The sequence below is a fragment of the Ferrovibrio sp. genome (assembly GCF_029255545.1).
Taxonomy (GTDB): domain Bacteria; phylum Pseudomonadota; class Alphaproteobacteria; order Ferrovibrionales; family Ferrovibrionaceae; genus Ferrovibrio.
Map to the genome: position 1 here is coordinate 1 of NZ_JANLJJ010000032.1, position 51,578 is coordinate 51,578.

The following is a 51,578-nucleotide window of genomic DNA, read 5'->3' on the forward strand; positions in this document are numbered from 1 at the left end:
AGGACCGCGACACCTTCATCACCACCGAGGTCGGCCAGCACCAGATGTGGGCGGCGCAATTCTACAAGTTTGACAGGCCGAACCGCTGGATGACGTCGGGTGGCCTGGGCACCATGGGTTATGGCCTGCCGGCCGCCATCGGCGTGCAGCTCGGCCATCCCGACAAGCTGGTGGTGGATATCGCGGGCGAGGCCTCGATCCTGATGAACATCCAGGAGCTGGGCACGGCGGCGCAGTTCCGCCTGCCGGTGAAAGTGTTCATCCTGAACAACGAATATATGGGCATGGTGCGCCAGTGGCAGCAGTTGCTGCATGGCGGCCGCTACTCCCAGAGTTATTCGGAATCGCTGCCCGATTTCGTCAAGCTGGCCGAGGCCTTCCATTGCACCGGCCTGCGTTGCACCAGTCCGGCCGACCTGGATGGCGTGATCAGGGAAATGGTTGCCATCGATGGCCCGGTGGTGGTCGATGTCGCCGTTGATAAATCGGAAAACTGCTTCCCGATGGTACCCTCGGGCGCCGCCCATAACGAGATGATCCTGGCTGACGACAAGCCGAAGGATTCGGGCAACGCCAGTGTCAGCGAAGAAGGCATGGCCCTCGTCTGAGGCCGGGCCAGCAGAATAGAAGAAGCTCACCATGTCCGCGCCGCAGCAGCCGATCCAGTCCCATATCCTGTCCGTCCTCGTCGATAACGAGCCCGGCATCCTGGCCCGCGTGGTCGGGCTGTTCTCGGGCCGCGGCTACAATATCGAAAGCCTGACGGTGGCCGAGGTAAGCGATGCCGCGCATCTGTCGCGCATCACCGTGGTCACCTCTGGCCCGGCCAATGTGATCGAGCAGATCAAGGCCCAGCTTGGCCGGCTCGTGCCGGTGCACAATGTGCATGACCTGACCGTGGAAGGGCCGCATGTGGCGCGCGAACTGGCGCTGATCAAGGTGGCCGGCACCGGTGAGAAGCGTGTGGAAAGCCTGCGCATCGCCGACATTTTCCGCGCCCGCGCGGTCGATTCCACCATAGAGTCCTTTATCTTCGAACTGACCGGCACGCCCGAGAAAATCTCGGCCTTCATCGAACTGATGAAGCCGCTCGGCCTGATCGATGTCTCGCGCACCGGCGTGGTGGCGATCAGCCGCGGCGCCACCCCCCTTTAACCGAACCAAACAAGCAACGACGCAGTCCCGAGGAGATACGATCATGCGCGTTTACTACGACCGCGATGCGGACCTGAACCTGATCAAGGGCAAAAAGGTTGTCATCGTCGGCTATGGCAGCCAGGGCCATGCCCATGCGATGAACCTGAAGGACAGCGGCGTGAAGAATGTCGCCGTCGCCCTGCGCAAGGGCTCGGCCGGCGTGAAGAAGGCCGAGGAAGCCGGCTTCAAGGTGATGACCCCGGCGGAAGCTGCCAAATGGGCCGACGTTGTGATGGTGCTGACCCCGGATGAGGGCCAGTCCGACCTGTGGAACAACGATCTGCGCGACAACATGAAGGAAGGCGCCGCGCTAGCCTTCGCCCACGGCCTGAACATCCACTTCAACCTGATCGAGCCGCGCAAGGATCTCGACGTGTTCATGATCGCGCCGAAGGGCCCTGGCCATACGGTGCGTTCGGAATACCTGAAGGGCGGCGGCGTGCCGTCGCTGGTTGCCGTGCATCAGAACGCTTCGGGCAACGCGCTGGAAATCGCGCTCAGCTATGCCTCGGCCAATGGCGGCGGCAAGGCTGGCATCATCGAGACCACCTTCCAGGAAGAATGCGAGACCGACCTGTTCGGCGAGCAGGTCGTGCTCTGCGGCGGCCTGGTCGAGCTGATCAAGGCCGGCTACGAAACGCTGGTCGAGGCTGGTTATGCACCCGAGATGGCCTATTTCGAGTGCCTGCATGAAGTGAAGCTGATCGTCGACCTGATCTACGAGGGCGGCATCGCCAACATGAACTACTCGATCTCGAACACGGCCGAGTATGGCGAATACGTCACCGGTCCGCGCATCATCACGCCGGAAACCAAGGCCGAGATGAAGCGCGTGCTGGAAGACATCCAGTCAGGCCGTTTCACCCGCAACTGGATGCTGGAAAACAAGGTGAACCAGACCTCGTTCAAGGCAACTCGCGCCCGCCTGGCCAAGCACCCGATCGAGGAAGTAGGCGCCAAGCTGCGCGCCATGATGCCCTGGATCGCCAAGAACAAGCTGGTCGACAAAGCCCGCTCGAACTAAGCGTAACCGACAAGAACTGTCAGACGGCCGCCGGGGCAACTCCGGCGGCCGTTTTCGTTTGTGTCGTGCAATCCGCCACAATTCGATCCATTGATTATTTCCATGGAAATGATACAAATTTCCATGGAAATAATCAATGGAGGCGGTTATGGTGGTTTCGCGACGGGGATTTATCAGGGTCGTTGGCGGTGGCGTGGTCGGCGCCGCCCTGGTAGGTGGCGGATTGCAGGGCTGCGACCGCATGCCGGCAAGCGCTGTGGCACCCTGGGCAGGACCTGGCAGCGAGACCGATCCGCGCCGCCGTGCGCTCTCCTGGGCGCTGCTGGCACCCAATCCGCATAATATGCAGCCCTGGCTGGTTGATCTGCGTCGCGAGGGCGAAATCATGCTGCATGTCGATCGCACACGGTTGTTGCCTGAAACCGATCCCTTTGCCCGCCAGATTGTCATAGGCCACGGCACCTTCCTTGAACTGCTGGCGCTAGCGGCAGGGGCGGAAGGCTATCGCTGTGCGATCGAATACTTTCCGGAGGGCCAGCCGGCTCCAGATGACGTAACTGAGCGCCCGCTCGCCCGCATTCGGCTGCAGCACGACGGCACGGCAGCCGATCCGCTATTCTCGCAGATTCCACTTCGGCGCTCGTCAAAGGAGCCGTATCACCAGACCTCCCTCCAATCCGAACATGCGCAAGCCTTGCGCGGGATGCCCCGTTCGGGGGTCGCGCAGTTGACCATTGCCACCGACGCCACGCGCGCTGCGTTGTTTCGAAGCATCACCGAGCAGGCGATGCTAATCGAGCTGGAGACGCCGCGCACGTTGAAGGAAAGCATTGATCGGCTACGCATCGGTGCCGATGCCATTGCCGCCCAGCCAGATGGCATCGAACTGCATGGGCCGTTCTTCTGGTGGCTGTCCAGACTCGGACTGATGACACCAGAGAAAGCGATGACGCCAGGCACCACGGCATACCAGGGCGGTATTGATTACGCCCTTGGCTGGGCGCGCGCCACACCGGCTTTCGGCTGGTTGACCACGGCGGCAAACGACCGACTCAGCCAGATCGAGGCCGGCCGGGCCTATGTACGGTTGAACCTGAAGGCAACCGAGCTCGGCGTCGCCATGCATCCGGTCAGCCAGGTGCTGCAGGAATATCCTGAGATGGCCACCCTGCAGCGCGAGTTTCTCTCGGCAGCGGGCGCAATGCCTGGCCAAACGGTGCAAATGCTGTTTCGGCTGGGCTATTGTGAACAGGTGCCGCCGTCGCCTCGACGGCCGCTGGATGCACTGATGATGAGCTAACATGGCCCGATCCGTTGCGAAGGATACAGATGCCGGAGAACCGGTTGGCGGTACGACGCCGGATCGGCGCTTCCGCATCGTCAACTGGATCGGAATCATCGACCAGCTCGCGTCCACCAAGGCCAATCGCGTGTTGCGCGGTCATGACCTGCCATTGCCGCAATTCGTCATACTCAATCACTTCAGCCACAGGCTTGATGAGGGAAAGACGGTTGGCGGAATCGCCCGCGCTATGCAACAGTTGCCGCCGGCGGTGACCAAGACGACCCAGAAGCTGCTGGCCAAGGGATACCTGCGTGAGGTGCAAAGCACCGACGACGCCCGCTCTAAGTTACTGTTCCTGACCGCACGCGGCAGGACGGCCCATGGCAAGGCGATTGCTGCACTGCTGCCTGAGCTGGCACCCGCCTTCGCAGGCTGGACGACCGCGGAACTGGAGCAGTTCTGGCAGTATCTTGATCGGCTCAAGGTCTGGTTCGACCAGAACCGCTGAAACAGGAGGAAATGATCATGGCCAAAGTCTTCGTCGCCGGCGTCGGCATGATCCCGTTCGCCAAGCCGGGCAGCAGCAAGGCTTATGACGAGATGGGCGCCGCAGCCGGACAGCTGGCGCTGAAGGATGCCGGCATCGGCTACGATGCCGTGCAGCAGGCTTATGCCGGCTATGTCTATGGCGACAGCACGTGTGGCCAGAAGGCACTGTATCGTCTCGGCATGACCGGCATCCCGGTCGTCAATGTCAACAACAACTGCTCCACCGGCTCCACCGCGCTGTTTCTCGCCCGCCAGGCAATCCAGAGCGGCGCCGCCGATTGTGTGCTGGCGCTGGGCTTCGAGCAGATGAAGCCGGGTGCGCTGGGCTCGGTCTACACCGACCGGCCGAGCCCGTTTGCCGATTTCGACACCGTCTGCGACGAGATCGTCGGCATGCCCGATGTGCCGCTGGCCTTGCGCTATTTCGGCGGTGCCGGCTTAAGCCATATGCAGAAATTCGGCACGAAGCTGGAGACTTTCGCCCGCATCCGCGCCAAGGCCAGCCGCCATGCGAAAAACAATCCGCTGGCGCTGTTCCGCCAGGAGGTCAGCGTCGACGACGTGATGCAGGCGCAGGCAATCTGGCCCGGCGTGATGACCCGCCTGATGGCCTGCCCGCCGACCTGCGGCGGAGCGGCCGCCTTGCTGGTCTCGGAGGCATTCGCCGCGAAACACGGCCTGCGCACCGATGTGGAGATCGCTGCCCAGGCGATGACCACCGATTATGCCTCCACCTTCGAGGCGCGCGACATGATGCAGCTGGTCGGCGCGGATATGAGCCGCGCTGCGGCCGAAAAAGTTTACGAACAGGCCGGTATCGGGCCCGAGGATGTCGATGTGGTCGAGCTGCATGACTGCTTCGCCCATAACGAGCTGATCACCTACGAGGCGCTCGGGCTGTGTGGCGAAGGCGGCGCCGAGGGCTTCGTCGAAGTCGGCGACAACACCTATGGTGGCCGCGTGGTGACTAATCCGTCCGGCGGCCTGCTGTCCAAGGGCCATCCGCTTGGCGCCACCGGTTTGGCGCAGTGCTACGAGCTGACGCATCAGCTGCGCGGTAGTGCCGAGGCGCGCCAGGTCGATGGTGCCCGCGTCGCGTTACAGCACAATCTGGGCCTCGGCGGCGCCTGCGTGGTGACCTTGTACCGGCAGGCTTGAGGCTACCGCCCGACCGGGGCAGACCACCATCCATGAGCTGCGGCTGACCCGTTAAAGCCAACCAGCCGCCGGCAGGCTGGCCCGGCTGCCGTCGCGGAAGGGTGGCTGCGGGGAAAGGGCCGGGCTGGCTGGCTGGCCGCCTAAATAATGCCGTGATTTCAAATTATTAGAGAATTTCCCCGGTAAAGCAGGGAATTCACCGAGTATTAAGCATGCTGGCCCAGAGTGTTGGCGTAAGTCCATGTCCTGGCGAAACTTTTCGCCCTTTGATCGAATTGGGCCGAAGCGTGTACACTGTAGTTAAAGTACGGAAACTGCGGCAGAATCGGACAACCCGGCGGATAGGACGCCCGGGTCGCCCGACGAGGGACATGTGACATGAACGCCACCAACAAGACGACGCGCGATCGCGTCATCATTTTCGACACCACCCTGCGCGATGGCGAGCAGTCGCCTGGTGCCTCGATGAATCTGGAAGAGAAGCTGAAGATCGCAGCCGTGCTGGAAGGCATGGGCGTCGATGTCATCGAGGCCGGTTTTCCGATCGCGTCCAACGGCGACTTCGAGGCCGTCAACGAGATCGCCAAGCGCGTGACGGAGTCGACTGTCTGCGGCCTCAGCCGCGCCGGCCGCAAGGATATCGACCGCGCCTGGGAAGCGCTCAAGCCCGCGAAGCGGGCGCGCATTCACACCTTCATCTCCACCTCGCCGCTGCATATGAAATACAAGCTGCAGATGGAACCCGACGCGGTGCACCAGGCGGTGATCGACAGCGTGTCGTACGCGCGCAATCTGTGCGACGACATCGAATGGAGTTGCGAGGACGGCACGCGCTCGGATCCCGAATTCCTCTGCCGCCTGATCGAAAGTGCGATCAAGGCCGGCGCCACCACGATCAACGTGCCCGACACCGTCGGCTACACCGTGCCGGAGGAATATACCCGGCTGATGCGGTACTTGATCGAGAATATCCCGAATAGCGATAAAGCTAGGTTTTCCGCGCATTGCCACAACGATCTGGGCCTGGCCGTGGCCAATTCGCTGGCCGCCGTGATCGGCGGCGCGCGGCAGGTGGAATGCACCATCAACGGCCTGGGCGAACGCGCCGGCAATGCCGCGCTTGAAGAGATCGTCATGGCTCTGCGCACGCGTGCAGATGCAATGCCGTTCGAAACTGGAATAAAGACCACCGATATCATGAAAGCCTCGCGGCTGGTTTCGGCCGTCACCGGGTTCGTAGTGCAGCCGAACAAGGCCATCGTCGGCGCCAATGCTTTCGCACATGAAAGCGGCATCCACCAGGATGGCATGCTGAAGCATGCCGGCACCTACGAGATCATGACCCCGGAATCGGTCGGCCTTAATCGCTCGACGCTCGTGATGGGTAAGCATTCCGGCCGGCATGCCTTCCGCAAGAAGCTGGAAGAACTCGGCTTCAACCTGGCTGACAACCAGCTCAATGATGCCTTTGCCCGCTTCAAGGATTTGGCCGACCGCAAGAAGGAAGTCTTCGACGAGGATCTGGTCGCGCTGGTCGATGACACCATGGCGCGCGGCAACGAACGCATCCGCTTTGTCAGCCTGCAGGTGATCGCCGGCTCGAAAGGGCCGCAGAGCGCCGCGCTGGAACTGGAGATCGACGGGGTGGCCAAATCGGTCAAGGCGACCGGCAATGGGCCGGTCGATGCCACATTCAATGCCATCCAGGCCCTGTTCCCGCACCAGGCCAGTCTGCAGCTCTACCAGGTCCATGCCGTGACCCAGGGCACCGATGCCCAGGCCGAGGTGACCGTAAGGCTGGAAGAGGGTGGAAAAACCGTGAACGGACAGGCTGCCGACGCCGATACGCTGGTGGCAAGCTGCCGGGCTTATATCCATGCGCTCAACAAGCTGCTGGTGAAGCGGGAAAAGACCGCGCCGGCAGCCCTCAGTGCGTGATTGGGCACCTGAAACCACGCCACCCGGCATGCGGCCGGTGCGGGGCTGAAAATATGGGGACTGGGGGTTGCGCTGCACCGGTGCCCGAGGCGATAACGGCGCAACATTTCGTTGGTGAGGATCTTTCTGGATGTTCTCGCGTTTGATGGGTTTCATGTCGGCCGATATGGCCATCGACCTTGGCACGGCCAATACCCTGGTTTACGTCAAGGGCCGCGGCATCGTGCTGAACGAGCCCTCGGTGGTGGCGATCACCAATAATCGCGGCAAGAAGCAGGTTCTGGCGGTCGGTGACGAAGCCAAGCAGATGCTGGGCCGTACGCCGGGCAACATCGAGGCCATTCGCCCGCTGCGCGACGGCGTGATCGCCGATTTCGAGGTGGCGGAGGAAATGATCAAGCATTTCATCCGCAAGGTGCACAACCGCCGCAGCTTTGCCTCGCCGCAGATCATCATCTGCGTGCCGTCGGGTTCCACCGCGGTCGAGCGCCGCGCCATCATGGATTCTGCTGAATCCGCCGGCGCCCGCCGCGTCTTCCTGATCGAGGAGCCGATGGCCGCCGCGATTGGCGCCGGCCTGCCGGTCACCGAGCCGACCGGCTCGATGGTGGTCGATATCGGCGGCGGCACTACGGAAGTGGCCGTGCTCTCGCTGGGCGGCATCGTCTATTCGCGCAGCGTGCGCGTCGGCGGCGACAAGATGGACGAGGCGATCATTGCCTATATCCGCCGCAACCATAACCTGCTGGTGGGCGAGGCTTCGGCCGAGCGCATCAAGAAGCAGATTGGCTCGGCGGCGCCGCCGGAAGACGGCAATGGCCTCTCCATGGAGATCAAGGGCCGCGACCTGATGAACGGCGTGCCGAAGGAACTGGTGATCAACCAGCGCCAGATCGCCGAGAGCCTGGCCGAACCGGTCGGCGCCATCGTCGAGGCCGTGAAGGTCGCGCTGGAGCACACCGCGCCGGAACTGGCCGCCGATATCGTCGACAAAGGCATCGTGATGACCGGCGGCGGCGCGCTGCTGGGCAATCTGGACCTGGTGCTGCGGCACGCGACCGGCCTGCCGGTCTCGATTGCCGACGAGCCGCTTTCCTGCGTGGCGCTGGGCACCGGCCGTGCGCTGGAAGAGATGAAGACGCTGAAGCACGTTCTGTACAATCCGCCGTACTGATCCCGGTACGGTATCGCGGAGGGCATTGACGGGGGCGCATGGCAAGACGGTCGGGACGCAGTGCATGGATCGCAGCGCCATTTCGCGCGCTGCTGCAGCGTTTCGCGTTCCTGCTGCTGCTTGCCACCGCCATCGGCCTCGTGCTGGTCAGCCGCATCGACCGTCCGCTGGTCGAACGCGCCCGTGCCCTGGTTGCCGATATCGTCGAGCCCGTCCTGAGCACGGTGGCGCAGCCGGTGGCCGCCGTGAATGCCGCGGTCGGCTGGGTCGACGACATCCTCTTCGTGCATGAGGAAAACTTCCGCCTACGCACCGAAAACGCCCGCCTGCTGCAGTGGCAGGAAGTGGCCCGCCGACTGGAGCAGGACAATGCCGCCTTGCGTCGCCTGCTCGCCGCCGGCCCAGACTTAAGTCAGACCTATGTGACCGGCCGGGTCATTGCCGATGGCGGCGGTTCCTTCGTACGCACCGCCCTGCTCAATGTCGGCGCCAAGGACGGCATCAGGAAAGGTCAGGCGGTGATCGGCGAAGGCGGTTATGTCGGCCGCGTCGCCGAGGTGGGCCAGCGCGCTGCCCGCATCCTGCTGCTGACCGATCTGAACTCGCGCCTGCCGGTGATGCTGCAGGATGGCGGCCATCGCGCCGTGCTGGCGGGCGACAATTCGCCTTTCCCGCGGCTGGAATACCTTTCCGGCGCCGCCAAGCCTGCCATCGGCATGCAGGTGGTGACCTCGGGCGATGGCGGGCAGTTTCCAGCCAACATCCCGGTCGGCGAGATCGTCGAGATCGAAGGCGGCGTGCGGGTCCGGCCGCTGGTCGATCTGGGCCGCCTCGGTTTCCTGCGGGTGATGCAGTTCGACGAAACGCGGATCGATGCCGAGGATCCGGCCGCGCAGGTTCTGCCGCTGGCGCCGCCGCCCAAGGGCCAATAGGAGCGCGCGGGATGTCTGCGCTGCTCCGCCAGACCAGCCGCCGCATCCGGGCCCTGCTGCCGATCCTCAGCAGCCTGGCGCTGGTGCTGTTCAGCCTGGCCCCGGTTGGGCTGCCGCATTTTGACAGCGTCGGCCCGGCCTTCGCGCTGATGGCGGTATTCTACTGGAGCATTTTCCGATCCGACCTGATGACCATGCTGGGGGCTTTCGCCATCGGCCTGCTGCTCGATCTGCTCAGTGGTGGCCCGATCGGCCTCAATGCGCTGGTGCTGGTGCTGGCGCATGAACTTGGCGTGTCGCAGCGCCGGGTTTTCCTGGGATCGTCCTTCCTGGTCAACTGGGCCGCCTTTGCCCTGGTGATCGGAGTGGTGCTGCCGATCTGCTGGTTGCTGATGTCGCTGCTGCACTGGGAATTGCTGCCGATGCTGCCGCTGATGACGCAGTTACTGTTGTCGCTGGCGCTCTATCCGGTGATCTACTGGATGCTGAGCCGCCTGGAACGTCGCTGGCTGCGCGCCTCGGTAACGGCGTAAACCCGCATGGCGATCAACCGTCGCGACAACGATCTGCAACGGGTCTTCACCCGTCGTGCCCTGCTGCTTGGCACCGCGCAGCTCGGCCTGTTCGGCGCCCTGGCCGCGCGGCTCTATTACCTGCAGGTGATGGAATCCGATCGCTATGCGCTGCTGGCCGAGGAAAATCGCATCAGCATGCGCCTGTTGCCGCCCCGGCGCGGCCGCGTGCTCGACCGGTTCGGTCATGAGCTGGCATCCAATCGCCGCAATTACCGGGTCCTGATCGTTGCCGAGCAGTCGCGCAATGTCGATGCCACGCTTGAGGCGCTGTCCCGACTGATTCAGGTTGACGACAGCCAGAAGGCCAGGGTCAAGCGCGAGATCGAACGGCGGCGCAAGTTCGTTCCCGTCGTGGTGGCCGAGAACCTGTCCTGGGATGATTTCGCCAAGATCAATCTGCACAGCCCCGATCTGCCCGGCGTGCAGCTTGATGTCGGCGAGACGCGCGACTATCCCTATGGCGCCATGTTCAGCCATGTGGTCGGCTATGTCGGTGCCGTTGCCGAGAACGAGCTGGGCGATGACCCGCTGCTGGAACTGCCGGGTTTCCGCATCGGCAAAAGCGGCGTCGAGAAGGTTTATGACGAACGCCTGCGCGGTCGCGCCGGCCACAGCCAGATCGAGGTGAATGCCTACGGGCGCGCCATCCGCGAATTGCGGCGCAATAACGGCCAACCGGGCGATGATCTCGTGCTGACCATCGATGCCGACCTGCAGCGTTTCGCCATGGAGCGTTTCGGCGAGGAAAGCGGCGCCGCCGCCGTGCTGGATATCCATACCGGCGAAATCCTCGCCCTGGTTTCCAACCCGGGCTACGATCCGAACTGGTTCAATGTCGGCATCACCCAGGCGCAATGGCGCCAGCTCAACGGCGACAAGTACAAGCCGCTGATCAACAAGGCGATCCAGGGCCAATATCCGCCCGGCTCCACCTTCAAGATGCTGGTCGGTCTGGCTGCGCTCGAAGCCGGCACGATGACGCCCGACACCCGCGTCTTCTGTCCCGGCCATGTGGAATTCGGCAACAATACCTTCCATTGCTGGAAGAGGGGCGGCCACGGCACGATGAGTCTGGTTTCGGCCATCGAAGAAAGCTGCGACGTTTATTTCTATGAGGCGGCGCGGCGCACCGGCGTCGATAAGATCGCGGAGATGGCCAAGCGGCTCGGCCTGGGCGAGTTGACCGGCGTCGACCTCACCGGCGAACGTAAGGGCCTGATCCCGACGCGCGCCTGGAAGCAGGCGGTGCTCGGTCAACCCTGGGCGCAGGGCGAGAATCTGGTGATCGGCATCGGCCAGGGCTACGTCACCACCACGCCGCTGCAGCTGGCGGTGATGGCGGCGCGGCTGGGCAACGGCGGTTATGCCGTCACCCCGCGGATCGTGCGCGCCGATGACGGCATCGGCCCGGTCGCCGACCAGCGGCCGGCGAGCCAGCGCTGGCCGAAACTCGACATCAAGCGCGAGCATCTCGATTACGTGATCGATGGCATGTATGGCGTGACCAACCGACCGCGTGGTTCGGCCGCTGGTTCGCGCATCTCGCTGGCGCAGTTCGTGATGGCGGGCAAAACCGGCTCCAGCCAGGTGCGCCGCATCAGCCGGCTGGAACGTGAAACCCGCGTGCGCAAGAACGAGGAGAAGCCGTGGGAGGAGCGCGACCATGCGCTGTTCGTTGCCTTCGCGCCGATCCAGGCGCCGCGTTATGCCTGCGCGGTGATCGTCGAGCATGGCGGTTCGGGCGCCAAGATGGCGGCGCCGATCGCCCGCGACATCATGATCGAGACGCAGAAACTGGACCCCTCGCGTCGGGCGCGTACGCCGCCGGGCCCCACCACGGCCTCCGCGGCGCCGGCCAAGGGAGGTGGTTGAGATGCCGCACTGGTCCAGCCGGGGTAACGACCTTTCGTTCGGCCGCAAGCTGCGCGACGTCAATTGGGGTCTGGTGCTGCTGATCACCCTGATCGCCAGCACCGGCTTTGCCACCCTGTATTCTGCTGCCGGCGGCAGCCTCGATCCATGGGCGGATCGCCAGATGGTGCGTTTCGCCATTGGCATGGTTGTCATGGTGGCGATCGCGCTTACCGATATCCGCGTCTGGATGCGGTTGTCCTATCTGGTCTATGCCATTGGCGTCGTTCTGTTGGTCGCCGTCGAACTGTTCGGCCGGGTCGGCATGGGGGCGCAGCGTTGGCTCGATGTCGGCATTTTCCACATCCAGCCGTCCGAGATCATGAAGATCGCGCTGATCCTCACGCTGGCGCGCTATTTCCACGGGCTCTCCTATGATGAGGTCGGGCGGATCCGCTGGCTGTTCATCCCGCTGGCCATCGTGCTGGTGCCGGTGGGCCTGGTGATCAAGCAGCCTGATCTGGGCACCGCCATGCTGCTGCTCGCTTCCTCGGGGGCGGTATTCTTCTTCGCTGGCGTGCGGGCCTGGAAATTCATTGCCGTGATCGTGGCCGGTGGTGCCGCCTTGCCGGTGGCCTGGAACTTCCTGCACGATTACCAGAAGAAGCGGGTACTCACCTTCATGAATCCGGAAGAGGATCCGCTGGGCTCGGGTTACCATATCCTGCAATCCAAGATCGCGCTGGGGTCGGGTGGATTTGCCGGCAAGGGCTACATGCAGGGCACCCAGAGCCACTTGAGTTTTCTGCCCGAGAAACAGACTGACTTCATCTTCACCATGCTGGCCGAGGAGCATGGCCTGATCGGCGCGCTGGTGCTGATCGCGCTCTATATCCTGCTGATCGCCTATGGCTATGCCATCGCGCTGCGGGCGCGCAGCCAATATGCCCGCCTGCTCGCCGGCGGCATCACCACCATGCTGTTCCTCTATGTGTTCATCAATATTGCCATGGTCTCGGGCCTGGTGCCGGTGGTGGGCGTGCCGCTGCCGCTGGTCTCCTATGGCGGCACCGCGATGATGACCCTGCTGGTAGGGCTGGGCCTGCTGATCAACGTCTATGTTCACCGCGACGTGGAGATTCCCCGCCATATGAGCGGCCTGTAACCAACCAGCCTGCAGCGGCCCGAATCGGCACCCTTAAGCGCCTGATTGAAAAATCATTTTTCCGCCCCCCGAAGCGCTTGCAATTCCGGTGAATCCGGGTATTTTCGCGCGACTTTCGACGACCCCGCGTCGTCACAGGAAAAATGGGCGCATAGCTCAGTTGGTAGAGCAGCTGACTCTTAATCAGCGGGTCCCAGGTTCGAGCCCTGGTGCGCCCACCATTTTTCTAATACGGCACAATGACTTACGCCGCCCCGCAGAAATGCGATGGGCGGCGAAGTCGTTTTTGGAAGCACTATGGAAGCAGCGCAATTCGGGCTGGATACATCTTATACTTGCCGACAATGACACTCATGAATACGGTGTCTCGAGATGTGTCTGGGGGGGAGCCGATGAAACAGAAATTTCTGGTGCCAGCATTGGCGATTTCAGCTCTGACAGCCGACGCCGGGGCAAGCGTCGGAGAAGGCGTCGTAATAGATACGAGCGACGCTGGAAAAGCGTCTCAGGATATTGCTTCTACCCAATTGAAGCATGCCTTGCCCGCAATGACTGCAACGTATATGGCGGGCGATGATTTGTTTGTGCTTCGCCTTCTGAAAACTCAGAGCGGAACACTTATGGCGCAGCATGGCTCGCACGCGTCGCATGGTTCCCACGGTTCGCACCGCTCTCATCAGTCAGGGCGTTGACGGCCGCGGCCCCTATGGTCGTCGAGTTAGCTTTTGACGCCGAGGTCTACCGACTTGAGGCAGTCAAAAAGGCGTCTTATAGAGTCGCTCGCTTCATTTCGGTCGATATATAGCTGAATGGGCTGCAGCATATCATATCACTTTGTCAGATGACGTTTCCTACATTGATGTCGGGGATATTATCGCAGTTGAGCGCGCCTCAGGGCGTGTAAGGGTGCTTTTTACGGCACGTGCCGAGCACCACAGCTTTCTAGTAACCGAGCAATGCGACAACTTCTGCCTGATGTGTTCTCAACCGCCTCGCAAAATCAATGATGCATGGTTGGTTCATGAACTCGCCGAAGTTATCCCGCATTTACCCATAAGCACTAAGGAAATAGGCTTCACAGGAGGTGATGGGCCTCAATATAGCCTTGGGCAAAGAGGCCGTAGACGGCGGCAAAGTCAAAGCCGCAGCCTTGGCACTTGTCGCCATGGACCTTTTTTGCAGCTTTGGCAGCCTTAGAGTCGCGATCAATTTTGCGGTGTAACCGGTAGCGCCGGCGCTCAATAATTGTGGCGGTGTATTCGTCTGTCGCTTTGGTCTCCATCGCAGCGTCAAAGGTGTCAACCCCGCCGCGGGCAGTCAGCATGACATAGAGACGAACGATTTCTTTGAGGTCTGTAGTAAGCTTTTCCTCGTCGGGTAGCGCCATAAGGTCATAGCGGACGCCAAAGGCAACGGACGGCTCATAGTCGCGGGCGAGGATTGAGGTTCCGTCGAGTATTACCGGGGTGTCCGAAAACCGGGGTAGCCGCTCAGGCAAGCGGGCTTGGATTAAGGCTGCGCGCCGTCGCAATTCGTCATGAGTACCGCGTTTAAATTCCTCTCGGATAATGGTCGTCCCTTGGGCGAGAGTTAGATAGACGGAGCTCATATCCGCGGCAAAGAGGTAGACGACGTATTGGCCGTTTGTAGCCGAGACGGTCACGTTGGGGTCAAAGACTGCAATCCATGGTACTTCGGCCCATTGGCCCTGGCCTGGGCTGCCCGTGACCTTAAAATACTCATTGCCCAATGCAGTACTTACGGCCTCGGGAGCATCGGTTCGCAGGAAGTTTGCAACCTCGTTACCGGTAAACGCGGTGCGTGTCGCGGCCAGATAATTATTTGCAATGTGCTTAAGGGTCTCTCGGATACCCATTATCCCCTCAACGTCAGGTCTATCGGACCGATGCGCAATATCCCGACTCAGCTCCCGTAACCTTTAGGGCAATTTCCCCCTTAGAGCCCTCTAAGGGGGAAATCAGCCTAACAGGTGCGCCGGGGCTATCAGCCTCTTAGAGCGATTCAGGCTTTAGCCTGCGGCTTTCGTCGATTCGGTCCGCCTCTTGCCTGGGAAACGTACCACATTGTTGCCCACCCCTAAGGGGGGCGGCGCAGCCATCGTACTGGCAGCGGGAGCAGCAGGGGAGGGTGGGGCAGACGGTGCGATACCGATCAACCCGCCGATCTTAGCCGCGCCATCGGTCGCTGCCGCGCGGACTGTGGCATCGTCCAAATGGGCATAGCGGAGCGTCGTCTGGATTTGGGTATGGCCGAGCAGCTTTTGCAGTGTGGTAATCGCCATGCCGCCCTGGAGCATGAGCGAGGCATAGGTATGCCGTAGGTCGTGGATACGGACCTCGGGCAGCTTGGCCCGCTGGCGGATATGCCGCCAGGACTTCTCCAGATTGACGGCATGCTGGCCCTCGACTTCGCCAGCAATGACGTAGGGATTGCCGTCCAGCTGCGGTATGGCGTCTATGACGGCTTGAGCCTCTGGCGTCAAAGGAATGCGCCGGGCACCAGTCTTAGAGTCCGGGAGGTTCATATAGCCGCCCCGGATAAAGGACCATTGCATGGTCTGTATTTCGCCAAGCCGGCAGCCGGTCAGGATCAGCAGCCGGAAGGCCGCAATATGGTATGACGATATCGCCTTGTCGGCTTCGGCATCCCGTAAGGCAACGCTCACCCGCTCCAGCTCAGCCGGGGTTAGATACCGCTCGCGGCGCTCCTCGCGGTATTTCTGGACATGGCGGCAGGGATTGGAGCCGTCCGGCCGCAAGCCCCAGACCTCGCAAAGGTTAAACATCTTAGAGAGGACCGAGAGCAGCCTATTGGCCCGGTATGGCGTCTTGCGCAGCTCATGATGAAGCTTGGCGATATCGGGCCGGGCCACATCGACAATCTTGAACGCCCCTAGCTGGGGCAGAATGTGGTACTCAACCAAGGATTCATAATCCCGCTTGGTCGACGGTTTGCACCGCTTGGCCACATGCTCAGCCAGAAACCGCTCTGCGACGCTTTTAACGGTCGGGGCGCGGCGATGCTCGTCGATGGCCTCTGCCGGGTTCTCGCCCTTGGCAACGGCCCCTAGAAGCTCCCTGGCGCGCTTGCGGGCCTCGTCTGCGGTGAGCACGCCATGCTGGCCGATCTTGACCCGGCGCGTGCGTCCTCCGGCGCGATACTGGACCATGTAGGTGCGTTTGCCGCTTGGCATGATGCGCACGCCAAAACCGGCCACGTCGTCATCCCAGATGAAGTAATCGCGCGCCTTCACCTCGAAGGCTTCAACGCGGCTCTTGGACAGGGTGGGCATGGCTTGCAGCTCCCAGCACAACCAAATTTCTGGAAGCACTATGGAAGCACGAAAAATAAAAAATCAAGCAAAAGTAGAGTGCTGTGGCGTAGCCAAGAGTCGGCTATGTCATTGACTCATATAGGAAGTGAGTATCACCAGGGGTTGTGGGCGTAAACCAGCGTAAATGCTTTTTCACGCTCTTAATCAGCGGGTCCCAGGTTCGAGCCCTGGTGCGCCCACCATTTTTCCAAGCACTTAGCGCCAATACTCGAACACCGTTCAACTCCGTTCAAGTTGAACGTTCAACTTCGCGCACTGGGTTCGTTCCCACTACGGGCCCTTATGGTGCGCCCGATGGCTGCCGCCGCCTCGATATACGTCTTCCAGGGAACATTACAGCATGCCTGCGCGCATCTCGCGCAGTCGCAGGATCATGCAACTCTGCACCCAGCCTTCGTATTGCGAGGTCTGCTCCCGGTGGCCGGCGGCGGCATCCTCGCAGATTCGGCGTGCCTCGCTCTGCTGCGCCTCTTCCGGCGTCAGCGGTTTCGCCGGCTCCCGGCTGGTGACGCATCCCGTCAAAGCCCCGGCCAGGATGACGGCGGATATGTGGTTACGCATGATCGTCGCTCCTTCTGCTGACTGCTGAGCTTATAGCGCATGCTGTGGTGCGATCCTCTCGGCAGGCTGGCGAACGAGACAATGTTGTTGGTCCGGTCCACCCTGTAGCCTAGCCGCGTTTCTTATTTTTCGCGCGGCCGCCCCGTGGCGGGGTCGATGCCGATCACCGGCAGCCCGGCCACCTTCCAGCTCATGATGCCGCCGGCGAGATGGCGGTGATGATCCAGCCCGTCCTGCTGGCACAGGCCAATGGCCGTCTGCGAGCGTTTGCCCGAGCCGCAATGGAACACCAGCAGGCGGTCCCCGTCATTGGGCAGGGCCTTCGGATCGAAGGTTGAGAGCGGATAGAGAAAGGCGCCATGGATACGTTCGGCGGCGTATTCCGCCGGTTCGCGCACATCGACCAGGAAGACGCGACCGCTTCGCAGGCCGGCCTGGACCTCGGCGGGCGTCATGTCGAGAATAGGTTGCATTTTGGTGGGGCCGGGCATGGCGATCTCCTGCTTTGGTAGGGGGGGCTGTATATTCGCTATTGCTAATATTCGCAAATGCTAATATATCCTGTATCGATGTCAAGCCCGGGTTCCGGCGGCGGATTGCCGAACCGCCCGGTACAGAGCCCGGCACATAGGCGGCTTCAGGCCGCCGTCATTGGAGGAAACGACATGTCGCAGGACAGCAGCAGCAAACCGAAAATCGTCATTCTGGGCGCCGGCCTCGGCGGCGTCATCGCCGCCTTCGAGGTGAAGGAGGCCGTGGGCAAGAAGGCCGAAGTGACAGTGGTCAACCGCGGCGACACGTTCCATTTCGTGCCCTCCAATCCCTGGGTTGCGGTGCGCTGGCGTACTCGCGACGCCATCGAGGTGAAGCTGCCGCCGGTGATGAAAAAACGCGGCATCGAGTTCATCCCGGTTGGCGCCGCGAAGGTGCATCCGAAGGATAACCGCCTCGACCTCGAGGATGGCCGCAGCATTTCCTACGATTACCTGGTGATTGCCACCGGCCCCGAACTGGCCTTCGACGAGATTACCGGCCTCGGCCCCCATGGCGGCTTCACCCAGTCGGTCTGCCATGTCGACCACGCCGAGGGCGCGGCCGATGCCTTCGATGCGCTCGCCGCCGATCCCGGCCCGGTGCTGGTCGGCGCGGTGCAGGGCGCGTCATGCTTCGGGCCCGCTTACGAATTCGTCATGATCCTCGACACCGAGCTGAAGAAGCGCAAGGTGCGCGACCGCGTGCCGATGACCTTCGTCACCTCCGAACCCTATGTCGGCCATCTCGGCCTCGACGGCGTCGGCGACACCAAGGGCCTGCTGGAAAGCGAGATGCGCGAGCGCCACATCAAGTGGATCGTCAACGCCAGGGTCACCGCGGTCGAGGCCGGCATGATGCATGTCGAGGAAATGACCGAGGATGGATCGGCGGTGAAGGCCACGCATGACCTGCCGTTCAAGTATTCGATGATGCTGCCGGCCTTCCGTGGCGTTGGCGCCCTGCAGGGCGCCGAGGGTCTGGTCAATCCGCGCGGTTTCGTGCTGGTCGACAAGACCCAGCGCAACCCGACCTTCCGCAATGTCTTCGGGCTCGGCGTCTGCGTGGCGATCCCGCCGATGGGCAAGACCGCGGTGCCGGTTGGCGTGCCGAAAACCGGCTTCATGATCGAGACCATGGTCACCGCCATCGCCGCCAACCTGAAGGCGATCATCGAGGGCCGGGAGGCGAAAACCGAAGGCACTTGGAACGCCATCTGCCTCGCCGATTTCGGCGATGGCGGCGTTGCCTTCGTGGCCAAGCCGCAGATTCCGCCGCGCAACGTCAACTGGTCGTCCAGCGGCAAATGGGTGCACATGGCCAAGATCGGCTTCGAGAAATACTTCCTGCACAAGGTGCGCGCCGGCGAAAGCGTGCCGTTCTACGAGAAGCTGGCGCTCGACGTCCTGGGCATCACCAAGCTGAAAGGCGAGTGAGGGGCAGGAGGCTGAGGCCGGGATTGCCTGGACTATTCCCGGCTTCGGTTCCGCCTGTCTGCCGCATTCCGCGCAGGAACCGGGGCCGCTACAGCCACCCGCTTTTTTTGAAGCGCCAGTAGAGCAGGGCGCAGATGCCGCCCATCACCAGCAGGGCGACCGGGTAGCCATATTCCCATTTCAGCTCCGGCATGAATTCAAAATTCATGCCCCAGATGCCAGCAAAGGCGGTGGCGACGGCGAAGATGCCGGCCCAGGCGGCCAGCCGCTTGTTCACCTCGCTCTCCTCGATGGTTACCATGGCCAGGTTCACCTGGATCGCCGTGCCGATGGTGTCGCGGATGCTGTCGACCGAGGCATTGATGCGGGTGAGGTGGTCGGAGACGTCGCGGAAATATTCCTGCATGCTGGCGCAGACCCGCGGCACCCGGCCGCCATGCAGCTTCGCCACCGCTTCCATCAGCGGCGCGACGGCATGCTTGAGCTGCACCACCCTGCGCTTGAGGTCGTATAACCGCTCGATATTCGAGCGCGCCGCGCCCTTGGTGAAAATCTGCTCCTCGATTTCCTCCAGCTCCGTCTCGAAAGCATCGATGACCGGGAAATAGCGATCGACCACGGCATCCATCAGAGCATAGAGCACGAAGCCCGAGCCCAGTTTCAGCAACTCGGGCTCGCGTTCGCAGCGATCTCGCACGCCCAGGAAGGTCTGGTGGCTATGGTTGCGCACCGACAGCACGAAATCACGGCCGATGAAGGCATTCACCTCGCCGACCTCCAGTTCGCCCTCGACGATGGTCAGCAGTTGCATGACGACGAACAGGCAATCGCCGTATTCCTCGATCTTCGGCCGCTGGTGGCCATGGCGGGCGTCCTCCACCGCCAGGTCGTGCAGGTTGAACTCCTCCTGCATCTCGGCCAGTTCTTCCGGGGTTGCGTCTTTCAGGGCGACCCAGACGAAGGTGTCCGGCTGGCCGACATAATCGCTGATCTGCTGGATCGGCAAATCGGCGAATTTCCTGCCCTCGCGGTAGGCGACACAATTGATCAGCATCGGATTCGGCTCCCTATTTTCTGCATGGCTAGCAGGTTCGGCTTGGGGATGGCCAGACTGGTTTTCGTTCAGCGGCCGATCCGCCCCGCTGGCGCTGCCGGAGCCGGCGAATCGGGGCAGGGCTAGGTCCCTGAAATCCTGTCCTTCTTTGTCGATTGCCCTCGTCGGGGCGGAGGCTGCGGGCTAATATCCCTGCCGGGGGACGCGCAGGCCGCCTGACCGCCGCAGAATGAGGAATGCCATGGCAGCCCACAACAATGACACTCTGCCGCCGCGCCATCGCTGGCGGTTTTTCCGCGCCGGCGGTTTCGACCAGGTGCGCATCGAGACGGCGGAAGACCTGCGCCATCTTGCTCATCTCGACCAGAAACTCTGGCTGGCGCTGAGCTGCCCGACGGGCAGCGTGGAATTCGACCGCCGCACCCTGGAATTGATCGACAGCGACAAGGATGGCCGCATCCGCGTGCCGGAATTGCTGCAGGCGGTGCGCTGGGCCTGTGGCCTGCTGCGCGATGCCGATGCGCTGTTTGCCGGCCATGGTGAGCTGCCGCTGGCGCTCATCGATGACAGCCACGCCGATGGCGCCCGTATCCTGGCCTCGGCCAAACGCATCCTGACCAATATCGGCAAGCCGGATGCCCCGGCGATCACGCCCGAGGATGCCGCCGATGTGCAGCGCATCCTGGCCGGCACCACGCTGAACGGCGACGGTGTCGTGCCGCCCGCGGCGGCGCGCGAACCGGAAACCGCTGCCGTGATCGGGCAGATCATGGCGCTGGCCGGCTCAAAGCCGGATCGTGGTGGCGAAGCCGGCATCGGCCAGGAAGAGGCCGATGCCTTCTTTGCCGCCGTCGATGCCTATCTGGGCTGGTGGGGCGAGGCGCAGGACAAACCGGAGATCCTGCCGCTGGGCGAGGCCACGCTGGCAGCCGTCGAGGCCCTGCAGGCCGTGATGGCCAAAGTCGACGATTATTTCTTTCGCTGCAGCCTGGCAGCCTATGATCCCCAGGCTGGCGTCGCGCTGAATGCCGATGCCGAGGATTTCGCGGCCATCGCTGATGGCAACCTGTCGGCCGGCGCGGCGGCGGTATCGGCCTTTCCGCTGGCGCGGGTTGCCGCCGCCCGGCCGCTGCCGCTGCAGGATGATGTCAATCCGGCCTGGGCGGCCGCGGTGGCCAGGTTGCGCGAGGCGACCGTGCTGCCGCTGCTCGGGCCGCGTGACAGGATCAACGAGGCGGAATGGCGCGACCTGCAGGCGCGGCTGGGGCCGGCGATAGCCTGGCTGCAGCGCAAGCAGGGCGGCATGGTCGAAACCCTGGGCATTGGCCGGGTGCGCGAGATCGCGACATCGGGGGCGCGAGGCAGAATCGACGTATTGATTGCCGCCGATGCGGCGCTGGCGCCGGAATTCGAGGCGATTGCCGCGGTCGAGACCCTGGCGCGCTATCTGCGCGACCTGGTGCCGCTGCTCAACAACTTCGTGTCCTTCCGCGATTTCTATACCCGGCGTGGCCGGGCGATCTTCCAGGTCGGCACGCTGTTCATCGACGGCCGCTCCTGCGACCTGTGCATCAGGGTGGACGATCCGGCCAAGCATGCCACTCTGGCCACGCTGAGCCGCATCTATCTGCTCTATTGCGACTGCATGCGGCGCGGCAGCAACGAGAAGATGACGATTGCTGCCGCCATCACCGGCGGCGATGCCGACCAGCTGATGGTGGGGCGCAATGGCGTGTTCTACGATCGCCAGGGCCGCGACTGGGATGCGGTGGTCGTGAAAATCGTCAGTCATCCGATCAGCATCCGCGAGGCCTTCTGGCTGCCCTTCAAGAAGGTCGGCAAGTTCATCGGCGAGCAGATCGAGAAATTCGCGGCCGCGCGCAGCAAGGCGAGCGAAACGCAGATGACCCAGAAGCTGCTGGAAACCGGCAGCCAGGCGATGGGCGCCGCGCAGGCTGCCGCCGCGCCGCCACCTCCGCCCGCGTTCGACGCGGCAAAATTCGCCGGCATCTTTGCCGCCATTGGCCTTGCCATCGGCGCCATCGGCACGGCGCTGGCTTCGGTGGTGACCGGGTTCCTCAATCTCGCCTGGTGGCAGATTCCGCTGGCCATCATCGGCGTGGTACTGCTGATCTCGGGGCCGTCCATGATGATCGCGGCGATGAAACTACGGCAGCGCAATCTCGGGCCGCTGCTGGATGCCAATGGCTGGGCGGTAAATGCCCGGGCGCTGATCAATATCCCCTTCGGCGGCAGCCTGACCCAGCTTGCCAGACTGCCACCCGGCTCGGAGCGCGCCCTGACCGATCCCTTTGCCGAGCGACGCCAGCCCTGGGGCTGGTATCTTCTGCTCGCTCTGGTGGTCGGCGCGGGTATCGCCGGCTGGTGGTATGGCTGGTTCGCCCGGCTGCTCGGCGGTTAACCAAAGACGCCGGCCGGGGAAGCCGCTAGGATATTAAAATGACGTTGCAGCCGCGCTTCTTCAGCCCCATCGGCACGCTCCGCCATGTCGACCGCCTCGGCTTCCTGACTCAGGATGTACGGGCGGCCGGCACGGTGCTGGGTTTTTTTGGCGCCGCCGCGGCGCTGGGCGCCCGGCCTGATGAGCTGGCCCTGCTGGTCTGCCGCCGCCACAATCCGCAGGACAAGCATCGCCAGATCGTGCTGGTGTTCCACAAGGATGGCGCTTTCACCGATGCGATGCAGCGGCTTTACCGCGCCCATGGCCGGCCACTTGGTTTCGAGGCGCAAAAGCGCTGGTGCGCGGTGCCGGAGCCCAGCTTCCTGGCCGATGAGACCTATGCCCTGCTGGCGGCGCGGTTTCCCAACCTGTTGCTGATCGAGGAAATGCCCGACGGCAAACTGCGGATCGCGGTCTATGCCTCGGCCGGATTCAAGGAGCATCCGCAGCTCAGGCTGGCGCCTTTGCCGAAACAGATGCCGCAGCCAGCGGCGCGGCCAGCGGCCAAGATCACGCCGCTGCCTGCGCGCCCGCGTCCGCTGGCGGATAAGCCGGTCTTGCGTCCCGCCTATGCGGCGGCTGCCCAGGTCGTGCCGCTGCGGCCACGCAAGCTGCGCAGCGTGGTAGCGCTGAATGAAACGGTGGAACGCAAGGTAGTGGACGAATTCCGCCGCCTGCTGCGGACGGTTGCCCTCTATTCCTGAGGCCGTGCTTCACTCCTGGGGAGTCGCCAGCGGTCCGGTGCACATATAAGCGCCATCCTGATAGACCAGCGGCGCCACATCGGGGCGGCAGACAACCTGCACCACGCGGCCGATGCAGATCGAATGCGTGCCATAGGCATGCAGGGCCTCGACCTCGCAGAAGATATTCGCCTGGGCATCGGCCAGATACGGCACACCCTCGGCATCGCTCAGCCATTCGCCCTGCGCAAAGCGATCTTCGCCTTCCACGGCGCCGCTGAATACCTCGGACAATCTCTGCTGGCTGCAATGCAGCAGGTTGATGCAGAGCCGGCGGCCAAGGCCGAGTTGGGCATGCAGCGCGGCCGAACGATTGACGCAGGCCAGCACAGCCGGCGGATCGGCCGAAACCGAGGTGACGGCCGTTGCCGTCATGCCGTGCCGCAGCCCGCTTTCCGAACGGGTCGAAATCACCGTGACGGTGGCTGCCAGCCGGCGCATGGCGGCGCGGAAGGCGGCTTCCAGCGTGACGGGCGTGGCGGCGACAGAATTGGGCGAGGCATCCATGGCCGCTAAGATGTAGCGGAGGGGAGCTGCCGCTTCAATTCCGCGGCAACAGATTCTGCCAGCCCGCGCCAGTCATTGGCGGTCTGCTGCCGCCACAATCGCGCGGTGGGGTACCATGGGGTGCGGTCGCCTTCCAGCCCCCAGTACCAATGCGGGGAAATGCCCTTGTGCAGCAGGATCCAGGTCGGTTTGCCGAGCGCCGCCGCCATATGGGCGGTGGTGTTGCTGGTGGCGATTACCAGGTCCAGCGCGGCGACCTGGGCGGCAAAGGCATCGAGGTCCTTCAACTGGTCGATTTCGGGATCGACCAGAAGATCGACGCCGCACGCGGCCTTCAGGGTTTCGCGGTCGGCTTCGCGATTACCATATTGCAGATCGACGAAGCGATAGCCAGGCAGCGCCAGGAATGGTGCGAAATCCGCCAGCCGCGCCGACTTCGGCGCGCCCAGCTTCGGGTTGGCGCTGTGCCAGGCGATGCCGACCAGCGGGCCATCATGGTTGCTGCGATACCGCGCCCGCAGGGCTTCCGCGCGAACCGCGTCGGCGCGCAGCGGCAGCGCGCCGGTGCAGTCGGCCGGTGAGCGGCGCAGCACGGCGGCCACATCGAACAGGGTGGCCTGTACGGCCAGATCGGGCGCCGAGAAGCGCGCATGCGGCGGATTGGTGCGGGCATAGGTCTCGATGCCGGGGAAGCTGCGCTGCAGGATCGGGATCATGCGCGGGTCGCATTCGATCACCGGCATGATGCCGCGCTGGCGCAATTCCGGCATCAGGCTCCACAGCACCAGGGATTCACCGACGCCCTGTTCGGTGAATAGCAACATCGTCTTGTCGGCGGGCAGGGCTTCGCCGCGCCAGAAGGGCAGGGTGAAGGGGCGTTTGTCGACCGCGCGTTCCGCCAGGCTCCAGCGCGCCCCGAAATGCGGCCAGGCATCGCCGTAATTGCCCTTCACCATCAGTGCCATGCCATAGCGCATATGGGCTTCGCCATCGCCTGGCTTGGCCTGCCAGGCGCGTTCGTACCAATGCAAAGCGGCATCGATATTGCCCTTGATCCGCTCGACATCGCCGAGCGCGATCAGCAGTTCAACGGTTTCCGCCGGCAGCTTCACCGGGGCGGCAAAGGCCGCCTTGAAGGCAGCCTCGGCGCCGGCCGCATCGCCCAGCGCGATCAGTGCGATGCCCAGATTCTTGTAAAACATCGCGATGCCGGGGTTCAGCGCGATGGCCCGCCGCAGCATGGCGGCGGCCGCGGCATGGTCATGCCGGTTGATCAGCGCCGCGCCCAGATTGCTCATCGCCTCGGCATAATCGGGCTTCCGCGCGATCGCTGTTTCATACGCCGCGACGGCGGCATCAAGCTCACCGAGCTGGCCCAGCAGGTTGCCGTAATTGTTGTGCGCTTCCGGGTAGTTCGGCGCCAGTGCGATGGCCTGCTGCAGGCAGGCGCGGGCCGCTTCGGGGTCGCCGTTCAGGCGCAGCAATTCGCCCAGGTTGTTGTGGTACATCGGCTGCCGGCCATTCAGGGCGATCGCCTGGCGCAACAATGGGATGGCCTCGGCGGTGCGGCCCGCGGCATGCAGTCGCAGAGCCTGGTCATTCAGCCGGTTGGCTTCGAGCTGCACGGCGGCTGGCGGGGCAGAGGCGGCGGCCGGAGCCATAGGCCTGACGGTGGTTTTTGCCTGTGCCCGCCGCTGTTTACGATTCACTGCCTGCCTCCATGCTCCGCGAATATTAACCTTTGCACCAGAACCCCTTAAGGCCCCTTTAAAAGGCCCGGATGTCTGCTTGACTTCGAGGTCCGGGAAATCATCTTGCAAACCATACCGGATTGGTCTTATTTGCCACCGATGAATCCGACCAAACCGGTCCGGTTTGGTAATTGCGAAGGGTTTGCAATATGTTGCGTCTGAGCCGACTGGCCGATTACGGCGTCATGGTGATGGCCCATGTGGCGGCCGAGCCCGACGGCGTGCATAACGCCGGCGATGCGGCGACGGCCACCGGGCTGCCCGGACCGACCGTGGCCAAGATCATGGCCAAACTCTCCAAGGCGGGCCTGCTGGTCTCCCAGCGCGGGGCCCGCGGTGGCTATCGGCTGGCCGATGCGCCGGAAGCCATCTCGGTGGCGGCCATTGTCACGGCCCTGGATGGCCCGATCGCGCTGACGCAGTGCTCCAGCAACCACCAGCCCAGCAATCCCCAACCCAGCGCCTGCGACCGCGAGAATCTCTGCGTGTCACGGCGCGGCATCAACCGGATCAACACGGCGATCCGCAGCGCGCTTGAGGGTATCAGCCTCGCCGAACTGGTCCGGCCCTATGATTTCTTTGGCCCCTATCCACCGCGCGTGGATGTGGCCGCATCGAAAAACGCCTGAGTTACAAAGGACAGCTGCCCCATGGCTGCCAATGCCCAAACCATCGAAACGGTCGAGAACCTGGCCGGCGAATACAAGTACGGCTTCGTCACCGACATCGAATCCGAAATCCTGCCCAAGGGCCTGAGCGAGGATACGGTCCGTTTCATTTCGGCCAAAAAGGGTGAGCCGCAATGGATGCTGGACTGGCGGCTGAAGGCCTACCGCGCCTGGCTGCGCATGGCGGAAGAGAAGGGCGAGCCGGCCTGGGCCAAGGTCAGCTACCCGAAGATCGATTTCCAGGACATCCATTACTATTCGGCGCCGAAGAAAAAGAACCTTAAAAGCCTGGATGAAGTCGATCCCGAGTTGCTTGCCACCTACGAGAAGCTGGGCATTCCGCTGAAAGAACGCGAGATTCTGGCCGGTGTCGCGGTCGATGCCGTGTTCGACAGCGTCTCGGTGGCCACCACCTTCAAGGAAAAGCTCAAGGATCTCGGCATCATCTTCTGCTCGATGTCGGAAGCCGTGCGCGAGCATCCCGATCTGGTGCAGAAGTATCTCGGATCGGTGGTGCCGATCACCGACAATTTCTATGCCACGCTCAATTCGGCGGTGTTCTCCGACGGCTCCTTCGTATACGTGCCGCCGGGCGTGCGCTGCCCGATGGAGCTCAGCACCTATTTCCGCATCAACGAGGCCAAGACCGGCCAGTTCGAGCGCACCCTGATCATTTGCGACAAGGGCGCCTATGTCTCGTATCTGGAAGGCTGCACCGCGCCGATGCGCGATGAGAACCAGCTGCATGCTGCCGTCGTCGAGCTGGTCTGCATGGAGGATGCGGAAATCCGCTATGCCACTGTGCAGAACTGGTATCCCGGCGACAAGGAAGGTCGTGGCGGCATCTACAATTTCGTCACCAAACGCGGTGCCTGCCGTGGCGCGCGCTCCAAGATCTCCTGGACCCAGGTTGAAACCGGCTCGGCGATCACCTGGAAGTATCCCAGCGTGATCCTGCAGGGCGACGATAGCGTAGGCGAGTTCTATTCCGTCGCGGTCGCCAACAATGCCCAGCAGGCCGATACCGGCACCAAGATGATCCATCTGGGCCGGAATACTAAGTCGACGATCATCTCGAAAGGCATCTCGGCCGGCAAGGCGCAGAACACCTATCGCGGCCTGGTGCGGGTGATGCCGGGCGCTGCCGGCGCACGCAACTACTCGCAATGCGACAGCCTGCTGATCGGCGATCGCTGCGGCGGCCATACCGTGCCGTATATCGAGGTGAAGAACCGCTCGGCCAAGGTCGAGCACGAAGCCACCACCTCCCGGATTTCCGACGATCAGCTGTTCTACTGCCGCCAGCGTGGCCTGTCCGAGGAAGACGCCGTCTCCACCATCGTCAATGGCTTCTGCAAGGAAGTGCTGCAGAAGCTGCCGATGGAATTCGCCGTCGAGGCGCAGAAGCTGCTCGGCGTCAGCCTCGAAGGCTCGGTCGGCTGAGCGGAAAAAGAATATACAAGGACCAGCCCCATGCTTGAGATCAAGAACCTACACGCCAAAGTCGACGGCAAGGAAATCCTGCACGGCATCGACCTCGTCATCAAACCGGGCGAGATACACGCGGTGATGGGTCCGAACGGCTCGGGCAAGTCGACGCTGTCCTACGTGCTGGCCGGCCGCGACGGCTACGAGGTTACCGAGGGCGATATCCTGCTGAACGGCCAGAGCCTGCTCAGCATGGAGCCGGAAGAGCGCGCTCGCGAAGGCGTCTTTCTGGCCTTTCAGTATCCGGTCGAGATTCCCGGCGTGGCCAATGCCACCTTCCTGCGTTCGGCGGTGAATGCCGTGCGCAAGCACAAGGGTCTGGCCGACATGGACGCCATGACCTTCCTCAAGACCGCCAAGGCCAAGATGAAGCAGTTGCAGATGGATGAGAAATTCCTGCAGCGCGCCGTGAATGTCGGTTTCTCGGGTGGCGAGAAGAAGCGCAACGAGGTGTTCCAGATGCTGATGCTGGAGCCCAGCCTGATGATTCTTGATGAAACCGATTCCGGCCTCGATATCGACGCGCTGAAGGTCGTGGCCGAGGGCGTCAACGCCCTGCGCAGCCCGGAACGCTCCGCTCTGGTGATCACCCATTACCAGCGCCTGCTGGATTACATCGTGCCCGATGTCGTGCATGTGCTGGCCAGGGGTCGGATCATCAAGACCGGCGGCAAGGACCTGGCACTTGAGCTTGAGGCCAAGGGCTATGCCGATATCGTGGCGGATGCGGCCTGAGGGATCGCCGATGTCTGCCCCGTCCTTCATCGATCGCCTCAGCGCCGCTCATCAGTCAGCGGCCGCTAGCCTGCCCGGGGCTGCCCAGCCCGAGGTGACGGCGCGCCGCCAGGCCGCGCTGGACAGCTTCCGTCGCCATGGCCTGCCGACCGCGCGGCTGGAGGCTTGGAAATTCACCAGCCTGACCGGGCTGGAGCGGCAGGTGCCGCCGCAGCCCGCCAATGAAGGCAGCGTCGATCCTGCGAGGGTGCAGGCGGCGACCCTGCCGGGTGACAGCTTCCGGCTGGTTTTCGTCAATGGCCGCTTCGATGCGGCGGCTTCAAAACTGGCTGGTCTGCCCAAAGGCGTGCGGCTGTTGCCGCTCAGCCAGGCCGGGCCGGAATTGCCGGCCGTGCTGGCCTCGGCGGGCGATGACCGCGCGACGTCTCTTGCGGAACTGAACGCGGCCTTCGCCAGCGACGGCCTGCTGTTGCAACTCGACGATGGGGTGGCGCTCGATCGCCCGGTTGAACTGGTCGCCTTCGGAGCACCGGCTTTGGTCAATCTGCGTCATCTGGTGCGGCTGGGTCACAAGGCGGAAGCCACGCTGGTGGAAAGCTACCGCGATGCCGGATCGGCGGAAACCGGCTGGAACAACATCGCGGCCGGCATCGAACTGGCCGAAGGGGCGAAGCTCACGCATATCCGTCTGCAGGGCGAATCCGCCGCCACCTACCACGCCGCGCTCGGCCGGGTATCGGTTGGCGCGCAGGCCCGTTATGCCCATGTTTCGGTGCAGGCCGGCGGCAGAGTGGCGCGCCACGAGCTGCAGGTCGAATTCGCTGGCCGCGATGCCGAGGTTGACATTCAGGGTCTGGTGCTGGCCCGCGGCAGCAGCCATGTCGACCATACCCTGCGGCTGCATCACGCCGTGCCGGATTGCCGCAGCAACCAGCTGTTCAAGCATGTGGTCGACGACCAGGGCCATGCGGTATTTCAGGGCGGCATCCGTGTTGCCCCGCATGCCCAGAAAACCGACGCCCAGCAGCTTAGCCGCACCCTGCTGCTGGCCGACCGCGCGCAGATTGACACCAAGCCCGAGTTGGAAATCCTGGCCGACGACGTGAAATGCAGCCACGGCGCCTCAATCGGCGATGTGGATGCGCAGCAGCTGTTCTACATGCAGGCCCGCGGCATCAGTGTCGCCGAGGCCCGTCGCCTGCTGCTCAGCGGTTTCGCCTATGAGGTCGTTTCGGCGGTGCCGGAAGGCGCGCTGCGCGACCATGTCGAGGCCTTCGTCGAGGCCTGGCTGGTCCAGGAGAAGGACGGGCAGGCATGACCGCGCTCGCCGCCATGAAGCCCGCCGCCGGTTTCGACATCGAGCGTATCCGCGCCGATTTCCCGATCCTGGCCGAGAAGGTCTACGGCAAGCCGCTGGTCTTCCTCGACAGCGGCGCCAGCGCGCAGAAACCGCGCGCGGTGATCAACGCGATGACGCATATGTTGGAGCACAGCTATGCCAACGTGCATCGTGGCATCTATCATCTCAGCCAAACGTCCACCGATGCCTTCGAGAAGGCGCGCAACACCGTGGCGCGCTTCATCGGCACGCCCGACAGCCGCGAAATCATCTTCACCCGCAACGCCACCGAGGCGATCAACCTGGTGGCCTATAGCTGGGGCCAAGCCTTCCTGAAGGCCGGCGACGAGATTCTGATCTCGCATATGGAGCACCACGCCAATATCGTGCCGTGGCAGCTGCTGCGCGACCGTATCGGCATTGTGCTGAAGGTGGCGCCGGTGAACGATGCCGGCGAGCTGATCTGGGACGAATTCGTGAAGCTGATCGGCCCGAAGACGAAACTGGTGGCGATCACCCATGTCTCCAACACGCTCGGCACCATCGTGCCCGTGGCCGATGTGGTTCACGTGGCGCATGAGAAGGGCGTCAAGGTGCTGATCGACGGCAGCCAGGCCGTGCAGCATATGGCCGTCGACGTGAAGGCGCTGGATGTCGATTTCTATGCTTTCACCGGCCACAAGCTCTATGGCCCGACCGGCATCGGCGTGCTCTACGCCAAGGCCGCTTTGCTGGAGGCCATGCCGCCCTGGCAGGGCGGCGGCGACATGATCCTGTCGGTGACCTTCGAGAAGACCGAATACAACGACATCCCGCACAAGTTCGAAGCCGGCACGCCGGCTTTCGTCGAAGCCGTTGGTCTTGGGGCTGCCATCGATTATGTGCAGTCGATCGGCCTGGAGGCCATCGCCGCCCATGAGCATGACCTGCTGGTCTATGCCACCGAGAAGCTGCAGGCGATCAACAGCCTGCGCATCATCGGCAATGCGAAGAAAAAGGCCGGAGTGATCTCCTTCGTGCTGGAGGGCATCCATCCCCATGATATTGGCACCATTCTCGACCGCGAGGGCATTGCCGTGCGTGTCGGCCAGCATTGCGCCCATCCACTGATGGAGCGGTTCGGCGTGCCGGCCACGGTGCGGGCCTCGTTCGGTCTGTACAATACCCGGGCGGAGGTGGATGCCCTCTGCGCCGGTCTGCAGCGCGTCAGGGAGATTTTCGGGTGATGAGCGCGGAAGCCAAGAAGCAGGATGCCCCTGCCAGCCTGGAAGACCTGCGTGAGCAGGTGGTCGAGGCGGTGAAAACCGTCTACGACCCGGAAATTCCGGTTAACATTTACGAACTCGGCCTTATATACAAGGTCGAGGTCAACGAGGCCCGCGACGTCCAGATCGAGATGACGCTGACCTCGCCGAATTGTCCGGCCGCCCAGTCGATGCCCAGCGAGGTGGAGCAGAAGGCCCGCTCCATCGACGGCGTCGGCGAGGTGACCGTGGATGTGGTGTGGGATCCGCCGTGGTCGCCGGAGCATATGTCCGAAGCCGCTCGGCTGGAACTCGGGATTATGTAAGGAGCAGCCCGCGATGGCGAGCACAGACATGGCAACGCCGCCGGCCCGTCCGGCCTTCAAGCCCGTCACCCTGACCGATGCGGCGGCCGAGCGCGTGCGCAGCCTGATCGCGCAGTCGGACAAGCCGGTGATCGGCCTGCGCATCGCGATCAAGACCAAGGGCTGCTCGGGCTTCGCCTACGATATCCAGTACGCCACCGAGAAGGAGAAATTCGACGAGGTGGTGGAAGACAAGGGCGTGACCGTCCTGATCGAGCCGAAGGCGCAGATGTATATCTTCGGCACCGAGATCGACTGGGTGGAAGACAAGCTGCAATCGGGCTTCGTGTTCCGCAATCCGAACGAGAAGGGCCGTTGCGGCTGCGGCGAGAGCTTCCACGTCTGATTACTTGAGACCTTCCCGGCGGCGATAGATCGTGTAGCGCCCCAGGTCGAGCGCCTTTTCATAATCCTCGAAGCGCTTGGCGAACAGCGGATTGCGCGAGAAATACTCCAGATAATCGAACGTGTCGCCCTGGCAGCGCGGAATGCCAGCGACATTGTCGATGACCAGAAGCGAGGGTTTCTTCTTGTAGAAATCCTCGGCCACGCTGCGGAAGACGAAGCCTTCGGCCGCGCTCATCGCCTCCGGCGGATTATACAGCGGCGCCAGCTCCTGGCAGCCGGCATAGGCACCCTGCACCATCCACATGCTCTCGAAGCGCATGGTCATGCGCATGTTCAAGTAATTCAGCATGGGGAAATGCGGATAGATGCCCGGCGACAGCACCAGGATGCGGTCGTTGCGTTTTTCCTGTTTCACCGCATGCATCAGTCGGCGCAGGTCGGAATCGCCATATTCCAGCTGTTTGGAGAATGGCCGACTGTGCAGGCCTTCCTGGTAGAAGATCAGCAACATGAGAGCGGCGGCGAACAGCTTGGCCGGCCGGTTGTCGCCACGTTTCGGCCAGACCACATGATCCATCACATGGGCAATGATCACGCCGGCCAGCAGCAGGGTGAAGGCCTGGGCGGGCAGGGCGTGGTAGGACCAGCCCTTGCCCTGGGCGTAGCCTGAAAGCAGGCCGCCGATGCCCGCCAGGCAGATCACCCGGGCCAGATGCGACCGCATGGCCAGGAAGGCGGCAACGGCCAGCAGCGGCAGGATGGCGGTTGGCGGGCCGAGGTTGGCGCTCAGGATCAGATCGAAGATGCTGTTCTGGCTCACCTCGCTGTAGAAGCTGCGGGCCAGCGGCAGCGCGACGGTGAAATATTCCGGCGTCACGATGATGGCGAACAGGGCGTGGGCCACGCAGACCGCAAACACCGACCAGGGCGCCGGATCGGCCAGGCTGCGGCGCAGGGTCAACTGGCTGGCCACATAGAGTTCGACGAAGAGCGGAATGCCGAGGAAATACGGTTTCATCGCGAAACCAAAGCCGGCCATCAGGCCGGTGGCGATCTTGAGCCGGTTCGACAGCGTTTCGCCATCGGCGCGGCCGCTGGCTACCAGCAGATAAGGCATGGTCAGGACCAGCATGATGTGCTCCCGCTGGCTGAACATGTCGTTCGGATAGACGATCAGCAGGAACAGCAGCAGCAGCGGCAGCAGGGCGTCCGCCGTGGCATGGGCAGGGTCGAGGCTGGCAGCCAGCACCCAGCGGCAGGTAACGAAGGACGCGGCGATGCCCAGGCCCAGCAGGGCGATCAGAACCGTGGTACCGGGCAGACCGGTGACGCTGGCGATCGCCTCGGGCAGCAGGTGCAGGACAAAAACCAGCGGCGTGTTCATGTCGATCGCATCGACATAAAGCTTGCCGCCACCCAGCCAGACTTTGGATATGTACAGCAGTACCGCCGTATCATGGTTGATCGGCGGGAAGAAATAACCGGCGATCCAGATCATGCTGACCGCCAGGACGAGCAGATGCAGCAGGCGCGGCCAATCCAGGCCGCGGCGCTTTATGGCCTCTGTCGTCGGGTAGGGCTGGTTCATGATCGGCGGACGGGCGTAAATTCCAAGCTGGCGGATGCTAGGACTGACTTGGTAAATCATTCGCTTAACTATAAAGCAATTGGAAAACCGGCAGGGGCGAATGGAGCGGGCAGAATACCACCGGATGGCGACTCTGGAGGACAGCATGTGGTGGTATCGCGCCCTGCATGCCAGCCTGATCGACCGTCTGGGGCCGTCCGGCGCGATGGGTGGCGTGGGGGCGGGGACGAGCCTGCTGGATGCCGGTTGCGGCACCGGCGGCCTGCTGGCGCGGCTGAAGGCCGCCCGACCTGATCTCAGCCTTGCCGGCCTGGAATTTGACGCCGAGGCTGCGGCAATCGCCGCCGCCAAGACCGGCCTGCCGGTCCAGACCGGGTCGGTGAACGCGCTGCCCTATCCCGACGCCAGTTTCGACGCCGTGGTCAGCGCCGACGTGCTGTGCCATGCCGGGGTGGATGAAGCGGCGGCGCTGGCCGGCTTCCGGCGCTGCCTGAAGCCCGGTGGACTGCTGCTGCTCAACCTGCCGGCCTATCAGTGGATGGCCTCGGCCCATGATCGCCATGTCCACAATGTCCGCCGTTACACGGCGGGCCGGGCGCGCCGCCTGCTGCTGGATGCCGGGTTTGGGGAGGTTGCCTGCGGCTATTGGAACAGCCTGCTGTTTCCGTTAATGCTGCTGCACCGGCTGATGGCCGGGCAGGACGAGGCCGCCAGCGATGTGCGGCCTTTCCCCGCCTGGCAGGAAAGCCTGTTCACCGCCGTCACCACTGCCGAACGCCGCCTGGCCCGTCTTGGGCTGCGGCTGCCCTTCGGCGGATCGGTCTGGGTCGAGGCCCGCAAGTCATGAACGAATCCACCGCCGCCGCTCCCGAAGCCCCTTCGCCGGCCTTTGCCCTGTCCATCGTCGTGCCGGTCTATAACGGCGCCGACAGCGTGCCGGTTCTGGTCGAGGCTTTGGCCAAACTCGAGGTGCCGGGCGGGCACGAGATCGTGCTGGTCAACGATTGCAGCCCCGATAACTCGCTGGAGGTCTGCCGCGAGCTCTGCCGCCGCAACAGCGTGGCGCTGACGGTGGTGAATCTCGCCCGCAATTTCGGTGAGCATAATGCGGTGATGGCCGGCCTGGCCCATGCCCGCGGCGCCTATATCATCAACATGGACGACGACCTGCAGAACCCGCCCGAGGAAGTGGTGCGGCTGTGGCAGTATGCCAGGGATCACGATTACGACGTCGTCTACACCTACTATGCAGAAAAGCAGCATGCCGCCTGGCGCAATCTGGGCAGCCGTTTCACCAACTGGTGCGCTGATCATCTGCTGGACAAGCCCAAGGGGCTGTACCTGTCCAGCTTCCGCTGCATGAGCGCCTTCACCGCCCGCAACATCCTGGCCCATACCGGGCCGTTCCCCTATGTGGACGGCCTGATCATGCAGGTGACGCAGAATATCGGCCGCCTGCAGGTGCAGCACCTGCCGCGCGCCGGCGGCAAGAGCAACTACACGATCCGCCGCCTGGTGCGGTTGTTCATGTCGATGTTCCTGAATTTCTCGGTGATGCCGCTGCGCATCGGCACGTTGACCGGCTTTGTCATGGCCGGCCTGGGGCTGCTGGTTTTCCTCATCATTCTGGTCGAGGCGCTGTTTGGCCGCACGCCGCAGGGCTATGCCTCGGTGATGGCCGCCATCCTGCTGCTGGCTGGCGTGCAACTCATCATGCTGGGCCTGGTTGGCGAGTATCTCGGCCGACTGTTCCTGACCGTGAACAGGAAGCCGCAATTCATCGTCCGCGACGTTGAGCGCAACGCGCGGGCCAGCAACGGGAAGGCCGCGTCATGACCTGGTTCTATGTGGCCCTGGCCGTCGGCATTCTGCTGGGTGTGGCTGGCCAGATACTGCTCAAGGCCGGTGCCGGCGGTGAAACGCTGCTGCAGCAGTTCCTCTCGCCGCAATCGATCATCGGCCTGGCGCTCTATTTCGCCGCCGCTGTCTGCTACATGCTGGCGTTGCGTAAGATTCCGGTCTCGATCGCCTTTCCCAGCGTGTCGCTGTCCTATGTGCTGGTCGCCTTCCTGGGCTTCTGGCTCTACGGTGAGGCGCTCACGCCGGCCAAGCTGGGCGGCATCGCCCTGGTCTGCGCCGGCGTTTTCCTGATCACGCGGTCTGCCTGAGTCCCGGCTTCAGCCCCAGACCTGCCGCACGGTCGCGATCACCGTATCCACGTCGGCATCGCTGAGCTGCGGATACAGCGGCAGGCTCAGCACGCTCTTGGCGGCTCGTTCAGTGCGCGGCAGGCCGCCGGGACCAAGCGCGACGCGACCTTTGTAGGCCGGCTGCAGATGCACCGGCACGGGGTAATGGATCAACGTGCCGACCCCGCGTTCCTTCAGCTTCGCTTGCAGCTCGTCGCGCCGCGCCCCGGCATCCACCACATAGAGATGATAGACCGGCGCGGCGCCGGGCCGCACGGCTGGCAGCGTCAGGCCATCGAGACCGGCCAGGCCGGCGCTGTAGCGCGCGGCAATCGCCTGGCGTCGCGCCGTATCGGCCTGCAGGTTGCCAAGCTTGACGCGCAGGATGGCGGCCTGCAGCGGGTCCAGCCGGCTGTTCATGCCGGCAATGCCGCTGATATAGCGTTCGCGCCAGCCATATTCGCGCAGGGCCCGCAGGGTCTCGGCCAGGGTATCGTCATCGGTGGTGATGATGCCGCCATCGCCGATGGCGCCCAGATTCTTGGTCGGATACAGGCTGTAGGCTGCAGCCTTGCCCCAGCGCCCGACCATGCGGCCATCCAGCGTCGCGCCATGCGCCTGGGCATTGTCTTCCAGCAGGATCAGATCGTGTCGTTCGGCAATCGCGCTGATCTCGGTCATGGCGGCCGGCTGGCCATAGAGATGCACCGGGATCACGGCCCTGGGCTTCGGCGCCTGGGCCGGCCAGTCCTTCAGCACGGCCTCCAGGGCCGCCGGCGCCATGGTCCAGTATTCGTCGATATCCACCAGCACCGGCGTGGCGCCGGCCAGCTCGACGGCAGCCACCGTGGCCACGGCCGTATGCGACACGGTGATCACGGAATCGCCCGGGCCGATGCCCAGCCCGCGTAGCGCCACGATCAGGGCATCGGTGCCGCTGGCCACCGCGATGGCGTGCCGGCTGCCGGTATAGGCGGCGAATTCCTGCTCGAAAGCAGCGACTTCCTCGCCCTGGATATACCAGCCGGCCTCCAGCACGCGACGGATAGCGGCATCGATGGCGTCGCGCTGGGCCAGATAGGCGGCTTTGGGGTTGGTCTGCGGAATCATCGTGTGTCGCTCACAGGTAATGCGCCGCCTGGGCGCGATAGAAATCCAGGGTCTTGGCCAGGCCCTCGGCCAGGCTGTGGCGTGGCTGCCAGCCGGTCACCTCGCGGAAGGCGCTGTCATCGGCGACATAGTCGCCGATATCGATCTTTTTGCGGTCGGCCGGGAATTCGCGGCGGTCATAACCACCGCTGCCGGCGGTACGCACCAGCAGTTCCGCCAGGTCCAGCAGGGTGATCGAGGGACAGCCGCCGATGTTGTAGACATGGCCGATGGTCGCATCGGTCAGGGCCGCGGCCAGGAAGGCATCCACCATGTCCTCGACATAGGTGAAGTCGCGCCGCTGTTCGCCGCCCCAGACCTCGAAGCGGGTGTCCTGGATGGCATGCTTGACCCAGATCCCTAAGAAGGTCTGTTTGGCGTCGCGGATGCGCATGCGGGGCCCGAACACGTTGGTCAGCCGCAGGGCCGTCGTCCGTTGCCCGTATACCCGCGCGAACAACATATGATAGGCCTCAGCGGCATATTTGTGGATGCCGTTGATGTCAGGCGGCGCGATTGGGTGCTTTTCGTCGACCGGCAGGTATTGCGGCGGGCCATAGAACTGGCGCGTCGAGCTGAATATCACCCGCGCCGCCGGGTTGATCCGCCGCAGCAATTCGAGGAAGCGCAGGTTGGCTTCCTGGTTCAGCCGCAGGTCTTCCAGCGGCTGCTGCATGGAATCCATATGCGAGGTCTGGCCCGCCAGGTTGAAGACGTAGGCGGCGGCGCCCAGCGCCGGCGCCACCACGGTCTCGGCGCCGATATCGGCCTCGATCAGGCTCACGGGTGGCGCCAGGCCGGACAGGTTGACCGGATTGGCGCCATACTGCGCCAGCATGCGGTCGATCACCGTGACCCTGGCGCCCAGGCCGGCTAGCCGGTGGACGAGGTTGGAGCCGATAAATCCCATACCGCCGGTCACGACGACCGGTACGCCCTGCCAGGTCATGCTGTCCTCGAATTGGCCCGCGCAACGTCGTGGGCGTTTGGAAATGTCTCCCCCAATTATGCCCGAACCGTGGCCGATTTGTCAGGAGCCGGACTTGCCGTTCCAGCTGTCGCGCGGCAAACTGCGGCCATGAAACGTTTCCCGTTTTCTGCCGCTCTGGGGGGGGCTGTTCTGGCGGTCTTGCTGGCCGGTTGTTCCGGCACCGCGTCGGAACCCTATTATCTCGGCCGCTTCACGCCAGAAGATGTCGGGAAATACGAGCGGGGAGAAAGCCAGGTCGCCAACGACCCGCAGACCGGCCGGCCGTATTTTTCGGTCTGCTACAACAGTGCCCTGCATTCGGCCGAACAGGTCCGCGCCCTGGTGCGCAAACATTGCGCCGACCCGCAATTGTGGAGAAACCGGACCGATCTGTATTCCTGCTCGCTGGCGGCTCCGGCGCGGGCGACCTACAGCTGCAGCGCGCTGAGCCGCACGGCCGAGGAAGCCCGGCCCAATCTGCTGCGCTCGGAGAGCTATACCGGCGCCATCAATCTCTACTGAACGCCGGATTTCAGCCCGGCGTGGCGACGCGCAGGCCGCTTTCGCGGTCGAACAGATGCAGGCGTTCGATATCGATCACCAGGCCGGGGCGGGAATGGTCATGAAATCCGGCATGGCTCGGGACGCGGACCACCATTTCCTCGCCGGCGATCTTGCCATGCAGCAGGGTATCGGCGCCGAGTTCTTCCGCGACGTCGACATCGAGCTGCAGATGCGCCGTTTCGCCGGCCCGGGCGATCCGCAGGTTCTCAGGCCGGATGCCAAGGCTGTATTCGCCGGCAGGAACGGACCAGCCGGCCGGCAACGGCAGGATGACGTCATCGGTCAGTTTGGCCTGGCCGGTATCGATGCGGCAGGTCAGGAAATTCATCGCTGGTGAGCCGATGAAGCCGCCGACATAGGTGGTGGCCGGATGGTTATAGACATCCTGCGGCGAGCCGATCTGGTCGGCGCGGCCCTGGTTCATCACCACCAGCCGGTCGGCCAGGGTCATGGCTTCCACCTGGTCATGCGTGACATAGACCGAGGTGACGCCAAGCTGCTGGTGCAGGCGCTTGATTTCCAGGCGCATCTGGACGCGCAGTTTGGCGTCGAGGTTCGACAGTGGCTCGTCGAACAGGAACACGCTCGGCTCGCGCACGATGGCGCGGCCCATGGCGACGCGCTGGCGCTGACCGCCTGACAATTCGCGCGGCTTGCGCTGCAGATAAGGTTGCAATTGCAGGATTTCGGCGGCCCGCTGCACCCGGGTCTCGATATCGGCCTTACTGCGACCGCGAATGCGCAGGCCGTAGGACATGTTCTCGTACACGCTCATATGCGGATAGAGCGCGTAGTTCTGGAACACCATGGCGATGTCACGTTCGGCCGGCTCGATATTATTGACCACCCGGTCGCCGATCTGGATCGTGCCGTCGGTGATGGCTTCCAGGCCGGCGATCATCCGCAGCAGGGTCGACTTGCCGCAGCCCGACGGGCCGACGATGACGATGAACTCGCCATCCTTGATTTCCATGTCGACACCATGGATGGCTTTGACCGGACCGTAATTCTTTTTCACGCCTTTCAGCGTCACTTTCGCCATATCGGGCGCTCACTTTTCCGTTTCAACAAGGCCTTTGACGAACCAGCGCTGCATCAGCACCACCACGGCAACCGGCGGCAGCAGCGCCAGCACCGCCATACCCATGATCACCGGCCATTCGTAAAAGGCATCCGGCGCGCGGATCAGGCGGCCGATCGCGAGAACGATGGTCTGGTATTTGTAGTCGGACGCGATCAGCAGCGGCCAGAGATACTGGTTCCAGCCGTAAATGAACTGGATCACGAACATGGCGGCGATGCTGGTGCGGCTCAACGGCACCAGCACGTCCCAGAAGAAGCGCATTGGTCCGGCGCCATCGATGCGGGCGGCTTCCAGCAGCTCGTCCGGCACGGTCATGAAGAACTGGCGGAACAGGAAGGTGGCGGTGGCCGAGGCGATTAGCGGCAGGATCAGGCCGGTATAGGTATCGAGCAGGCCGAGATCGGCGACGATCTTGTAGGTCGGGATGATGCGCACCTCGACCGGCAGCATCAGGGTGATGAAGATCATCCAGAAAAAGATGTTCCGCAGCGGGAAGCGGAAATAGACGATGGCGAAGGCCGACAGCAGCGAGATGATGATTTTTCCCACGGCGATCGAGATCGCCATGATGAAGCTGTTCATCAGCAGCACGATGGCCGGCGTGGCGCCGCTGACGCCAACCAGCTGCGGTCCGTCGAACAGGGCGCGCGCCGTGTTGGTGAGCAGTTCGGCGCCCGGCAGAAGCGGCATCGGCGTCTGCGACACGTCCTGGATCGTGTGCGAGGCTGCGATCACCGCGAGATAGATCGGGAAGGCGACGATGAAGATCGCCGCCAGCATGATCAGGTGGCCGACCGCATCGGCTATGGGGCGACGCTCGATCATCAGTAATGCACTTTGCGTTCAATATAACGGAACTGGATCACGGTCAGGCCGATCACGATGGCCATCAGGATCACCGACTGCGCGGCCGAGCCGCCGAGGTCCTGCGCTTCGAAGCCGTCATACCAGACCTTGTAGACAAGGATTTCTGTCGACTTCGCCGGGCCGCCGCGGGTCAGCGAATGGATCACGCCGAAGGTCTCGAAGAAGGCATAGACGACGTTGACGACGATCAGGAAGAACAGCGTCGGCGACAACATCGGCAGGATGATGGTCCAGAAGCGGCGGAACGGCTTGGCGCCGTCGATGGCGGCGGCCTCGATCAGCGATTTCGGGATCGCCTGCAGACCGGCCAGGAAAAACAGGAAATTGTAGGAGATCTGTTTCCAGGTGGCGGCGACCACGACGACGAACATCGCCTGCCCGCCATTGAGATGGAAATTCCAGTCGACGCCCATCTGGGCCAGCAGCCAGGCAAACACGCCGGGACCCGGCAGGAACACGAAACCCCACAACGCGCCGGCCACGGCAGGCGCCACGGCATAGGGCCAGATCAGCAGGGTCTTGTAGATCGTCGCGCCGCGGATCAACCGGTCGGCGGTAACCGCCAGCACCAGGGAGATACCCAGGCCCAGCGTGGTGACCAGCGTGCTGAACAGCGCGGTGATCTTGAAGGAGTTCAGGTAATAGTCGTCCTCGAACAGGGCGGCGAAATTCTCCATCCCGACGAAATAGCTGCTGGTGCCGAAGGCGTCCTCGCGCAGGACCGACTGCACGACGGCCTGGCTGGCGGGCCAGAAGAAGAAGATCACGGTGATCGCAATCTGCGGGGCGACCAGCAGATACGGCAGGAACCGGTTATGAAAGACGACTCGTTTTTCCATGGGATGCCATAGAAAAAGCCCGCACCTCGCAAAGTCAAGGCGCGGGCTTCCTTTCTCCTGAACTGTTAGGCCATTACGACCGCTTGGTGTCGCGCTCGAACTGGCGGAGCAGGCGATTGCCACGCTCCACGGCAGCGTCCAGCGCTTCCTTGGGCGACTTCTTGCCCGACCAGACGGCTTCCAGCTCCTCGTCCATCACGTCGCGGATCTGCACGAAGTTGCCCAGACGCAGGCCCTTGGAGTTCGGCGTCGGGGTCTTCAGCATCATCTGCTGCACCGAGGTATCGGTGCCCGGATTGGCGGCATAGAAGCCCTGCTGCTTGGTGGCTTCATACGACATCGGGGTGATCGGCAGGTAGCCGGTGTTCTTGTGCCACCAGACCTGGTTCTCGGTCGAGGCCAGGTAGTCGAAGAACTGGGCAACGCCCTTGTAGTCTTCGGCCTTGTGCTTGCCCAGCACCCACAGCGAGGCGCCGCCGATGATCGAGTTCTGCGGCGCGCCCTGCACGTCGGAGTAATAGGGCAGCATCGAGATGCCCCACTTGAACTTCGCGCCACGGGCGAAGGTGGCGTAACCGGCCGAGCTTTCCATGTGGATCGCGCATTCGCCCGACACGAACTTGGCATTGGCCTCGTTCTTGCGGCCGCCATACACCATCAGGCCTTCCTTCATCCAGTTGGCCAGGTTGGTGATGTGGCGCACATGCAGCGGGCTGTTGAATTTCAGCTCGGTGTCGAAGCCGTCGAAACCGTTGGCCTTGGTGGAGAAGGGCACGTTGTGCAGGGCGGAGAAATTCTCCAGCTGCACCCAGGTCTGCCAGTTGGACTGGAACGGGCAGGTGCTGCCCGAAGCCTTCAGCTTCTTCAGCATCGGCTCGAATTCCTGCCAGGTCTTCGGCGGCTTGTTGGGATCAAGGCCGGCCTTCTGGAAGGCGTCCTTGTTGTAATACATCACCGGCGTCGACGAGTTGAACGGGAAGGACAGCATCTTGCCGTCCGAGGTGCTGTAATAGCCGGTGACGGCCGAGATGTAGGAGCCCGGATCGAACTTGTAGCCGTTCTCCTGCATGAGCTGGTAGACCGGCTTGATCGCGGCGCGCGAGGCCATCATGGTGCCGGTGCCGACCTCGAAGACCTGCACGATATGCGGGCCCTTGCCGGCACGGAAAGCCGCCATGGCGGCGGTCAGGGTTTCCGGATAGCTGCCCTTGTTGACAGCGACAAGCTTGTATTTGTCCTGGCCCTTGTTGAAGCCTGCGACAATTTCGTTGACCCGCTCGTTGAGAGCGCCGGTCATCGCGTGCCACCACTGGATCTCGATGCGATTTTCCTGCGCCTGCGCCGTAAGGCCGGTCACCGCAACGGCGGTGCCGGCAAGCAGCGCGAGCGCAAGGCGCGCGAGTTTCCCTGTCGATTTCATTGTGCTGTCTCCAATGCTAAAGAAATCCACCCTGAGTCGGGGAGGCCGACTTTTTTATGGCTCTTACGATGACGGGCACGCGTAAGATTTGTTACAGTTATATGACAAGGACCGGGTGTTGACCAAGCTTTATTCTTCTCCGATCGAAATCGGTGCCGACCGGCTGAAGGTCGGGAGCCACAGTTTCCCGTTTCTGGTCAAGCGTGATTCCCGGGCCCGCCGCATGCTGCTGCGGGTCATGCCACGGGATGGCGCCGTTGTCCTGGTGCTGCCGACTCGGGCAAGCCTGAAATCCGGGCAGAAATTCGTCACCGAGCAGGTCGACTGGATTCTGGCCCGCCAGGAAGAGCGCCCCGAGGTACAGCCCTGGCAGGATGGCGCCAACCTGCCGCTTTATGGTGCGCCGCACATCATCCGGCATCGACCGGGCGCCCGTGGCGGCGTCTGGATCGAAGGTGGCGAAATTCATGTTGCCGGACAGGCCGAACACCTGCCGCGCCGGCTGCGCGACTGGCTGAAGCGGCGCGCGCGCGATGAATTCGGGGTTGCCGCAAGGGAAATGGCACAGGGAATCGGCCTCGCGGTGCGACGGGTGACCGTGCGCGACACCCAGAGCCGCTGGGGCAGCTGCTCGGCCCATGGCAACCTGTCGTTTTCCTGGCGGCTGCTGCTGGCGCCACAACCTGTCGCCCGCTATCTGGTGGCCCACGAGGTGGCGCATCTCAAGCACATGGATCACAGCGTTGCCTTCTGGCATCTCTGTGCCCAGCTGCTGGGCGGCGAAACCGAATTGCGCGCGGCGCGCGCCTGGCTGCGCCGTCACGGCGCCGCCCTGCATCTGCATGGCTGACGCATGAACACCTTCGGGCGCCCGCTGCCGCGCGACTCGACGGCCCTGGTGATCCTGCTCGGCTGCGCCACGGCCCTGGGGCCGCTCAGCACCGACATGTATCTGCCGTCGCTGCCCGCCCTGGCGACGATCTACGGCACCGATGCCGCTTCCGTGCAACTGACGCTGAGCGCCTTCCTGGCCGGCTTCGCGGTGACGCAGCTGATCTATGGCCCGGTTTCCGATCGCTTTGGCCGCCGGCCGGCCCTGTTGTTCGGCATTGCGCTGTTCACGCTGGCTTCGGTTGGCTGCGCCTTCGCGGCCAGCATCGAATGGCTGATCGGCTGGCGCTTCGTGCAGGCGCTGGGCGCCTGTTCCGGCGTGGTGCTGGGCCGCGCCATCGCCCGCGACCTGTTCGAAGGCGCCCATGCGGCCAGGGCGCTGTCGATGATGGCCATGGTGCTGGGCCTGACGCCGGCGGTGGCGCCGATCCTCGGCGGATATCTGCATGCCGGGTTCGGCTGGCAGGCGAATTTTCTCGCCATGGCGCTGGTCGGCTGCCTGCTCGGCGTCTGCGTGCTGGTCTTCCTGGCCGAGAGCAACCAGCGGCGCAATCCCACCGCCACCCACGTGCGGCCGATGCTGCGCAATTTCGGCACCCTGATCCGGCATCCGCGCTATCGCGGCTATGTGCTCTGCGTGGCGTTTTCCTATGGCGGGATGTTTTCCTTTATTTCCGGCTCGTCGTTCACGCTGATCCAGGTCTTCGGCGTCAGCGAAACCATATTTGGCTATTGTTTCTCGCTGATCGTGTTCGGCTATCTCTGCGGCGGTTTCCTCGGCACACGGCTCACCCTGCGGCTTGGCGTCGACCGCATGCTCGGCGTCGGCGCCGCCTGCTGCGCGCTGGGCGGCATCGGCATGGCGCTGCTGCAAAGCTGGGCCTGGGCGAATGGCCTCGACTGGCACTGGTTCAGCCTGATCGGCCCGATGATGCTGTTCACCATGGGGCTGGGCCTCACCATGCCGCAGGGCCAGGCCGGCGCGCTGCAGCCGTTTCCGCATATGGCCGGCAGCGCCGCCTCGCTGATGGGGTTCGTGCAGATGAGCGTCGGCGCCATAGCCGGCATTTTTGTCGGCCATGCCCTGAACGAAACATCGCTGCCCCTGAGCTGGACCGTGGCCGCGATGGGCCTGGCGACGCTGCTGTCGTGGCTGCTGATCGTGCGCCGCCGCGCCGCGTGAAGCGGTTTAAGGGCTCAGCTTGCTGAGCAGCCAGCTGCTGATCCGGCTGATCACGCCCGGATCGACGTCGCCTTCGAACCCCGGGTCCTTGTCACCCTGCAGCGGTTTCAGGTTGTGGCTGGTGCGCGGCAGGATGATCAGGGCATGGTCGTCCGGTTCACGCTTCTGCAGGGCTTTGTCCAGGCTGAGGGCGTCGCGTTCCGCCGAGACCTGGATATCGGCGTCGCCCTGAATCAGCAGCACGGGTCCTTTGTATTGCTGTACCCTGGCGGCCGGGTCGATGCGCATCAGCGATTGCCAGAACGGGCCGATGTAAAATGGATATAAACCGGCCAGGCCCGCCGGAATTTTGTCGGGCACCTTGCCTGTATCGCGGATGGTCAGCGTGATGCGCTTGTTCTCGGCCAGGAAGGACTTGCGCTGGCCCGGCGGAACTTTCTGCTCGGCGAGCAGCCGCTGCAACTGGTCCTGCAGCACCGAATCCATTGTCCGGCCTGGCGTCGCGGCCAGGATCAGGGCCTGCGGCCTTTCCGCGTCCACCAGCCGGGTGGCGAGATCGAGGGCGACCAGCCCACCCTCGGAATGGCCGAACAGGCCGGCCTTGCCGGAATCCACCACGGCCTGGGCACGCAGGAAGGCATAGGCGGCATAGGCGTCGTCGACGAAACGGCCCCAGTCGAAATAGGCGGCATAATCGTCCTGGCTGGCGGGTCTGCCGCCGGCATTGGCATGCATGCCGCGCTTGTCGTAGCGCAGCGTGGCGATGCCATTCTGTGCCAGGCCTTCGGCGACCTGGCGCAGCAGGTCGGTGCGCAATACTGGCGGCTGGTTGCCGTCGCGGTCGGTCGGCCCGCTGCCCTGTACCAGCACCAGCCCCGGCACCTTGAAGGTGACGCCAGCCGGAATCGTCAGCGTGCCGGCCAGCGTCGTGCCGTCGCCGGATGTGATGCTGACCTGCTGGTTGATCACGCTGTCTGCCGCCGTTGCCGAGGCCGGGGACAACAGCAGGCCGGCGACCAGACAGCAAAGGATATGGCGCCTCATTGTTGCACCGGCTGTGGTCCGACCTGCCAGATCATCTGCGGCTCGCCCTGCGATGTCGAGGGCGGCGGTGCAGCCGGTTCGATCACCGTGCGTGGCGGCGGCGGTACCGCCGCCTGTGCCGGGGCGACCGGAGCGGTGCTGCCGCCGAACTGGCGCATGATGCGATCCCACAGGGAAGGCAGGCTGAAGCTGCGGCTGGGCGCCTGTGGCAACTCGCTGACCGGCCGGCCCTTCAGGGCATCGTTCATGAAGCTGCGCCAGATCTGTGCCGGCAGGCCGCTGCCGCTGACCTTCTTCGTTGGCGAATTGTCGTCGTTGCCCACCCACACGGCGGCCACCAGGTCTGGCGTGTAGCCGACGAACCAGGCATCGCGGTAATCCGAGGTCGTGCCGGTCTTGCCTGCCGCCGGGCGGCCGATCCCCGCTGCCCGCCCGGTGCCGGTGGCGATCACGCCGCGCAGCAGGTCGTTCAGCTCGCCCAGCGGCTCGCCGGCGATCATATGGGCATAGGCGCCGCCGGTATCGCGGCGGAACAGCACGGCATTGTGGTGGTCGCGGATCTCCAGCACGCCATAGGGCTGCACGGCATAGCCGCCATTGGCGAAGGCGGCATAGGCGGCGGTGAGTTCCAGCACGCCGACCTCGAAGGCGCCCAGCGCCAGCGAGGGATGCGGTTTGAGGTCGCTGGTGATGCCAAGCCGGCGCGCGGTCTCGATCACCCTGTCGCGGCCGACCCGCTCGGAAACCTGCACGGCAACCGTATTGATCGAGCGTGCCACCGCTTCGCCCAGCGTCATGCTGCCATGATACTGGCCGTCGTAATTGCGCGGCTTCCAGTTGCCGATCTCGATCGGCCCGTCGACGAACTGATCGTCGGCATGCAGGCCCTGCTCCAGCGCGGTGAGGAAGACGATCGGTTTGAAAGCCGAGCCGGGCTGGCGGCGCGCCTGGGTGGCGCGGTTGAAGGGGCTGTCGAGATAGTCGCGGCCGCCGACCATGGCGCGCACTGCGCCATCGGGCGCCAGCGCCACCAGGGCGGCCTGGTCGACATCCAGCTTTCCGGCGTCGCGATCCATCAGCGTATCGACGGCGCGTTCGGCATTGCCCTGCAGACGGCCATCCAGCGTGGTGTAGACAGTGAGGTCGGCATGGTCGCGACCGACCAGCTGATACACTTCGTCGATCACCCAGTCGGCGAAATAGCGGGCGTTGGGCAGCGGCAGGCGCGAACGGGCTAGCTGCGTGGGCTTCGCAATCGCCTTCTCGGCCGCATCCGCCGTGATGAAGCCGGCATCGGCCATGTTGCGCAGCACCTGCGCGCCGCGCGCCTGGGCCGATTTGATATTGCCGGTCGGCGCCAGTTTCGATGGCGCTTTCAGCAGGCCGACCAGCATGGCCGCTTCGCCCAGGGAGAGTTTGCTCGCCGGCTTGTCGAAATAGCGTTGCGCGGCGGCCTCCACGCCATAGGCGCCGGCGCCGAAATAGACGCGGTTGAGATACATCTCCAGGATCTGCTCCTTGGAGAAGCGCTGCTCCAGCCTGAAGGCCAGCATCAGTTCCTGCACCTTGCGCTTCAGCGTGCGGTCGCGCTCCAGGAACACGTTCTTGGCCAGCTGCTGCGTCAGCGTCGAGCCGCCCTGCACCACGCGGCCGGCACGCAGGTTGGCGAAGCTGGCGCGCGCCAGGCCGATCGGGTCGATGCCGAAATGCGAATAGAAGCGGCGGTCCTCGGTGGCGATCAGGGCCTGGGGCAGGTGGGCCGGCAGGTTTTTCAGCGCCTGATGCTCGCCATAGAGGTCGCCATAGGTGGCCAGCACCATGCCGTCGGCGGCCTTCAGGGTCACCGAACTGCGGCGCTCGACGATATAGAGGTCGTCGAAATCCGGCAGGTCGTAGGCATACCAGGCAAACAGGGCGCCGCCGGCGACCAGGCCCCAGATGCCGGCCAGCAGGCCAAGACGGGCCAGGCGGGCCAGCCAGCCCATGGGCCGGCCCGAAGGTGCCGCGCGCCGCTTGCGGCTGGCGGTGGAGGAGGATTTGGCAGCGGTACGGCGGGGCGGACGGGCCATGGCGGCGAACTATGCAACTCTTTGCTGAGGAAATCTCGTCCGGTGGGAACCAACCGACGGGCTGGGTTTGGCAGCCGATTGTGACGGGTTTAGGGCATGGAGGGTTGACGGCCGGTGAATGCACTATATGTTATAAGATAACGTAAACTCGGATTAGCCATGCACCGCCATTCCCACGATTTCGACCTGCCGATCGCCGTGCTCGCCGCCGGCGGGTGGATGCGCATGGCCGCCCTGCTGCCGCTGATTGCCGCCCTGTGGGCGGCGGTCTTCTGGGCCATGGCCGTGGAATGAGCGCCATGCCTGCCATCGCCGCATCCGCGCCTGCCGGAGAGATCAGCCTGGAGGATGTCACGGTCGCCTATGACCGGCATCCCGCCGTGCATCATGTCAGCGGCCGCTTCTCCCCCGGTTCGCTCACCGCCATCATCGGTCCCAACGGCGCCGGCAAGTCGACCCTGCTGAAAGCCATCGTCGGCCAGTTGCCGGTGGCCGATGGCAGCATCGAACGTGGCCCGCTCAAACCCCGCGACATCGCCTTCCTGCCGCAGCAGGCCAGCCTCGACCGCGCCTATCCGATCTCCGTGCTGGAAGTCGTGTTGCTCGGCCACTGGCAGCGCGTCGGCGCCTTCGGCCGCATCGGCCGCGATGGCATCCGGGCGGCCCGCGAAGCCCTGAGCGCCGTGGGCCTTGAGGGATTCGAGCATCGTCCGCTTGGCACGCTCTCCATCGGCCAGGCCCAGCGCGCCCTGTTCGCCCGCGTGCTGGTGCAGGATGCCCGCGTGATCCTGCTGGACGAGCCGTTCAACGCGCTGGATGCCCGCACCGTGGCCGACCTGCTGGCCCTGCTGCAGCGCTGGCATGGCGAGAAGCGCACGGTGATCGCCGTGCTGCATGATTTCGACCTGGTACGTCAGCATTTCCCCGAGGCGTTGTATCTGGCGCGGCGGCTGATCGCCTGGGGCCGCAGCGACGAGGTCCTGACGCCGGAGAACCAGCTGGCCGCGCGTCGCATGGCCGAGTCCTGGGACGACACGGCTCCCCTGTGCGATCCCGGCCACGCTCAGCACAGCCACGGCGGCCACGCCGCCTGATCTTCACCCGTCTGTTGTCCGGAGCCGCGCATGGGCGCCGCCATTTATGATTTTCTGTTCTCGCCGTTTGCCGAATTCGCCTTCATGCGGCGGGCGCTGGTGGCATGCTTCGCGCTTGCCTTAAGCGGCGCGCCGATTGGCGTGGTGCTGATGCTGCGTCGCATGAGCCTGTTCGGCGAGGCGATGAGCCATGCCATCCTGCCGGGCGCCGCGGTCGGGTTCCTGGTCGCCGGCTTCTCGCTGCCGGCGATCAGCGTCGGCGGCATTGTCGCGGGGCTTGTCGTGGCTTTGGCCGCCGGCGCGGCGACGCGCGCGACCGACCAGCGCGAGGATGCCAGTTTCGCCGCGTTCTATCTGATCGCGCTGGCGCTGGGCGTCACGCTGATCTCCACGCGCGGCTCGGCGGTGGATGTCATGCATATCCTGTTCGGCTCGGTGCTGGCGGTCGATGAAGCCGCCCTGCTGCTGCTTGGCGTGGTGGCTTCCTTAAGCCTGCTGATCTTCGCCGCGATCTACCGGCCGCTGCTGGCCGATGGCTTCGACCCGGAATTCCTGCGCAGCGTGGGCGGTGGCGGCACGCTGTATCACTTTGTCTTCCTTGGCCTGGTCGTGGTCAACCTGGTGGCCGCCTTCCAGGCCCTGGGCAGTCTGATGGCCGTCGGCCTGATGATGCTGCCGGCGCTCGCCGCGCGCTACTGGAGCCGCTCGCTGATTTCCGCCATGGCGGTGGCCGCCCTGATCGCGGCCCTGTCGGGCTATTGCGGCCTGCTGCTGTCTTACCACGCCGATCTGCCTTCGGGGCCGTCCATCGTGCTGTTCGCCGGCGGCGGCTATCTGTTGTCGCTTGGTTTCGGCCGGCAGGGGCTGATTCTGCACTGGCGCCAGCGGCGCCATCTGGAGGCCTGACATGATCCGCTTCGTTACCCTGCTTCTTGTGGCGCTCTGCCTTGCCGGCCCGGTCTCGGCGCAACAGGCCGCGCCGAAGCTCAAAGCCATCGCCAGCTTCTCGATCCTGGCCGACATCGTGGCCGAGATCGGCGGCGACAGGGTGGCCGTCACCACGCTGGTGCCGGCGATGGGCGATGCCCATGTCTATCAGCCGTCTCCCGCCGATGCCCGCGCGGTTGCCACCGCCGATCTGCTGGTGGCCAGTGGCCTGAATTTTGAGACCTGGCTCGACCGCCTGGTCGCGGCCTCCGGTTTCAGGGGCCGTCGCATCGTGGCCGCCGAGGGCATCAAGCCGCGCCGCCTGGATGACCATCATGACCATGGCCCCGGTGACAGCCACGGCCATGATCACGGCGATGCCAAGGACGATCCCCATGTCTGGCACGACCTGCAGCGCATGCAGACCTATGTGGCCAATATCGCTAACGGTCTGGCCGCGGCCGATCCGGCCAATGCGGACTATTACCGCGGCCGCGGCGCAGCCTATGCCGCGCAGCTGAAGGAGATCGATCAATGGGCCGCCGCCGAATTCGGCCGTCTGCCTAAGGCCTATCGCAAGGCGATCAGCCAGCATGACGCTTTCGGCTATCTGGCCGACCGCTACCAGATCGAATTCCTGGCTGCCCAGGGCATGACCACGGCGTCGGAGGCCTCTGCCGAGGCGGTCGCCCGGCTGATCCGCCAGATCAAGCGCCAGCGTGTACAGGCGGTGTTCTTCGAGAATGTGGTCAATCCCCGGCTGATCGAGCAGATCGCCAGGGAGGCTAGGGTGAAGGTGGGCGGCCGGCTTTATTCCGATGCCCTGTCACCGCCGGGGGGAGAGGCCGACAGTTTCGTTAAGATGTATCGTCTCAATGTCAGTCGACTGATCGAGGCCATGCAAAGGGATAGTTGATCGTGGTCTAATTCAACCTGCTTGGGCAGGGGTAAGTTGATCTGCATCAATTGGTGGTGGGAAGGCTGCCGGTAATTTGCAATAATTGCGCATTACCGGATGCAGGCCCGCATGACCAAGTACGACAGGGTGCCGACCAACAAGGAGATCTTCTTCGGCGAGGAGGAGATCATCGTCAGCAAGACCGACCCGCGCGGGCGCATCACCTATGCCAATGATGTGTTCGTCCGTATTTCTGGTTATTCCGAGCGGGAACTGCTGGAGGCGCCGCACAGCATCCTGCGCCATCCCGACATGCCGCGTTGCGTCTTCTGGCTGTTGTGGGAAACCATCGGGAAGGGCAACGAAATCTTCGCCTATGTGAAGAACATGGCGAAAAGCGGCGATTTCTACTGGGTGTTCGCCCATGTCACGCCCAGCTTCGATCCGCAGGGCCAGATCGTCGGCTATCATTCCAACCGCCGCACGCCGGATCGCAAGGCGGTGGACGCCGCCGCCGGGCTGTACAGCCAGCTTCTGGCCATCGAGAACAAGTATGAGGATCGCAAGCAGGGCATGCAGGCCGGCATTGAGACCGTGCTCAAGCTGCTTGGCGACAAGGGCGTCACCTACGACGAGCTGGTTTTCTCGCTCTGATAACGGATCGACCCGGCCGCAGGAACTGCAGCCGGGTCGGTCGTCACGGAACTGAATGCCCGAACTGAACCTTGGGCGCCGTCTTACAGGGCGTCGTCGTCGGTCTCGCCGGTCCGGATGCGCAGAGCCTTCTCCAGATCGACCACGAAGATCTTGCCGTCGCCGATCTGGCCGGTCTTGGCGGCATTCTGAATGGCCTCGATCACGCGGTCGGCGAGGGCGGATTTCACCGCGACCTCGATTTTCACCTTCGGCAGGAAGCTGACGGCGTATTCCGCCCCGCGGTAGATCTCGGTATGGCCTTTCTGCCGGCCGAACCCCTTCACCTCGGTGACGGTCAGGCCCTCGACGCCGAGGCTGGTAAGCGCCTCTCGGACCTCGTCGAGCTTGAACGGCTTGATGACTGCCATGACCAGTTTCATGTGTCTCACTCCTCAACGTTGTTGGCCGCAAATCGGGTCGTTGCCCGCGCGGCGCGTCGTCGCCGGACTATCCCTTCAAGAACCGTGCCGGTTGTTACCCCGCGAGTCGGTGGCCACTTTACCCCGCCCGGAACCGGGGCGGAAAGCGGAAGCCTGCCAGGGCTGCCCAAATCGAGGCTTGGCTGCAAAAATAATAGGCAATGTTCAGGCGGCGTCGGAGGTGCCGAAACGGGCCTCGACCAGGACCCGGCCCTCGCGGCCGTGGATAAAGCCGTTGGAAAACCGCAAATCC

At 63.7% G+C, this 51,578-nt stretch carries 51 protein-coding genes and 2 tRNA genes; 36 read left to right on the forward strand and 17 right to left on the reverse strand.

What is annotated here, in order from left to right:
* From Q1J79_RS05665 to hxsA2, 14 genes are all read left to right on the forward strand, one after another.
* Window positions 1-608: thiamine pyrophosphate-dependent enzyme (locus Q1J79_RS05665; RefSeq protein WP_300297689.1), on the forward strand; the 608-nt coding region annotated here is incomplete at its 5' end.
* Window positions 609-639: 31 nt separating this feature from the next.
* Window positions 640-1,155 carry an acetolactate synthase small subunit gene (gene ilvN / locus Q1J79_RS05670; protein WP_300297692.1) on the forward strand — a complete coding sequence of 172 codons (516 nt, stop codon included), beginning with the start codon at window positions 640-642 and terminating at the stop codon, window positions 1,153-1,155.
* 43 nt (window positions 1,156-1,198) lie between these two features.
* Complete coding sequence (gene ilvC, locus Q1J79_RS05675) at window positions 1,199-2,221, forward strand: ketol-acid reductoisomerase (RefSeq protein ID WP_300297695.1); 1,023 nt, start codon at window positions 1,199-1,201, stop codon at window positions 2,219-2,221.
* A 193-nt stretch (window positions 2,222-2,414) separates the two neighbouring features.
* Window positions 2,415-3,521, forward strand: a complete 1,107-nt coding sequence (locus Q1J79_RS05680) for a hypothetical protein (RefSeq protein ID WP_300297698.1) — start codon at window positions 2,415-2,417, stop codon at window positions 3,519-3,521.
* Window position 3,522: 1 nt separating this feature from the next.
* The gene (locus Q1J79_RS05685) at window positions 3,523-4,014 is read left to right on the forward strand and encodes a MarR family transcriptional regulator (RefSeq protein ID WP_300297701.1); all 492 of its coding nucleotides are present in this window, start codon (window positions 3,523-3,525) and stop codon (window positions 4,012-4,014) included.
* Between the two features lie 17 nt (window positions 4,015-4,031).
* Complete coding sequence (locus Q1J79_RS05690; protein ID WP_300297704.1) at window positions 4,032-5,213, forward strand: lipid-transfer protein; 1,182 nt, start codon at window positions 4,032-4,034, stop codon at window positions 5,211-5,213.
* Window positions 5,214-5,591: 378 nt separating this feature from the next.
* Window positions 5,592-7,151 (forward strand): 2-isopropylmalate synthase, encoded by a 1,560-nt coding sequence (locus Q1J79_RS05695; protein ID WP_300297707.1) that lies wholly within the window; start codon window positions 5,592-5,594, stop codon window positions 7,149-7,151.
* 130 nt (window positions 7,152-7,281) lie between these two features.
* Window positions 7,282-8,325 carry a rod shape-determining protein gene (locus Q1J79_RS05700; RefSeq protein WP_300297710.1) on the forward strand — a complete coding sequence of 348 codons (1,044 nt, stop codon included), beginning with the start codon at window positions 7,282-7,284 and terminating at the stop codon, window positions 8,323-8,325.
* Window positions 8,326-8,363: 38 nt separating this feature from the next.
* Complete coding sequence (mreC, locus tag Q1J79_RS05705; protein ID WP_300297713.1) at window positions 8,364-9,257, forward strand: rod shape-determining protein MreC; 894 nt, start codon at window positions 8,364-8,366, stop codon at window positions 9,255-9,257.
* Between the two features lie 11 nt (window positions 9,258-9,268).
* Window positions 9,269-9,790 carry a rod shape-determining protein MreD gene (gene mreD / locus Q1J79_RS05710; RefSeq protein ID WP_300297715.1) on the forward strand — a complete coding sequence of 174 codons (522 nt, stop codon included), beginning with the start codon at window positions 9,269-9,271 and terminating at the stop codon, window positions 9,788-9,790.
* A gap of 6 nt (window positions 9,791-9,796) precedes the next feature.
* A complete protein-coding gene (gene mrdA, locus Q1J79_RS05715) occupies window positions 9,797-11,704 on the forward strand; it encodes a penicillin-binding protein 2 (protein ID WP_300297719.1) in 1,908 nt (635 codons plus the stop codon).
* Between the two features lies 1 nt (window position 11,705).
* Window positions 11,706-12,848, forward strand: coding sequence for a rod shape-determining protein RodA (rodA, locus tag Q1J79_RS05720; RefSeq protein ID WP_300297722.1), 1,143 nt, complete (start codon window positions 11,706-11,708; stop codon window positions 12,846-12,848).
* Window positions 12,849-12,993: 145 nt separating this feature from the next.
* Window positions 12,994-13,069, forward strand: a tRNA-Lys gene (locus tag Q1J79_RS05725).
* Between the two features lie 171 nt (window positions 13,070-13,240).
* Window positions 13,241-13,540: a His-Xaa-Ser repeat protein HxsA2 gene (hxsA2, locus tag Q1J79_RS05730; RefSeq protein WP_300297725.1), complete on the forward strand. Its 300-nt coding sequence runs from the start codon at window positions 13,241-13,243 to the stop codon at window positions 13,538-13,540.
* 383 nt (window positions 13,541-13,923) lie between these two features.
* On the opposite strand, the gene Q1J79_RS05735 is transcribed toward hxsA2, so the two are convergent.
* Entirely contained in the window at window positions 13,924-14,724 is an 801-nt protein-coding gene (locus Q1J79_RS05735) for a DUF3578 domain-containing protein (RefSeq protein WP_300297728.1), read from the reverse strand.
* A 153-nt stretch (window positions 14,725-14,877) separates the two neighbouring features.
* Entirely contained in the window at window positions 14,878-16,161 is a 1,284-nt protein-coding gene (locus Q1J79_RS05740; RefSeq protein WP_300297731.1) for a site-specific integrase, read from the reverse strand.
* A 148-nt stretch (window positions 16,162-16,309) separates the two neighbouring features.
* Between Q1J79_RS05740 and Q1J79_RS05745 the strand changes: the two genes are divergently transcribed.
* Window positions 16,310-16,385: transfer RNA gene (locus Q1J79_RS05745), tRNA-OTHER, on the forward strand.
* Window positions 16,386-16,536: 151 nt separating this feature from the next.
* On the opposite strand, the gene Q1J79_RS05750 is transcribed toward Q1J79_RS05745, so the two are convergent.
* A complete protein-coding gene (locus tag Q1J79_RS05750; protein ID WP_300297734.1) occupies window positions 16,537-16,764 on the reverse strand; it encodes a hypothetical protein in 228 nt (75 codons plus the stop codon).
* Between the two features lie 122 nt (window positions 16,765-16,886).
* A complete protein-coding gene (locus Q1J79_RS05755) occupies window positions 16,887-17,255 on the reverse strand; it encodes a rhodanese-like domain-containing protein (protein ID WP_300297737.1) in 369 nt (122 codons plus the stop codon).
* A gap of 174 nt (window positions 17,256-17,429) precedes the next feature.
* Here Q1J79_RS05755 and Q1J79_RS05760 point away from each other — a divergent pair, with 174 nt between their 5' ends.
* Window positions 17,430-18,731, forward strand: coding sequence for an FAD-dependent oxidoreductase (locus Q1J79_RS05760; RefSeq protein ID WP_300297741.1), 1,302 nt, complete (start codon window positions 17,430-17,432; stop codon window positions 18,729-18,731).
* Between the two features lie 88 nt (window positions 18,732-18,819).
* Here the strand turns inward: Q1J79_RS05760 and corA are convergent, their stop codons facing one another.
* A complete protein-coding gene (corA, locus tag Q1J79_RS05765; protein ID WP_300297744.1) occupies window positions 18,820-19,785 on the reverse strand; it encodes a magnesium/cobalt transporter CorA in 966 nt (321 codons plus the stop codon).
* Window positions 19,786-20,026: 241 nt separating this feature from the next.
* Between corA and Q1J79_RS05770 the strand changes: the two genes are divergently transcribed.
* Both Q1J79_RS05770 and Q1J79_RS05775 read left to right on the forward strand, forming a co-directional pair.
* Window positions 20,027-22,207, forward strand: a complete 2,181-nt coding sequence (locus Q1J79_RS05770; protein ID WP_300297746.1) for a hypothetical protein — start codon at window positions 20,027-20,029, stop codon at window positions 22,205-22,207.
* Window positions 22,208-22,245: 38 nt separating this feature from the next.
* Window positions 22,246-22,950, forward strand: coding sequence for a hypothetical protein (locus Q1J79_RS05775; protein ID WP_300297749.1), 705 nt, complete (start codon window positions 22,246-22,248; stop codon window positions 22,948-22,950).
* A gap of 9 nt (window positions 22,951-22,959) precedes the next feature.
* Here Q1J79_RS05775 and Q1J79_RS05780 read toward each other — a convergent pair whose 3' ends face one another.
* Together Q1J79_RS05780 and Q1J79_RS05785 are read right to left on the reverse strand one after the other, a co-directional pair.
* Window positions 22,960-23,496 (reverse strand): flavin reductase family protein, encoded by a 537-nt coding sequence (locus Q1J79_RS05780; protein WP_300297752.1) that lies wholly within the window; start codon window positions 23,494-23,496, stop codon window positions 22,960-22,962.
* 5 nt (window positions 23,497-23,501) lie between these two features.
* Entirely contained in the window at window positions 23,502-25,205 is a 1,704-nt protein-coding gene (locus tag Q1J79_RS05785; RefSeq protein WP_300297755.1) for a tetratricopeptide repeat-containing glycosyltransferase family protein, read from the reverse strand.
* 191 nt (window positions 25,206-25,396) lie between these two features.
* On the opposite strand from Q1J79_RS05785, the gene Q1J79_RS05790 reads away from it, so the two are divergent.
* The 7 genes from Q1J79_RS05790 to Q1J79_RS05820 are packed head-to-tail and all read left to right on the forward strand — an operon-like array spanning window position 25,397 to window position 31,432.
* A complete protein-coding gene (locus tag Q1J79_RS05790) occupies window positions 25,397-25,876 on the forward strand; it encodes an SUF system Fe-S cluster assembly regulator (RefSeq protein ID WP_300297757.1) in 480 nt (159 codons plus the stop codon).
* 21 nt (window positions 25,877-25,897) lie between these two features.
* Complete coding sequence (sufB, locus tag Q1J79_RS05795; RefSeq protein ID WP_300297760.1) at window positions 25,898-27,358, forward strand: Fe-S cluster assembly protein SufB; 1,461 nt, start codon at window positions 25,898-25,900, stop codon at window positions 27,356-27,358.
* 30 nt (window positions 27,359-27,388) lie between these two features.
* Entirely contained in the window at window positions 27,389-28,138 is a 750-nt protein-coding gene (sufC, locus tag Q1J79_RS05800) for a Fe-S cluster assembly ATPase SufC (RefSeq protein WP_300297763.1), read from the forward strand.
* Window positions 28,139-28,148: 10 nt separating this feature from the next.
* A complete protein-coding gene (gene sufD, locus Q1J79_RS05805; RefSeq protein WP_300297765.1) occupies window positions 28,149-29,456 on the forward strand; it encodes a Fe-S cluster assembly protein SufD in 1,308 nt (435 codons plus the stop codon).
* Window positions 29,453-30,703 (forward strand): cysteine desulfurase, encoded by a 1,251-nt coding sequence (locus tag Q1J79_RS05810; RefSeq protein ID WP_300297768.1) that lies wholly within the window; start codon window positions 29,453-29,455, stop codon window positions 30,701-30,703. The genes sufD and Q1J79_RS05810 overlap by 4 nt, the downstream gene beginning before the upstream one ends.
* A complete protein-coding gene (locus tag Q1J79_RS05815) occupies window positions 30,703-31,047 on the forward strand; it encodes an SUF system Fe-S cluster assembly protein (protein WP_300297771.1) in 345 nt (114 codons plus the stop codon). The genes Q1J79_RS05810 and Q1J79_RS05815 overlap by 1 nt, the downstream gene beginning before the upstream one ends.
* Before the next feature lie 13 nt (window positions 31,048-31,060).
* On the forward strand, window positions 31,061-31,432 hold the full coding sequence (locus Q1J79_RS05820; RefSeq protein ID WP_300297774.1) for an iron-sulfur cluster assembly accessory protein: 372 nt from the start codon (window positions 31,061-31,063) through the stop codon (window positions 31,430-31,432).
* Here Q1J79_RS05820 and Q1J79_RS05825 read toward each other — a convergent pair whose 3' ends face one another.
* The gene (locus Q1J79_RS05825) at window positions 31,433-33,022 is read right to left on the reverse strand and encodes a hypothetical protein (RefSeq protein WP_300297777.1); all 1,590 of its coding nucleotides are present in this window, start codon (window positions 33,020-33,022) and stop codon (window positions 31,433-31,435) included. It abuts the gene before it with no gap.
* 124 nt (window positions 33,023-33,146) lie between these two features.
* On the opposite strand from Q1J79_RS05825, the gene Q1J79_RS05830 reads away from it, so the two are divergent.
* Genes Q1J79_RS05830 through Q1J79_RS05840 form a run of 3 tightly spaced genes read left to right on the forward strand, consistent with a single transcriptional unit; the run spans window position 33,147 to window position 35,190 of the window.
* Entirely contained in the window at window positions 33,147-33,869 is a 723-nt protein-coding gene (locus tag Q1J79_RS05830; protein WP_300297780.1) for a bifunctional 2-polyprenyl-6-hydroxyphenol methylase/3-demethylubiquinol 3-O-methyltransferase UbiG, read from the forward strand.
* Window positions 33,866-34,858, forward strand: a complete 993-nt coding sequence (locus Q1J79_RS05835) for a glycosyltransferase family 2 protein (protein ID WP_300297783.1) — start codon at window positions 33,866-33,868, stop codon at window positions 34,856-34,858. The genes Q1J79_RS05830 and Q1J79_RS05835 overlap by 4 nt, the downstream gene beginning before the upstream one ends.
* A complete protein-coding gene (locus Q1J79_RS05840) occupies window positions 34,855-35,190 on the forward strand; it encodes an EamA family transporter (protein ID WP_300297785.1) in 336 nt (111 codons plus the stop codon). Before Q1J79_RS05835 ends, Q1J79_RS05840 begins: the two co-directional genes overlap by 4 nt.
* A gap of 9 nt (window positions 35,191-35,199) precedes the next feature.
* On the opposite strand, the gene Q1J79_RS05845 is transcribed toward Q1J79_RS05840, so the two are convergent.
* The gene (locus Q1J79_RS05845) at window positions 35,200-36,321 is read right to left on the reverse strand and encodes a DegT/DnrJ/EryC1/StrS aminotransferase family protein (RefSeq protein ID WP_300297788.1); all 1,122 of its coding nucleotides are present in this window, start codon (window positions 36,319-36,321) and stop codon (window positions 35,200-35,202) included.
* A 10-nt stretch (window positions 36,322-36,331) separates the two neighbouring features.
* Window positions 36,332-37,309: an NAD-dependent epimerase/dehydratase family protein gene (locus Q1J79_RS05850; protein WP_300297791.1), complete on the reverse strand. Its 978-nt coding sequence runs from the start codon at window positions 37,307-37,309 to the stop codon at window positions 36,332-36,334.
* Window positions 37,310-37,438: 129 nt separating this feature from the next.
* Here Q1J79_RS05850 and Q1J79_RS05855 point away from each other — a divergent pair, with 129 nt between their 5' ends.
* Window positions 37,439-37,852 (forward strand): hypothetical protein, encoded by a 414-nt coding sequence (locus tag Q1J79_RS05855; protein WP_300297794.1) that lies wholly within the window; start codon window positions 37,439-37,441, stop codon window positions 37,850-37,852.
* Between the two features lie 10 nt (window positions 37,853-37,862).
* Here Q1J79_RS05855 and Q1J79_RS05860 read toward each other — a convergent pair whose 3' ends face one another.
* From Q1J79_RS05860 to ugpB, 4 genes are all read right to left on the reverse strand, one after another.
* Window positions 37,863-38,936, reverse strand: coding sequence for an ABC transporter ATP-binding protein (locus tag Q1J79_RS05860; RefSeq protein WP_300297796.1), 1,074 nt, complete (start codon window positions 38,934-38,936; stop codon window positions 37,863-37,865).
* Between the two features lie 9 nt (window positions 38,937-38,945).
* Window positions 38,946-39,803 carry a sn-glycerol-3-phosphate ABC transporter permease UgpE gene (ugpE, locus tag Q1J79_RS05865; protein ID WP_300297799.1) on the reverse strand — a complete coding sequence of 286 codons (858 nt, stop codon included), beginning with the start codon at window positions 39,801-39,803 and terminating at the stop codon, window positions 38,946-38,948.
* Entirely contained in the window at window positions 39,803-40,684 is an 882-nt protein-coding gene (ugpA, locus tag Q1J79_RS05870) for a sn-glycerol-3-phosphate ABC transporter permease UgpA (protein ID WP_300297802.1), read from the reverse strand. Before ugpA ends, ugpE begins: the two co-directional genes overlap by 1 nt.
* 73 nt (window positions 40,685-40,757) lie before the next feature.
* Entirely contained in the window at window positions 40,758-42,104 is a 1,347-nt protein-coding gene (ugpB, locus tag Q1J79_RS05875; RefSeq protein ID WP_300297805.1) for a sn-glycerol-3-phosphate ABC transporter substrate-binding protein UgpB, read from the reverse strand.
* Window positions 42,105-42,222: 118 nt separating this feature from the next.
* Here ugpB and Q1J79_RS05880 point away from each other — a divergent pair, with 118 nt between their 5' ends.
* Both Q1J79_RS05880 and Q1J79_RS05885 read left to right on the forward strand, forming a co-directional pair.
* The gene (locus tag Q1J79_RS05880) at window positions 42,223-42,954 is read left to right on the forward strand and encodes a M48 family metallopeptidase (RefSeq protein WP_300297808.1); all 732 of its coding nucleotides are present in this window, start codon (window positions 42,223-42,225) and stop codon (window positions 42,952-42,954) included.
* A gap of 3 nt (window positions 42,955-42,957) precedes the next feature.
* Window positions 42,958-44,178: a multidrug effflux MFS transporter gene (locus Q1J79_RS05885; protein WP_300297811.1), complete on the forward strand. Its 1,221-nt coding sequence runs from the start codon at window positions 42,958-42,960 to the stop codon at window positions 44,176-44,178.
* Between the two features lie 6 nt (window positions 44,179-44,184).
* On the opposite strand, the gene Q1J79_RS05890 is transcribed toward Q1J79_RS05885, so the two are convergent.
* Both Q1J79_RS05890 and Q1J79_RS05895 read right to left on the reverse strand, forming a co-directional pair.
* On the reverse strand, window positions 44,185-45,222 hold the full coding sequence (locus Q1J79_RS05890) for an alpha/beta fold hydrolase (RefSeq protein WP_300297814.1): 1,038 nt from the start codon (window positions 45,220-45,222) through the stop codon (window positions 44,185-44,187).
* Window positions 45,219-47,291 carry a transglycosylase domain-containing protein gene (locus Q1J79_RS05895; protein WP_300297817.1) on the reverse strand — a complete coding sequence of 691 codons (2,073 nt, stop codon included), beginning with the start codon at window positions 47,289-47,291 and terminating at the stop codon, window positions 45,219-45,221. The genes Q1J79_RS05890 and Q1J79_RS05895 overlap by 4 nt, the downstream gene beginning before the upstream one ends.
* A 159-nt stretch (window positions 47,292-47,450) precedes the next feature.
* Between Q1J79_RS05895 and Q1J79_RS05900 the strand changes: the two genes are divergently transcribed.
* The 5 genes from Q1J79_RS05900 to Q1J79_RS05920 all read left to right on the forward strand — a co-directional run bounded on the left by Q1J79_RS05900 (window position 47,451) and on the right by Q1J79_RS05920 (window position 50,864).
* Window positions 47,451-47,585, forward strand: coding sequence for a hypothetical protein (locus Q1J79_RS05900; RefSeq protein ID WP_300297820.1), 135 nt, complete (start codon window positions 47,451-47,453; stop codon window positions 47,583-47,585).
* Window positions 47,586-47,590: 5 nt separating this feature from the next.
* Window positions 47,591-48,385 carry an ABC transporter ATP-binding protein gene (locus Q1J79_RS05905; RefSeq protein ID WP_300297823.1) on the forward strand — a complete coding sequence of 265 codons (795 nt, stop codon included), beginning with the start codon at window positions 47,591-47,593 and terminating at the stop codon, window positions 48,383-48,385.
* 30 nt (window positions 48,386-48,415) lie between these two features.
* A complete protein-coding gene (locus Q1J79_RS05910) occupies window positions 48,416-49,291 on the forward strand; it encodes a metal ABC transporter permease (protein ID WP_300297825.1) in 876 nt (291 codons plus the stop codon).
* 1 nt (window position 49,292) lies between these two features.
* The gene (locus Q1J79_RS05915) at window positions 49,293-50,228 is read left to right on the forward strand and encodes a zinc ABC transporter substrate-binding protein (protein WP_300297828.1); all 936 of its coding nucleotides are present in this window, start codon (window positions 49,293-49,295) and stop codon (window positions 50,226-50,228) included.
* Window positions 50,229-50,339: 111 nt separating this feature from the next.
* Entirely contained in the window at window positions 50,340-50,864 is a 525-nt protein-coding gene (locus Q1J79_RS05920) for a PAS domain-containing protein (RefSeq protein WP_300297830.1), read from the forward strand.
* An 83-nt stretch (window positions 50,865-50,947) separates the two neighbouring features.
* On the opposite strand, the gene Q1J79_RS05925 is transcribed toward Q1J79_RS05920, so the two are convergent.
* The gene (locus Q1J79_RS05925; RefSeq protein WP_290811128.1) at window positions 50,948-51,286 is read right to left on the reverse strand and encodes a P-II family nitrogen regulator; all 339 of its coding nucleotides are present in this window, start codon (window positions 51,284-51,286) and stop codon (window positions 50,948-50,950) included.
* Window positions 51,287-51,578 lie beyond the last annotated feature (292 nt).

What these genes read in the sequence shown, in the direction of transcription:
- Q1J79_RS05740 (WP_300297731.1), bottom strand. Translation starts at nt 16,161, where the DNA reads ATGCCCACCCTGTCCAAGAGCCGCGTTGAAGCCTTCGAGGTGAAGGCG.
- Q1J79_RS05770 (WP_300297746.1), top strand. Translation starts at nt 20,027, where the DNA reads ATGGCAGCCCACAACAATGACACTCTGCCGCCGCGCCATCGCTGGCGG.
- Q1J79_RS05885 (WP_300297811.1), top strand. Translation starts at nt 42,958, where the DNA reads ATGAACACCTTCGGGCGCCCGCTGCCGCGCGACTCGACGGCCCTGGTG.
- Q1J79_RS05915 (WP_300297828.1), top strand. Translation starts at nt 49,293, where the DNA reads ATGATCCGCTTCGTTACCCTGCTTCTTGTGGCGCTCTGCCTTGCCGGC.
- mreD (WP_300297715.1), top strand. Translation starts at nt 9,269, where the DNA reads ATGTCTGCGCTGCTCCGCCAGACCAGCCGCCGCATCCGGGCCCTGCTG.
- ugpA (WP_300297802.1), bottom strand. Translation starts at nt 40,684, where the DNA reads ATGGAAAAACGAGTCGTCTTTCATAACCGGTTCCTGCCGTATCTGCTG.
- Q1J79_RS05695 (WP_300297707.1), top strand. Translation starts at nt 5,592, where the DNA reads ATGAACGCCACCAACAAGACGACGCGCGATCGCGTCATCATTTTCGAC.
- mrdA (WP_300297719.1), top strand. Translation starts at nt 9,797, where the DNA reads ATGGCGATCAACCGTCGCGACAACGATCTGCAACGGGTCTTCACCCGT.
- Q1J79_RS05845 (WP_300297788.1), bottom strand. Translation starts at nt 36,321, where the DNA reads ATGATTCCGCAGACCAACCCCAAAGCCGCCTATCTGGCCCAGCGCGAC.
- sufB (WP_300297760.1), top strand. Translation starts at nt 25,898, where the DNA reads ATGGCTGCCAATGCCCAAACCATCGAAACGGTCGAGAACCTGGCCGGC.
- Q1J79_RS05755 (WP_300297737.1), bottom strand. Translation starts at nt 17,255, where the DNA reads ATGCCCGGCCCCACCAAAATGCAACCTATTCTCGACATGACGCCCGCC.
- Q1J79_RS05905 (WP_300297823.1), top strand. Translation starts at nt 47,591, where the DNA reads ATGCCTGCCATCGCCGCATCCGCGCCTGCCGGAGAGATCAGCCTGGAG.
- Q1J79_RS05685 (WP_300297701.1), top strand. Translation starts at nt 3,523, where the DNA reads ATGGCCCGATCCGTTGCGAAGGATACAGATGCCGGAGAACCGGTTGGC.
- Q1J79_RS05790 (WP_300297757.1), top strand. Translation starts at nt 25,397, where the DNA reads ATGTTGCGTCTGAGCCGACTGGCCGATTACGGCGTCATGGTGATGGCC.
- Q1J79_RS05760 (WP_300297741.1), top strand. Translation starts at nt 17,430, where the DNA reads ATGTCGCAGGACAGCAGCAGCAAACCGAAAATCGTCATTCTGGGCGCC.
- hxsA2 (WP_300297725.1), top strand. Translation starts at nt 13,241, where the DNA reads ATGAAACAGAAATTTCTGGTGCCAGCATTGGCGATTTCAGCTCTGACA.
- mreC (WP_300297713.1), top strand. Translation starts at nt 8,364, where the DNA reads ATGGCAAGACGGTCGGGACGCAGTGCATGGATCGCAGCGCCATTTCGC.
- Q1J79_RS05855 (WP_300297794.1), top strand. Translation starts at nt 37,439, where the DNA reads ATGAAACGTTTCCCGTTTTCTGCCGCTCTGGGGGGGGCTGTTCTGGCG.
- rodA (WP_300297722.1), top strand. Translation starts at nt 11,706, where the DNA reads ATGCCGCACTGGTCCAGCCGGGGTAACGACCTTTCGTTCGGCCGCAAG.
- sufD (WP_300297765.1), top strand. Translation starts at nt 28,149, where the DNA reads ATGTCTGCCCCGTCCTTCATCGATCGCCTCAGCGCCGCTCATCAGTCA.
- Q1J79_RS05925 (WP_290811128.1), bottom strand. Translation starts at nt 51,286, where the DNA reads ATGAAACTGGTCATGGCAGTCATCAAGCCGTTCAAGCTCGACGAGGTC.
- Q1J79_RS05910 (WP_300297825.1), top strand. Translation starts at nt 48,416, where the DNA reads ATGGGCGCCGCCATTTATGATTTTCTGTTCTCGCCGTTTGCCGAATTC.
- Q1J79_RS05780 (WP_300297752.1), bottom strand. Translation starts at nt 23,496, where the DNA reads ATGGATGCCTCGCCCAATTCTGTCGCCGCCACGCCCGTCACGCTGGAA.
- ugpB (WP_300297805.1), bottom strand. Translation starts at nt 42,104, where the DNA reads ATGAAATCGACAGGGAAACTCGCGCGCCTTGCGCTCGCGCTGCTTGCC.
- Q1J79_RS05895 (WP_300297817.1), bottom strand. Translation starts at nt 47,291, where the DNA reads ATGGCCCGTCCGCCCCGCCGTACCGCTGCCAAATCCTCCTCCACCGCC.
- ilvC (WP_300297695.1), top strand. Translation starts at nt 1,199, where the DNA reads ATGCGCGTTTACTACGACCGCGATGCGGACCTGAACCTGATCAAGGGC.
- Q1J79_RS05690 (WP_300297704.1), top strand. Translation starts at nt 4,032, where the DNA reads ATGGCCAAAGTCTTCGTCGCCGGCGTCGGCATGATCCCGTTCGCCAAG.
- Q1J79_RS05830 (WP_300297780.1), top strand. Translation starts at nt 33,147, where the DNA reads ATGGCGACTCTGGAGGACAGCATGTGGTGGTATCGCGCCCTGCATGCC.
- Q1J79_RS05825 (WP_300297777.1), bottom strand. Translation starts at nt 33,022, where the DNA reads ATGAACCAGCCCTACCCGACGACAGAGGCCATAAAGCGCCGCGGCCTG.
- Q1J79_RS05820 (WP_300297774.1), top strand. Translation starts at nt 31,061, where the DNA reads ATGGCGAGCACAGACATGGCAACGCCGCCGGCCCGTCCGGCCTTCAAG.
- ugpE (WP_300297799.1), bottom strand. Translation starts at nt 39,803, where the DNA reads ATGATCGAGCGTCGCCCCATAGCCGATGCGGTCGGCCACCTGATCATG.
- Q1J79_RS05775 (WP_300297749.1), top strand. Translation starts at nt 22,246, where the DNA reads ATGACGTTGCAGCCGCGCTTCTTCAGCCCCATCGGCACGCTCCGCCAT.
- Q1J79_RS05700 (WP_300297710.1), top strand. Translation starts at nt 7,282, where the DNA reads ATGTTCTCGCGTTTGATGGGTTTCATGTCGGCCGATATGGCCATCGAC.
- corA (WP_300297744.1), bottom strand. Translation starts at nt 19,785, where the DNA reads ATGCTGATCAATTGTGTCGCCTACCGCGAGGGCAGGAAATTCGCCGAT.
- sufC (WP_300297763.1), top strand. Translation starts at nt 27,389, where the DNA reads ATGCTTGAGATCAAGAACCTACACGCCAAAGTCGACGGCAAGGAAATC.
- Q1J79_RS05835 (WP_300297783.1), top strand. Translation starts at nt 33,866, where the DNA reads ATGAACGAATCCACCGCCGCCGCTCCCGAAGCCCCTTCGCCGGCCTTT.
- Q1J79_RS05815 (WP_300297771.1), top strand. Translation starts at nt 30,703, where the DNA reads ATGAGCGCGGAAGCCAAGAAGCAGGATGCCCCTGCCAGCCTGGAAGAC.
- Q1J79_RS05850 (WP_300297791.1), bottom strand. Translation starts at nt 37,309, where the DNA reads ATGACCTGGCAGGGCGTACCGGTCGTCGTGACCGGCGGTATGGGATTT.
- Q1J79_RS05750 (WP_300297734.1), bottom strand. Translation starts at nt 16,764, where the DNA reads ATGCGTAACCACATATCCGCCGTCATCCTGGCCGGGGCTTTGACGGGA.
- Q1J79_RS05890 (WP_300297814.1), bottom strand. Translation starts at nt 45,222, where the DNA reads ATGAGGCGCCATATCCTTTGCTGTCTGGTCGCCGGCCTGCTGTTGTCC.
- Q1J79_RS05840 (WP_300297785.1), top strand. Translation starts at nt 34,855, where the DNA reads ATGACCTGGTTCTATGTGGCCCTGGCCGTCGGCATTCTGCTGGGTGTG.
- Q1J79_RS05735 (WP_300297728.1), bottom strand. Translation starts at nt 14,724, where the DNA reads ATGGGTATCCGAGAGACCCTTAAGCACATTGCAAATAATTATCTGGCC.
- Q1J79_RS05810 (WP_300297768.1), top strand. Translation starts at nt 29,453, where the DNA reads ATGACCGCGCTCGCCGCCATGAAGCCCGCCGCCGGTTTCGACATCGAG.
- Q1J79_RS05920 (WP_300297830.1), top strand. Translation starts at nt 50,340, where the DNA reads ATGACCAAGTACGACAGGGTGCCGACCAACAAGGAGATCTTCTTCGGC.
- ilvN (WP_300297692.1), top strand. Translation starts at nt 640, where the DNA reads ATGTCCGCGCCGCAGCAGCCGATCCAGTCCCATATCCTGTCCGTCCTC.
- Q1J79_RS05900 (WP_300297820.1), top strand. Translation starts at nt 47,451, where the DNA reads ATGCACCGCCATTCCCACGATTTCGACCTGCCGATCGCCGTGCTCGCC.
- Q1J79_RS05860 (WP_300297796.1), bottom strand. Translation starts at nt 38,936, where the DNA reads ATGGCGAAAGTGACGCTGAAAGGCGTGAAAAAGAATTACGGTCCGGTC.